This is a genomic window from Runella sp. MFBS21 (genome assembly GCF_029433105.1).
Classification (GTDB): domain Bacteria; phylum Bacteroidota; class Bacteroidia; order Cytophagales; family Spirosomataceae; genus Runella.
This window is the reverse complement of sequence record NZ_JARNTW010000018.1, coordinates 1-57,671: the sequence shown is the minus strand read 5'-3', so window position 1 is coordinate 57,671 and position 57,671 is coordinate 1. Positions and strand designations below refer to the sequence as shown.

50 protein-coding genes (1 of these 50 running past the window's edge) are annotated in these 57,671 nt (G+C 40.3%); 23 read left to right on the top strand and 27 right to left on the bottom strand.

Going from position 1 to position 57,671, the window contains the following annotated elements:
- Nucleotides 1-30, top strand: partial view of an AraC family transcriptional regulator gene (locus P1X15_RS24940; protein ID WP_277340854.1) — the final stretch only. Its footprint begins 822 nt before the window's first position; 30 of the gene's 852 nt are visible here — the last part of the coding sequence; the start codon falls outside the window, past its left edge; its stop codon occupies nt 28-30.
- On the opposite strand, the gene P1X15_RS24935 is transcribed toward P1X15_RS24940, so the two are convergent.
- From P1X15_RS24935 to P1X15_RS24925, 3 genes are all read right to left on the bottom strand, one after another.
- A complete protein-coding gene (locus P1X15_RS24935) occupies nt 27-2,537 on the bottom strand; it encodes a penicillin-binding protein 1A (RefSeq protein ID WP_277340853.1) in 2,511 nt (836 codons plus the stop codon). The two genes, P1X15_RS24940 and P1X15_RS24935, sit on opposite strands and share 4 nt — an antisense overlap.
- Before the next feature lie 190 nt (nt 2,538-2,727).
- Nucleotides 2,728-3,450, bottom strand: coding sequence for a LytTR family DNA-binding domain-containing protein (locus P1X15_RS24930; RefSeq protein WP_277340852.1), 723 nt, complete (start codon nt 3,448-3,450; stop codon nt 2,728-2,730).
- 28 nt (nt 3,451-3,478) lie between these two features.
- Nucleotides 3,479-4,510: a sensor histidine kinase gene (locus P1X15_RS24925; protein WP_277340851.1), complete on the bottom strand. Its 1,032-nt coding sequence runs from the start codon at nt 4,508-4,510 to the stop codon at nt 3,479-3,481.
- A 255-nt stretch (nt 4,511-4,765) separates the two neighbouring features.
- Between P1X15_RS24925 and P1X15_RS24920 the strand changes: the two genes are divergently transcribed.
- Together P1X15_RS24920 and P1X15_RS24915 are read left to right on the top strand one after the other, a co-directional pair.
- Nucleotides 4,766-7,210: an outer membrane beta-barrel protein gene (locus tag P1X15_RS24920; protein ID WP_277340850.1), complete on the top strand. Its 2,445-nt coding sequence runs from the start codon at nt 4,766-4,768 to the stop codon at nt 7,208-7,210.
- Between the two features lie 121 nt (nt 7,211-7,331).
- Nucleotides 7,332-7,838, top strand: a complete 507-nt coding sequence (locus P1X15_RS24915) for a DUF2911 domain-containing protein (RefSeq protein WP_277340849.1) — start codon at nt 7,332-7,334, stop codon at nt 7,836-7,838.
- Between the two features lie 45 nt (nt 7,839-7,883).
- Here the strand turns inward: P1X15_RS24915 and P1X15_RS24910 are convergent, their stop codons facing one another.
- On the bottom strand, nt 7,884-8,993 hold the full coding sequence (locus tag P1X15_RS24910; RefSeq protein WP_277340848.1) for a DUF11 domain-containing protein: 1,110 nt from the start codon (nt 8,991-8,993) through the stop codon (nt 7,884-7,886).
- Nucleotides 8,994-9,420: 427 nt separating this feature from the next.
- On the opposite strand from P1X15_RS24910, the gene P1X15_RS24905 reads away from it, so the two are divergent.
- Nucleotides 9,421-10,353, top strand: a complete 933-nt coding sequence (locus P1X15_RS24905; RefSeq protein WP_277340847.1) for a sugar phosphate isomerase/epimerase — start codon at nt 9,421-9,423, stop codon at nt 10,351-10,353.
- Between the two features lie 107 nt (nt 10,354-10,460).
- The gene (locus P1X15_RS24900) at nt 10,461-12,518 is read left to right on the top strand and encodes a BatA domain-containing protein (protein WP_277340846.1); all 2,058 of its coding nucleotides are present in this window, start codon (nt 10,461-10,463) and stop codon (nt 12,516-12,518) included.
- Nucleotides 12,519-12,577: 59 nt separating this feature from the next.
- Here P1X15_RS24900 and P1X15_RS24895 read toward each other — a convergent pair whose 3' ends face one another.
- A complete protein-coding gene (locus P1X15_RS24895) occupies nt 12,578-13,345 on the bottom strand; it encodes a MerR family transcriptional regulator (RefSeq protein ID WP_277340845.1) in 768 nt (255 codons plus the stop codon).
- A 143-nt stretch (nt 13,346-13,488) separates the two neighbouring features.
- Between P1X15_RS24895 and P1X15_RS24890 the strand changes: the two genes are divergently transcribed.
- Together P1X15_RS24890 and mfd are read left to right on the top strand one after the other, a co-directional pair.
- Entirely contained in the window at nt 13,489-14,268 is a 780-nt protein-coding gene (locus tag P1X15_RS24890; RefSeq protein ID WP_277340844.1) for a hypothetical protein, read from the top strand.
- Nucleotides 14,269-14,473: 205 nt separating this feature from the next.
- The gene (gene mfd / locus P1X15_RS24885) at nt 14,474-17,836 is read left to right on the top strand and encodes a transcription-repair coupling factor (protein ID WP_277340910.1); all 3,363 of its coding nucleotides are present in this window, start codon (nt 14,474-14,476) and stop codon (nt 17,834-17,836) included.
- A gap of 52 nt (nt 17,837-17,888) precedes the next feature.
- On the opposite strand, the gene P1X15_RS24880 is transcribed toward mfd, so the two are convergent.
- Nucleotides 17,889-18,434: a DUF4136 domain-containing protein gene (locus tag P1X15_RS24880; RefSeq protein ID WP_277340843.1), complete on the bottom strand. Its 546-nt coding sequence runs from the start codon at nt 18,432-18,434 to the stop codon at nt 17,889-17,891.
- Nucleotides 18,435-18,668: 234 nt separating this feature from the next.
- On the opposite strand from P1X15_RS24880, the gene P1X15_RS24875 reads away from it, so the two are divergent.
- The 4 genes from P1X15_RS24875 (at nt 18,669) to P1X15_RS24860 (ending at nt 25,064) form a co-directional block, all read left to right on the top strand.
- Nucleotides 18,669-19,826: a DUF4856 domain-containing protein gene (locus P1X15_RS24875; RefSeq protein ID WP_277340842.1), complete on the top strand. Its 1,158-nt coding sequence runs from the start codon at nt 18,669-18,671 to the stop codon at nt 19,824-19,826.
- Between the two features lie 131 nt (nt 19,827-19,957).
- Nucleotides 19,958-21,106 (top strand): imelysin family protein, encoded by a 1,149-nt coding sequence (locus P1X15_RS24870; protein ID WP_277340841.1) that lies wholly within the window; start codon nt 19,958-19,960, stop codon nt 21,104-21,106.
- Nucleotides 21,107-21,139: 33 nt separating this feature from the next.
- Entirely contained in the window at nt 21,140-22,489 is a 1,350-nt protein-coding gene (locus P1X15_RS24865; RefSeq protein WP_277340840.1) for an HTTM domain-containing protein, read from the top strand.
- A 103-nt stretch (nt 22,490-22,592) separates the two neighbouring features.
- Entirely contained in the window at nt 22,593-25,064 is a 2,472-nt protein-coding gene (locus P1X15_RS24860; RefSeq protein WP_277340839.1) for a TonB-dependent receptor domain-containing protein, read from the top strand.
- Nucleotides 25,065-25,085: 21 nt separating this feature from the next.
- On the opposite strand, the gene P1X15_RS24855 is transcribed toward P1X15_RS24860, so the two are convergent.
- From P1X15_RS24855 to P1X15_RS24830, 6 genes are all read right to left on the bottom strand, one after another.
- Entirely contained in the window at nt 25,086-28,202 is a 3,117-nt protein-coding gene (locus P1X15_RS24855) for an efflux RND transporter permease subunit (RefSeq protein WP_277340838.1), read from the bottom strand.
- 14 nt (nt 28,203-28,216) lie between these two features.
- Nucleotides 28,217-29,131: an efflux RND transporter periplasmic adaptor subunit gene (locus P1X15_RS24850; RefSeq protein ID WP_277340837.1), complete on the bottom strand. Its 915-nt coding sequence runs from the start codon at nt 29,129-29,131 to the stop codon at nt 28,217-28,219.
- 176 nt (nt 29,132-29,307) lie between these two features.
- Entirely contained in the window at nt 29,308-30,540 is a 1,233-nt protein-coding gene (locus P1X15_RS24845) for a TolC family protein (protein WP_277340909.1), read from the bottom strand.
- A gap of 128 nt (nt 30,541-30,668) precedes the next feature.
- Entirely contained in the window at nt 30,669-32,036 is a 1,368-nt protein-coding gene (locus tag P1X15_RS24840; protein WP_277340836.1) for a HAMP domain-containing sensor histidine kinase, read from the bottom strand.
- Entirely contained in the window at nt 32,026-32,718 is a 693-nt protein-coding gene (locus tag P1X15_RS24835) for a response regulator transcription factor (protein WP_277340835.1), read from the bottom strand. The genes P1X15_RS24840 and P1X15_RS24835 overlap by 11 nt, the downstream gene beginning before the upstream one ends.
- 27 nt (nt 32,719-32,745) lie before the next feature.
- Nucleotides 32,746-33,534 carry a hypothetical protein gene (locus P1X15_RS24830; protein WP_277340834.1) on the bottom strand — a complete coding sequence of 263 codons (789 nt, stop codon included), beginning with the start codon at nt 33,532-33,534 and terminating at the stop codon, nt 32,746-32,748.
- 203 nt (nt 33,535-33,737) lie between these two features.
- On the opposite strand from P1X15_RS24830, the gene P1X15_RS24825 reads away from it, so the two are divergent.
- On the top strand, nt 33,738-34,190 hold the full coding sequence (locus tag P1X15_RS24825; RefSeq protein ID WP_277340908.1) for a DUF6265 family protein: 453 nt from the start codon (nt 33,738-33,740) through the stop codon (nt 34,188-34,190).
- Between the two features lies 1 nt (nt 34,191).
- Here the strand turns inward: P1X15_RS24825 and P1X15_RS24820 are convergent, their stop codons facing one another.
- On the bottom strand, nt 34,192-35,070 hold the full coding sequence (locus P1X15_RS24820; protein WP_277340833.1) for a phosphodiester glycosidase family protein: 879 nt from the start codon (nt 35,068-35,070) through the stop codon (nt 34,192-34,194).
- Nucleotides 35,071-35,210: 140 nt separating this feature from the next.
- Here P1X15_RS24820 and P1X15_RS24815 point away from each other — a divergent pair, with 140 nt between their 5' ends.
- Complete coding sequence (locus P1X15_RS24815) at nt 35,211-35,774, top strand: YcxB family protein (RefSeq protein WP_277340832.1); 564 nt, start codon at nt 35,211-35,213, stop codon at nt 35,772-35,774.
- Nucleotides 35,775-35,818: 44 nt separating this feature from the next.
- Here the strand turns inward: P1X15_RS24815 and P1X15_RS24810 are convergent, their stop codons facing one another.
- Complete coding sequence (locus P1X15_RS24810; protein WP_277340831.1) at nt 35,819-36,727, bottom strand: hypothetical protein; 909 nt, start codon at nt 36,725-36,727, stop codon at nt 35,819-35,821.
- Nucleotides 36,714-37,307: a DUF6915 family protein gene (locus P1X15_RS24805; protein ID WP_277340830.1), complete on the bottom strand. Its 594-nt coding sequence runs from the start codon at nt 37,305-37,307 to the stop codon at nt 36,714-36,716. The genes P1X15_RS24810 and P1X15_RS24805 overlap by 14 nt, the downstream gene beginning before the upstream one ends.
- Nucleotides 37,308-37,700: 393 nt before the next feature.
- On the opposite strand from P1X15_RS24805, the gene P1X15_RS24800 reads away from it, so the two are divergent.
- Nucleotides 37,701-38,474: an alpha/beta fold hydrolase gene (locus P1X15_RS24800; protein ID WP_277340829.1), complete on the top strand. Its 774-nt coding sequence runs from the start codon at nt 37,701-37,703 to the stop codon at nt 38,472-38,474.
- A 128-nt stretch (nt 38,475-38,602) separates the two neighbouring features.
- Complete coding sequence (locus P1X15_RS24795) at nt 38,603-39,430, top strand: 1-acyl-sn-glycerol-3-phosphate acyltransferase (protein WP_277340907.1); 828 nt, start codon at nt 38,603-38,605, stop codon at nt 39,428-39,430.
- 2 nt (nt 39,431-39,432) lie between these two features.
- Here P1X15_RS24795 and P1X15_RS24790 read toward each other — a convergent pair whose 3' ends face one another.
- From P1X15_RS24790 to eno, 5 genes are all read right to left on the bottom strand, one after another.
- Nucleotides 39,433-39,996 carry a hypothetical protein gene (locus tag P1X15_RS24790; protein ID WP_277340828.1) on the bottom strand — a complete coding sequence of 188 codons (564 nt, stop codon included), beginning with the start codon at nt 39,994-39,996 and terminating at the stop codon, nt 39,433-39,435.
- A 70-nt stretch (nt 39,997-40,066) separates the two neighbouring features.
- Entirely contained in the window at nt 40,067-41,602 is a 1,536-nt protein-coding gene (gene gpmI, locus P1X15_RS24785; RefSeq protein ID WP_277340827.1) for a 2,3-bisphosphoglycerate-independent phosphoglycerate mutase, read from the bottom strand.
- Between the two features lie 110 nt (nt 41,603-41,712).
- A complete protein-coding gene (locus P1X15_RS24780) occupies nt 41,713-42,201 on the bottom strand; it encodes a low molecular weight protein-tyrosine-phosphatase (protein ID WP_277340826.1) in 489 nt (162 codons plus the stop codon).
- Nucleotides 42,202-42,251: 50 nt separating this feature from the next.
- The gene (locus P1X15_RS24775) at nt 42,252-42,557 is read right to left on the bottom strand and encodes a septum formation initiator family protein (RefSeq protein WP_277340825.1); all 306 of its coding nucleotides are present in this window, start codon (nt 42,555-42,557) and stop codon (nt 42,252-42,254) included.
- A gap of 110 nt (nt 42,558-42,667) precedes the next feature.
- Nucleotides 42,668-43,945, bottom strand: coding sequence for a phosphopyruvate hydratase (gene eno, locus P1X15_RS24770; protein WP_028667828.1), 1,278 nt, complete (start codon nt 43,943-43,945; stop codon nt 42,668-42,670).
- A 388-nt stretch (nt 43,946-44,333) separates the two neighbouring features.
- Here eno and P1X15_RS24765 point away from each other — a divergent pair, with 388 nt between their 5' ends.
- On the top strand, nt 44,334-44,993 hold the full coding sequence (locus P1X15_RS24765; RefSeq protein ID WP_277340824.1) for a hypothetical protein: 660 nt from the start codon (nt 44,334-44,336) through the stop codon (nt 44,991-44,993).
- Here the strand turns inward: P1X15_RS24765 and P1X15_RS24760 are convergent.
- The 6 genes from P1X15_RS24760 to P1X15_RS24735 form a co-directional block, all read right to left on the bottom strand.
- On the bottom strand, nt 44,990-46,147 hold the full coding sequence (locus tag P1X15_RS24760) for a pyridoxal phosphate-dependent aminotransferase (RefSeq protein WP_277340823.1): 1,158 nt from the start codon (nt 46,145-46,147) through the stop codon (nt 44,990-44,992). The two genes, P1X15_RS24765 and P1X15_RS24760, sit on opposite strands and share 4 nt — an antisense overlap.
- Before the next feature lie 61 nt (nt 46,148-46,208).
- A complete protein-coding gene (locus P1X15_RS24755; protein ID WP_277340822.1) occupies nt 46,209-47,366 on the bottom strand; it encodes a site-2 protease family protein in 1,158 nt (385 codons plus the stop codon).
- 6 nt (nt 47,367-47,372) lie between these two features.
- The gene (locus P1X15_RS24750) at nt 47,373-47,999 is read right to left on the bottom strand and encodes an HAD family phosphatase (protein ID WP_277340821.1); all 627 of its coding nucleotides are present in this window, start codon (nt 47,997-47,999) and stop codon (nt 47,373-47,375) included.
- A complete protein-coding gene (locus tag P1X15_RS24745; protein ID WP_277340820.1) occupies nt 48,000-48,953 on the bottom strand; it encodes an acetyl-CoA carboxylase carboxyltransferase subunit alpha in 954 nt (317 codons plus the stop codon). It lies immediately after the preceding gene.
- Nucleotides 48,954-48,965: 12 nt separating this feature from the next.
- Nucleotides 48,966-50,408 (bottom strand): MBL fold metallo-hydrolase RNA specificity domain-containing protein, encoded by a 1,443-nt coding sequence (locus tag P1X15_RS24740; RefSeq protein WP_277340819.1) that lies wholly within the window; start codon nt 50,406-50,408, stop codon nt 48,966-48,968.
- A 186-nt stretch (nt 50,409-50,594) separates the two neighbouring features.
- On the bottom strand, nt 50,595-51,071 hold the full coding sequence (locus P1X15_RS24735) for an Lrp/AsnC ligand binding domain-containing protein (protein ID WP_277340818.1): 477 nt from the start codon (nt 51,069-51,071) through the stop codon (nt 50,595-50,597).
- A gap of 627 nt (nt 51,072-51,698) precedes the next feature.
- Here P1X15_RS24735 and P1X15_RS24730 point away from each other — a divergent pair.
- The 4 genes from P1X15_RS24730 (at nt 51,699) to P1X15_RS24715 (ending at nt 55,210) form a co-directional block, all read left to right on the top strand.
- Nucleotides 51,699-52,934, top strand: coding sequence for a DUF819 domain-containing protein (locus P1X15_RS24730; RefSeq protein WP_277340817.1), 1,236 nt, complete (start codon nt 51,699-51,701; stop codon nt 52,932-52,934).
- A 499-nt stretch (nt 52,935-53,433) separates the two neighbouring features.
- On the top strand, nt 53,434-54,306 hold the full coding sequence (locus P1X15_RS24725) for an AraC family transcriptional regulator (RefSeq protein WP_277340816.1): 873 nt from the start codon (nt 53,434-53,436) through the stop codon (nt 54,304-54,306).
- Nucleotides 54,307-54,710: 404 nt separating this feature from the next.
- Nucleotides 54,711-54,923, top strand: a complete 213-nt coding sequence (locus P1X15_RS24720; RefSeq protein WP_277340815.1) for a hypothetical protein — start codon at nt 54,711-54,713, stop codon at nt 54,921-54,923.
- A gap of 62 nt (nt 54,924-54,985) precedes the next feature.
- Nucleotides 54,986-55,210 (top strand): hypothetical protein, encoded by a 225-nt coding sequence (locus P1X15_RS24715; RefSeq protein ID WP_277340814.1) that lies wholly within the window; start codon nt 54,986-54,988, stop codon nt 55,208-55,210.
- A 155-nt stretch (nt 55,211-55,365) separates the two neighbouring features.
- Here P1X15_RS24715 and P1X15_RS24710 read toward each other — a convergent pair whose 3' ends face one another.
- Nucleotides 55,366-55,557, bottom strand: a complete 192-nt coding sequence (locus P1X15_RS24710; protein WP_277340813.1) for a hypothetical protein — start codon at nt 55,555-55,557, stop codon at nt 55,366-55,368.
- Between the two features lie 454 nt (nt 55,558-56,011).
- Here P1X15_RS24710 and P1X15_RS24705 point away from each other — a divergent pair, with 454 nt between their 5' ends.
- Genes P1X15_RS24705 through P1X15_RS24695 form a run of 3 tightly spaced genes read left to right on the top strand, consistent with a single transcriptional unit; the run spans nt 56,012 to nt 57,393 of the window.
- Nucleotides 56,012-56,515: a hypothetical protein gene (locus P1X15_RS24705; protein WP_277340812.1), complete on the top strand. Its 504-nt coding sequence runs from the start codon at nt 56,012-56,014 to the stop codon at nt 56,513-56,515.
- The gene (locus P1X15_RS24700) at nt 56,508-56,963 is read left to right on the top strand and encodes a helix-turn-helix domain-containing protein (protein WP_277340811.1); all 456 of its coding nucleotides are present in this window, start codon (nt 56,508-56,510) and stop codon (nt 56,961-56,963) included. The genes P1X15_RS24705 and P1X15_RS24700 overlap by 8 nt, the downstream gene beginning before the upstream one ends.
- 1 nt (nt 56,964) lies before the next feature.
- On the top strand, nt 56,965-57,393 hold the full coding sequence (locus P1X15_RS24695) for a hypothetical protein (protein ID WP_277340810.1): 429 nt from the start codon (nt 56,965-56,967) through the stop codon (nt 57,391-57,393).
- Nucleotides 57,394-57,671 lie beyond the last annotated feature (278 nt).

Here is a 57,671-nt window from a genome sequence, read left to right as displayed (position 1 = left end):
TTTAAAAAGAATTTTATGCGTATCTCCTAAGAATTGGTTGTATCTACCGGGACATCAGGAATTTCAATTTCAGAATCAATAGTAGGAGGTAGCAGATAGAGTGAGTCATCGGCAACATTGGTTGAGTCAGACTCTGGTTCAATAGGCGATGATGGCAAACAATCTCGGTAGCTTTTCAGAATTGTAATCTTAGGTTTGGGGAAGGGGCCTCTTTTATAACCAATGGAGGCATCGTCATATACTTTTTCAAGAAAACGCCCTACCAATGGCAAAGCAGTCTTGGCACCTTCGCCTAGATTGGTACTGCGGAAGTGGATACTGCGGTCGTCGCCGCCTACCCAAGCACCCACTACTAAATCTTTGGTAACTCCCATAAACCAGCCGTCGGAGTTGTTGGAAGTAGTACCGGTTTTTCCACCAATCTCAAAGCCTTGTTTGAAAAGCCCTCCAAAAGTCCAGATATTTTGAGAGGTTCCGCCAGGCTCTTCGATACCTCCTTTGAGCATATGCACCATCAAAAAGGCGGATTCTTCGCTGATGACTTGCTTGCTTTCTGGCGCAAACTCTTCGATTGGAGTTCCATTAAAATCTTCGATACGAGCCACTACCACCGGGTCGGTATGGCGGCCATTGTTGGGAAATACCGCATATGAAGCCACCATATCATACAAGGATACATCGAAAGGGCCTAAGCCAATCGAGGGCACGGCTTTGAGGGGAGTGGTAATACCCAATTTGTGGGCATAGTTTACTACCGACTGCGCCCCGATTTTATTGGTAAGGTGGGCAGTTACTGAGTTGATAGAGCGCGCCAAAGCTCTTCGAAGGGTAAGTTCTTGATAACTAAAGCCTCCAGTTGAGTTTTTAGGACGCCATACCTTCACTGTATCTCTGCCTTTTATCCGTTCTTTTACCTCGATTTGGAAAGGTTCATCTACCATTTTATCGCATGGGGCCATGTCGAAAGCTGAGCTATCAATGGCTGCACAATACACAAAAGGCTTAAAAGTTGATCCGGGCTGACGTTTGCCTTGTTCTACAGCATCATACTTGAAAAACTTGTAGTTGAGTCCCCCGACCCATGCTTTGATCTGACCTGTGTAGGGGTCCATGGCCATCATACCTGCTCGTAAGATTCGTTTGTAATAATTCAATGAATCAATCGAGCTCATGACGACTTTTTTCTCACGGCCTGTTTTCCAGTCGTAGATAGTCATGGTGTCTTTTTTGTTCATATAATACAAAATCGAATCCTTTTGTACTGCTTCGGGGAGTTTGGCAAATCGCTTATACAGAGCTTTATAGCGGTCGGTACGTTTGGCTACGTCATTTAAGAAATTGGGGATTTCTGCACCGTTTTCATCGCGCCAAGGGTTTTGATTGAGCCAATGGTTCTCAAAAGTTTGCTGGAGCATCCGCATTCTTTCGGCTACGGCAGCTACGGCATGTTTTTGCATACGCGAATCTATGGTCGTCCGAATCTTAAGTCCGTCGGTATAAGGGTCATAGTCGTTTTCTTCTCCCCATTTTTCCATGAATTTTTCAACAGCCCCGTTGAAATACTGATAAATGGCGTATTCGTCGTCTCCTTCGTTGAAACGTTCGGGCGTAAGGCGCAGTTCAATAGGCAATTTGGCCAAAGAATCGGCAGAAGAAGATTTTAAATACCCATACTTGACCATCTGCGACATCACTGTATTGCGCCGGGTGAGAGAGCGGTCGTAGTTTTTGACGGGATTGTAGAGGGTAGTTCCTTTTTGCAGGCCTACCAATACTGCAGCTTCTTGCACCGAAAGTTCGTAAGAAGATTTGTTGAAATAATAACGAGCCGCTGTTTTGATACCGTAGGTATTGTTGGCATAATCTACCGTATTAAAATACATTGTTAAGATTTCTTCCTTGGAAAAATTGCGCTCAAGCCTGATGGCGGTCAACCATTCTTTGGTTTTGTAAACGAGCGTACGTACCAATGGAACATTGCCTAGCAGCCCTCTGGCGGATTTGCGACGCGTCCGAAACAGCTTTTTGGCAAGTTGTTGTGTAATAGTACTTCCTCCGCCACGCTCGCCACCCTGCAAAATCCCGAAAGCTACCCCCATGAGGGCACGAGAGTCGATGCCAGAGTGTTCATAAAAGCGAGCATCTTCTGTAGCAATCAATGCCTTGATAAGGTGTGGAGAAATACTGTCATAATCTACAGGAGTACGGTTTTCGGTGTAGAGTTTTCCGATTAGTTTGCCATCAATCGAATAAATCTCGGAAGCTTGGGCTACTTTGGGATTTTGGAGGTCTTCGACGCTAGGCATGCTCCCACAAAGCCAGAGGAAATTGGTTTCTACACAAAAAATATAGAAGGCAAGCCCGCTTATACCATACAACAAAACTTTCCAAGCCTTAACTACTGCGCGATAGTAGGGCGAGTTGACATCAACACGTTCGTAATACTTTTGCCAAAATAAGTTTTTGTACGTTTCATAGCCGTTGGTCCATTGATTGAGCCTTTGTTGGCCTACTATTTTTCCAAGTAGGGTGTACATTAGTCGCCCTAACCATTTGATTAATTTTCTAATGGGGCTGGTAATTGTGTTCCAAAAGCTGCTCAATTTCTTCAAAAAATCTTGCATAATTGAATCCTGAATGAGTTTTCGGGTCAAAGATAGGGTTATTGGAAGAAATCAAAAAATCATGTAGGTCAGTTCTTATTTTTGGGAGAAATAAAAGCGGGTTTTAAAAGCCCAAGTGCCTCAAGAAATCGTCTCGATAGCTATTCCCAATAGGAATTTCAAAACCTTGAACAAATACACGGTTGCCTTCAATATGGGTAATTTTGACTTGGTTGATGATAAACGAACGGTGTACTCTTATAAACATAGAAGAGGGTAGAAGTTCGTCTAAGTTGGTAAATGTCATGTTTGGCAGTAAAGTATGCTGCGATGTGACTAGTTTAGTATAATTTCCTTGGGCTTCAGCATACAGTAAATCATCAAACTGCACTTTAAAAATTTTCCCTTCAAATTTGATAAATAGATAATTAGAGGGTTTTTCTGAATCAGAGAAAGAACTTTGGCTATGGAGCGGAATGTTGTCGTGTGAGATTTTTTCAATGGCTTTGTCAACGGCAATGATGAAACGCTCCAGCGAAAAAGGTTTTAGTAAATAATCACAAGCAGCTAAGTCGAAAGCATCGACGGCATATTCCTTATAAGCTGTTGTAAAGATAACTTGTGGAGGCAGTTTGAGGGTTTTCATAAAGGCTATGCCGTCGAGGACTGGCATATTGATGTCCAAAAATACAATATCTACCTTATGGGTTTGGAGAATTTGTTTGGCTTCAATGGCATTGCCTACAGCCGATACCACCTGAAGACTAGGTAAATAGCTGCAATATGACTTGATAATTTCGCGGGCAATAGGCTCATCATCGACAATCAAACAAAGTAGTTGAGACATTTAAGATAGATTTGAGGTCAGCATTGATTCATTGCATCTTTAACTGTAGCATGACCGAATAAAATCTGTTTTGAGAGTCGATTTTTAAGTCATGAGCGTTTGGATAAAGCAATTCTAATCTTTTTTTTGCGCTTGTTAGGCCAAAACCGCTGTTTTGGGCGATGGACAGAGGTGTGTCAGTAGGTAATTCAAATGAATTTTTGATCGAGAATAAAATAGAATTAGCCCAAGTTTTGAGTGTGATTTCTATATATATATGTTGTTCGGTAGAGTTTTTAGAATGCTTAAAGGCATTTTCGATGAAGATAATCAGTAGCATAGGGGCAATTTTTGCATTTGAATCCTTGGCTTCTGCTTCTATATAGGTTTTTAAGATAAGCCTTTCGCCAAGTCTTATTTTCTCAAAGTCAATATAGTTGTTGATATAGGCGATTTCCTCTTTTAGGGGGACGTATACTTCTTTGGTATCATATACTGAGTATCTCAACAAATCAGAAAGTTTGAGCAAAAGAGGAGGGACTTTTTCATGCTGAGTAATCGACAACCCATACAGGTTATTGAGGGTGTTGAACAAAAAGTGGGGGCTTAGCTGCGACTGTAGCAATTGCAGTTCGCTTTTGCTCTGGGCGGCGTCTTGTTGGGCTGTAAGGATTTGATAACGAGCCATGTGTCTGACGGCCTTAATCAAGAAGCCTAATGTTAGTCCCAATAGCGTAAATGGAAGCCAGAACATAAGTGTAATGGCTTTTCGGTGTTGAAAGGGAATAGCAAATAGCCAAATAATACATACAATAAGGAGTATACTAGCTCCCATAAAGTATTCGTTGGGAATCATTTTATGGGGTGAAATCCAAAAACGAGACAAATATCTACCCGTAAAAACGCCTAAGAAAAGTATAAAAGTAACCGTAGTAGCCATGATTTCATCTTCATGAATTCCAATAGTAGATACGTAATTTTCTGCCCCAATAAAAATCGGAATACTAGCTAACACAGCTAAATAAATGTATATTTTCTTGCCAAAAAAATCGGTGAACCAGTCTTGTTTCAAAGCTTTCATGATTGTAAAGCAGTTGTGTATCTGTAAAACTTAGGGCTAAAAATTGGTCAATTTGTCAAATTTACTGCAATTGTTAGGGTGAACATATCCGAATTCTTGATAGACACCATTAAAATGACCATGAACTAATTTAACATCAAAAAACAATCGTCTGTCAACCAAGTGTTGGCTTTCGACATTATAATTTCTGAGAGAAAAGCTATAGCTGGACTTTTGAATCGAAATTATTTTTCGTTCGGTCAAAATTACAAATTCATGAAAGCAATAGCCATTTTCTTTTTTAGTCTTCTATCCTTGAAACTTTTTTCACAAATACCATTAACAAGTATTTCAGGCACGGTCAAAGATGCTCAAAATAAAAGTTTGCCGGGCACTACTGTTAGATTATTGAATGCCTCTGACTCAACCTTAGTTAGAGGAACGGTCACTGACATCAACGGGAAATTTGAGTTTAATACTCTTTCCAATGGAAGCTATCAGTTGCTCGTCACAGCTATCAATCAGCGGTCTTATCAAAGCAATATCCTGACCATCGACGATGCCCATAGCGCGGTGGTGTTGCCTTTGATAGTGATGACTCCTTCTAAAGACATAGAATTGAAAGAAGTAGTGGTCAAGGCCAAGCGTCCATTGATTGAGCATGAGATTGACAAAATGCTGGTCAATGTGGAGTCGATGATTGGCAGTAGTGCAAGTAATACACTTGAAGTATTGGAAAAAACGCCCGGTGTAGTTGTGAACGCCAATGGAGACATTAGTCTAAATGGGAGAAGTGGGGTTTTGGTGCTGATTGAGGGCCGCGCTACTTATATGTCAGGACAAGATTTGGCTGCTTATCTAAAATCTTTGCCGGGAGGGCTACTCGATAAAATTGAGCTTATAGATAATCCTTCATCTAAATATGATGCCGCGGGTAATGCGGTTATAAATATTCGCCTCAAAAAAAATCGAGAGGGTGGCGTTGTCGGAAATCTAGCTTTGGGGTACAGTCAGGGAGTATATGGTCGTCAGAATGGTAGCCTCAACCTCAATTACAACCATAAAAAATTTAATCTGTTTGGAAATATGGGTGTAAACAATGAGAAAAATTATGTAGATGATATTTATGAGCGAAGATTTTATGATACAGATGATACGCAAACTTCCATTGTTGCACTTGTCAACCAACAAAAGCTTCAAGGACAAGGTATTAGCCTTTTTATGGGGGTCGATTACGCAGCTACTGCCAAAACAACCTATGGAATGATGCTCAATCTGAACAATAGAAATGGGAAGGGAGAATTAGGTTATGCTAGTCGTAATTATAATGCTCAAAAACAAGTTGATGCCCTTAGCCGAGGCATGACAGATTTGTCTGATAAACGAAGAAACAATGGCTTAAACTTTAATTTTCAACATAAATTTGATAATGCTAATCGTGAACTTATCGCAGATGTGAATTATTTGCGTTACGAATCCGACGGTAGCCAACGTTTACATACTTTTAGCTCTCAACCAGAACAAAAATGGGAAAATGAAGCTGAATTTTGGTACCTGGTTCCGGGAAAAATAGACATCTATACCGCGAAAGCGGACTATATACATCCTCTAAAAAACAAATCTGTTTGGGAGTTGGGCGTCAAATCAAGTATTGTTAGGAATGATAATAGGGCTAATTATTATGATATCATAGCTAATGCAGCCCAAATAGACAACCGTAAATCCAATCACTATAAGTATCATGAAAATATCAATGGAGCTTACCTTAACTTTCGACAGGAAAGAAGAAGAGTAGGGGTGCAATTGGGATTACGGGCAGAAAATACCCAAGCCCAAGGATATCAATTGGGAAATGAAGTCATAGAAAGTAGTACTTTTTCTAAAAGTTATACCCGCTTGTTTCCCAGTGTATTTATCAACTATAAGCTAGATAGTCTCAACAAAAACTCTTTTAACCTCAGCTTTACCAGACGTATCAATCGTCCAAATTATCAGCAGATGAATCCCTTTGTGTTTTTTCAAGATGCCTATTCGTATACAGCAGGTAATCCTTTCCTGAATCCACAGTATCAAAATCGTATAGAGTTGAAATTTCAGCATAAACAATGGTTGCAGTTGGGGCTGAGTTACAATCACTTTACAGATATTATTTTGCAAACAACGGAGGTGGTGGATACGATTTTTATTGCTCGACCCAACAACATAGCGAAGGGTTTCATGCTCATTCTCAACACCACTTTTTCGGGAGCACCTACCGGGTGGTGGAATTTAATTTATACACTCAGACTATCTCATCTCGGCCTGAATGGGACAAGTTATACCGAGACATTGACACCAAGAGCTTATGTAGCTCGTTTTGAAATGTATAATCAATTTAGGTTTAAAAATAATTGGAGTGCCGATTTAAGTGGATACTATGCGAGTTCGGATTTGAGCGGACAGACTTACAGTCGAATGATGTATCGGGTGGGAGTGGCGTTGCAAAAAAAGATTTGGAAAAATAAAGGTAGCATTCGATTGTCTGCTGATGATATCTTTCATTCGTGGATACGTCATAGTTATTCTGTTGGCGTCAAGCAAGCCGAGTTCTTCCAAACCAATCAATCAGATACCCAACGTGTGGGAGTAGCATTCACTTATCGATTTGGTAAGGACGGTTTCCGACCTAAAAGACATCACCAAGACAATGCTGCCGATGATGAAAAAGGAAGAATAAATTAAATAAAACGGAGATTAAACACTATAAAAGCTTGAAGTTTATGAATGATTTTTTTGTCTTGAAACAACTTTTCTATCATATTTACGTTTCATACAAAGTCAAAATCCAAATCTAACAACAAACATGAAGAACCTATTTTTTGTCCTGTTTTTGTCAATTGTAACCCTCAATGTGGCGTGCAGCCAAAACCCTCCCGCAAGTCCTCGTATAACAGCCGAAGGAAAAGACGTAAAAGTAAGCTATGGCCAACCTTCTAAAAAAGGACGTGTTATTTTTGGGGCAGATGGAAGCCAAAGCCTCGAAAAATATGGTAAAGTATGGCGTACCGGTGCCAATGAAGCTACTGTAATTACTTTCAAAAAAGATGGTACTTTTGGCGGTAAAGCTGTAAAAGCGGGAGAATATGGTCTCTTTACAATCCCCGGAGAAAAAGAATGGATAGTGATTTTGAATAGTGAACCTAAGCAATGGGGTGCCTATAACTATAAGGTGGATAAAGATGTACTTAGAGTGACAGTGCCTAATATCGCTTTGAAAGAGCCGGTTGAAAAACTAAATTTTGAAGTCAAAAACAACGCTCTTGTGTTTGCATGGGATACTTCGAGTTTTTCGGTGCCTTTGCAATTCTAAAGATGTATTTTTTCTAAAAAGCTCAACTCAGCGGTTGGGCTTTTTTTATGGCTTATATTTCTTCTTGACTGTAATTGGGATGCAGATTTGCTTAAAACAACAGTTTTGGTTAGGCAAAATGATAATAGGACAGCATCCTTCGTCTGGGCAAAGACCATTTTGGGTGGTAAAAGTATAAGTTCCGGGTGTTTCCAGTAAAATAGTATTTCCCTCTTTGCCTTCTATAAGTCCTTGACCGTCGGTTTGGTACCACCCTGTTACCTGATATTGTGCTGGTACTTTCACCTCTACTTTTTCTTGGGGGCATAGTCTAAAGGGGACACTAAAGCAAACATTGTCACTGTCATCTTCACGAATATTACCATTGTTGGGGGTTGAATCCTCGTCTACTTCATTGCTGTAAATGACTTCGGATTGGCTAAACCAAACACCTTCATGCCCCACTTTGATTTGGGAGCGTATAACTAATCTAACTGTGTCGGAATCTGTGCCTATAGTGTCAATCTCCCACCTTTGGGTAAGAGGGTTGTAATTGCCTCGGGAAGCAAAACTGCTGATATATTTTAAAGCTGGCGGAAGAGAGCTACCAACTACCACACGCGACGCAGTTTGGATGCCTTCATTCCATATTTTGACAGTATAAATCACGGTATCGCCAATGGCTTTGATTTTTTTATCAATCACTTTCTTTAAATGTAAATCAATAGATTTATTACAATTAAACACAAAAATGTAGGAAGGGATACGAGTGCGAGGAAGTGTACAGGCAGGATTGATAGCTTTGAGTTCTACATAAAGTGTATCATTGACGGTGGCAATTCCAGGGAGGCGAAAAGCCGCCGTGTCGTGGGCGAGTGCTACACCTCCCTGTGCTTGGTGATACCAATGGGCAGTAGTACCCGAAGGAATGATAGCCTTTAACGTCGGGAATGAATCGCCTTGGCAAAGTCTTACACTTTGTACAATAGGCAAAGTAGTAGGACAAGGATTATTAGGAGATGTGTTGGTGGTATCGTTGCTAAAACAAGCGTGAGGAGATATTGCTCTTGTTTTGGTGATGATTCCAAAATATAAAACACATAATATCCACACAAGCCCTGAGGAGGCTTTTTTGGATTGCAAGAATGTCATAATTTTATAGAGTTGGTTTCGCATGCTTCCCAACGTCTTACGACATACTATTACAACCCGACTGGAATGTCAGTGGCTATTTTTCAATAAAAAGGCTCCTATCAATAATCGAGCCAAATAACAGCAGTAGGGTAAGTAAAAGTACTAAAAAGAAAGCAAGCGGCTTTAAAATAGACACTTACAGGATACTGAAATAGTTTTGACGCATTTACTATCCTTATATCCCATAAATATACCGCTTAGATTGGCAAAAATTATACCAAAATGATAAGTTGAATCCTTTTCAATCAATAAGGAGACGAGAAAGTAGAGTAGGTACAAAACATAGAGAAGGTAAGGGATTGACAGTTAGTAGATTAGGGAATGGGTAGGGCCGCCTTATAATAATATTTTAGGGGTAATACCAATAAATAATGAGTCTTACGGTCTTTAGTATTAAAAAAAGTAACATATGTCCATTTCTCGTCGTCAAACCCTTTTCACACTTGCCACTGCTAGCGCCGCAAGTGTATTGCCCCAAAACTCCTCAGCGTCTGTGACTAAGTCCCCTGCGTTTGTACCTTGTCTTAATATGAGCACCATCCGAGGACAAAAACTCGGTTTTGTGAAAGAATTAGAGATAGCTTCTAAGGCAGGGTTTCGTTCGGTCGAAATCTGGATTGATTCACTACAAGAGTACATCAAAAATGGAGGTACGCCCGCTCAAGCACTCAAGATTTTGGGGGATTTAGGGATTAAGGTCGAAAACGCCATTGGGTTTGCTCCTTGGATTATTGATGATGATGCCGCTCGTGCCAAAGGAGTAGACCAACTCAAAACGGAAATGGAGCTCTTAGCCCAAATTGGTTGTATGAGAGTAGCTACTCCGTCGGTAGGAGCGCAAGGGCCACAAGCTCCTCGTATTGATCTTCTCAAGGCTGCCGAGCGCTATCGGACCATTCTTGAAATCAGCGACCAAACCAAGGTGATTCCGCAGCTCGAACTATGGGGCTTTTCAAAAAATCTCAACAAACTGAGCGAAGTGATGTATGTCGCTATTGAGAGTGGACATCCTTCGGCGAGGGTGCTGTTGGACGTATACCATTTGTACAAAGGAGGTTCTAGTCTCGATACCCTAAAACTAGTAGGAAAACCTGGCGTTGAGATTTTCCACATCAATGATTACCCTGCCTCATTGCCCAAAGAGACCATTACCGACGCCGACCGCGTATACCCCGGAGATGGTATAGCTCCTATCGCTCAAATTCTCAAAACAATCAAAAATCCGGACCGCCCTATTGTACTTTCTTTGGAAGTATTTAATAAGACTTATTATGCCCAAGATGCACTCAAGGTAGCTAAAACGGGGCTCGAAAAAATCAACAAAGCTATTGCAGGGGTTTGATTTAAGGAGAAAATAAACGTTTTGCACGATATTTGCGTTAACTACCCATAAAAACGCCTAATATTGTTGTACAACGACTATAAAGCACCAATAATACCCAAGCCCGAATGCAGTTTCTCTTTCCAACCTTTTTGTGGAGTCTATTGGCGGTGAGTATTCCGATAGCAATCCATTTGTTTAATTTTCGTCGTACCCGACGCATCTATTTTTCAAATGTCTCGCTTTTGAAAAATGTTGAAATGGAAACGAGTTCCTTTCGGCGTCTTAAGCAGTATTTGATTTTAGCAACGCGCGTCTTGGCTATTGCTGCACTTGTTTTGGCATTTGCACAGCCCTATCTTCCTAGTCAAAACAAAACGGGAACCAATGCCCAAAGCGTGACGAGCGTATACATTGATAATTCATTTTCGATGCAAAATGAAGATAATAATCAACGTTACTTGGACATTGCTACTGGCAAAATAGATCAGTTGTTGACATTGTTTCGAAATGCTACTCGTCTTCAACTTCTCACCAACGACTTTAGCCCTGACGAGCAGCAGCTTACTACCACTGATCGTGTCAAAGATCGCCTTACTACTCTAAAACTGTCTCATACACCTCGTAGTTTGCCTAGTATTTATAAGAGACAATCAAATCTGATGGCTCGCTATACTGGAAGTGGCAAAAATCAATTGTTTTGGTTTTCAGATTTTCAAAAAAGTACATCAGGAGACTTAGCCAATTTGAAAATAGATTCACTCAATAAGCTTTACCTTGTGCCTGTTCAGACTACTGCGTCGCAAAATGTGTACGTAGATTCGGTTTGGCTCAATACGCCTTTTGTGAGAGAGTTTCAAAACAATATCTTGTACGTAAGAGTAAGCAATGCTGGTAACAATGATGTCAAAAATCTGGTAGTTAAGCTGTTTTTAGACGACGTCCAGGTATCAACTGCCCCCGTGAGTCTTGCCCCCAAAGGTTCAGCTACAACTGCTTTCAATTTCAATGTGCGCGGCAAAGGGTTTAAGCGTGGCCGGGTGACATTTGATGATTTGCCCATTACTTTCGACAACGAATATTTCTTTGTACTCAATGCATCGCCGTTGATAAGAGTGGTGCATTTTTCGGGACAAAGCAATCCTGCCCGTGCCGTCGAAAATGTTTATGCTAATGATAGCCTTTTTACTTTTCGTAGCCTCAATGCCAGCAATGCTGATGTGGGTTTGCTCAAGCAAGCGGATTTGGTGGTACTAGAAAGCTTAGAGCGAGTAGAGGGTACCTTACGTACTGAAATTGAGAATTTTGTAAAGAAAGGTGGAAGTGTATTGGTGATTCCACCTTCCAATCCTGATGTAGTCAGTTATGGTAGTTTGTTGGCAGCTTTGGGGATAGGAGGCTTGGTTGAGCGCCCGTCCAATGAAGGAATTCCCTTGGCAAACCCTGAACGTAATAGTCCGTTTTTTAGTGATGTTTTCGAACAATCTGTCCGCCAAGAAAACCTCGAATTGCCGATAGTGAAGCCAGTATGGCAGTGGCAGCCAAGTGGTGCTAAAATCCTCAATTTGAGAAGTGGAGATGTGTTTTTGAGTCAATCATCATTACAGCGTGGCAAAGTATATGTCATCGCCAATCCTCTCACGGATTCCTTTGGGAGCTTTGCACAAAATGCCCTTTTTGTACCTGTCATGTATAAAATTGCGGCTCAGAGTGTCAGAGAGCAGCGTACTGCCTACTCATTTGATGAAAACACCATTACCCTTACTGTACCCGAAGCACCTCAAAATACGGTTTTTAAACTTAAAAAAGGCAAAATTGAGTTGATACCAGTGCAGCGTTTGAATGGGAATCAACTCACTTTAGAAATGCCTAAAAGCAACCAACTAGGAACCGACCAAGAAATGGAATCGGGCTATTATGAACTTCAAAAAGAAGGGCAAATTTTGCAGCTATTGGCCTTTAATCACGACAATCTTGAATCCCAATTAGATTATTTTAGCCCATCTGAGCTGCGTCAGCTATTTAATAATCAGCCTAATGTACAAGTTTTTGATAATGTAGCCGATGGAGATTTTATCAAAGAATTTCAGAAACAAAATATCGGACTGAGTCTATGGAAATATTTTCTTTGGGCAGCCTTAGCGTTTTTACTAGCCGAAATTCTTATCATTCGCTTTGTAAAATAAGTGAAGAAAAATAATCAAACCCCGATAACGCTTTGGTCGTTGTCGGGGTTTGGTATTTCTTATAATTGAGTTTCGGCAAAATAAGTCATGGCTTTACTCAAAAATTGAGCATAAGCAAGGTTAGATTTACCATCAATCGTTGTATAACGTTCGTCAGTGAGGTACAATTCTCCTAATCCTTTATACGCCTCTGCCTGAGGGTCTTCAGAGTGTGCCGTTCCCCAAAATTGACGGATGTTTTCATAATGCCGGAGAATCAATGCCTGCACCGATACGCTCTCAGGAGATAAGTGCATCTTGGCTATTATGGCCTTCGCAATTTCTTGTTGTTCGGCTTTAAGCTGCTCAAAATTTCTTTTACCCATTTTTAATAAATGATTTTCAGCTTTGCTTATGACCTCATCGCCATAGGCATCTATCGCAGCTTTACGGTAGGTGTCTGCTGTCTCTTTAGACAGCCCTTCATATAAGTCTTCGTGATTAAGCATGTTTTTGTTTTTTAGTTCTAACATTGTTTTGTCAATCGTCTTAAGAAGGATTTCTAGTCGGTTTTTGCGAGTTTGGAGAGCTGCTTTATGAGTGGCAAACGCTTCAAACAAGTCAAATTTGGGATCGTCGAGGATTTGGCGAATCTCCTCCAACGGGAAGTCTAGCTCTTTGTACAACAATACTTGCTGTAGTCTCAGCAATTCTTTTTCTCCGTAGAGTCGATACTTAGCCTCTGTACGTAGCAAAGGCTTTAGCAATCCTAGACGATCATAAAGATGTAGTGTGCGCACACTCACCCCTGCGATTTTAGCTAGCTGTTTTACCGTATACTTTACCATTTCTATTGAAGATTGATGGTTCAAAGGTAAACTATGACCTAAGGTAAGAGTCAAATATTTTTTTGAAAAAAGTAAAGAAAAATCAGTGACTTTTTAAAAGATCAAAACGTCCTTAAAATAAGAAAAAGCTGTTTTAAAGTTGTATGTGCAATTATTTGCAAGAAAATGGCGTTAGTTTTACGGAAATTTTAAAAGGATTTATGTCGCGATTTTTTAGATTATTAATTGTTGTAATTACGGGAAGCAGTATAGTATCTCAAGCCCAAGATAGTCGCTTTACACTTAACCTAGCCGTGGGTAAAAGCCTTTCTATGCGCGAAGTGGCTACCAAAATATTTGGGGAAACGAGAGGTGGAGAACTGGCTGATGACGGTCTTGGAGCCCAAATAGTAGCAAGTTACTATCCTACTAGAAGAATAGGATTGGCCGCTCGTTTTTCTTATAATCAAAACAATACCCGAGAAGAGGGCATTAAACTCGTTGCTTCGGGGCAGTATGGGGTGGTCAATCCTGTGGTTGTCTCCTCAGAGGGATGGACGGCACTCAGTGGGATGATTGGGCCAACATTGCGCTTAGGGGGTGAGCGCCTTGGTTTAGAAGGGCGTCTGTTGGTAGGATATGCTACGGTCAAAAGTCCCAATTTTACGACCAAAGGAACATTTCAGAATTATGACATCCAAGTCATAACCAATTCACAAAATGCCCAAGATTGGGCTTATGGGGCAGGAGCGACTTTTCATATAGGTATTACGTCTGCGGTAGCATTGGTAATTAATGCTGATGCTACGCTGATTAGTACTACTTTTAAAAATGTAAGTAATCAAGTGTCAACCACAGGTTTTCCAGAAGTAAATCAGCTGGTTAACATTGAGCAGCATGTAGGGGTTATGAATGTAACGGGTGGTTTACGATTCTCTTTTTAAGCAATTAGTCGATTCTATAGCGACTAAACTTTGCTTGTATACAAATTTTGTCTCTTCCAAAAAGAGGTGATTACACTATTTATTGTTTAGTTTGTAATGCTAATCTAAGCCGATGAGAGAAACCCTCGTCGGCCTTTTGTTGTTAATACAATTAGGGAATATTTTAGATTCTCAAGTTTTTTTCTCTTTTGGAGAAAGTATTCATATGCTCTCAACACACAATTTTCTTACGTTATATCAGAACGATAGCTTCGTTCAAATGATTATTAATCAAATAGCTAGTCAGCAGGCTCACGTCCAAGTAAAAGGCTTGGCAGGTAGTTTGGATGCGGTATTGGCAGGGGCGGTTTATCAAAGTTTGCCTCGTTTGTGTCTCTTCGTAACCAACGACCGCGAAGAGGCGGCTTACTTGCAAAATGACTTGCAGAATTTACTTGGAAAAGAGGTTTTGTATTATCCCACTTCCTACAAACGCCCTTATCACTACGAAGAAATCGAAAACGCCAATGTATTGATGCGGGCTGAGATTTTAAATAAACTCAACGTATCGACTCCTGAGCATCTTCTGATTGTGACCTATCCAGAGGCATTGTTTGAGAAGGTAATCAATAAGCGTTCTTTACTTTCGAATACTTTTACCGTAAAAGTTGGGGAAAGGCTGGATGCTCAATTTCTACGTGAGTTTTTGTTGAGCTACGACTTTGAAATCACCGACTTTGTGTATGAAGCAGGGCAGTTTTCGGTACGAGGGGGGATTATCGACGTGTTTTCATTTGCAAGTGAGCACCCTTACCGCATAGAGCTATTTGGCGATGAGGTGGAAAGTATCCGTTCGTTTAATCCTGACTCACAACTTTCGGTTGAGACCCAAAAGCAAATCAATATCATTCCAGATATTCAAAACAAGCTTACGCTAGAGACGCGTGAGTCGTTTTTGAGTTTTTTTCCTTCCAATGCTCTCCTTTGGTTTAAGGACGTTGAACTTACGCTTGAGGTCATTGAAGAATGTTTTGAAAAAGCGGAAAAGGCCCTAGAAAATGTGAAGGGAGGAGATATACAGCTAGTATCGGATCCAAACGAAATATTTGAAACAAGGAGAGGGTTTTTGAATCAAATCAAAAATTTTAAGACGATTGAGTTTGGTCGGCGTTTTTATAGCCCTTTTACCATAAAGGACGATAGTAATTTGCCAATTCGTGGTACGTGGGGGGCTAAACCGCAACCTTCTTTCAATAAAGACTTCAAACGTCTTATTGATGACTTATCAGAGCGCCAACACCAAGGATTTACAAACGTGATTGTGGCGGAGTCGGTCAAGCAGCTCGAACGCCTCGAAAAAATCTTTGACGAACTCGACCCTTATGTGAAGTTTCGTCCGATGAATATCTCCTTGCGAGAAGGATTTGTGGATGAGCAGCTAAAAATAGTGTGTTATACCGATCACCAAATATTTGCTCGGTTTCACAAATACCACGTCAAAGAAAAATTCAGCAAATCCAAAGCCCTTACGTTAAAAGAACTGAAGTCGCTCAAATCGGGCGATTTTGTGACTCACGTTGATTATGGTATTGGTCGGTTTGCGGGTCTTGAAAAGGTAGATGTGGGCGGAAAAGAGCAAGAGGCGATTCGGCTCGTGTACCGCGACAACGACATCTTGTTTGTGAGTATTCATAGCTTGCACAAAATCGCCAAATACACTGGCAAAGAAGGTGGGATAGTGACAATGAGCAAGTTGGGCTCACAAGAATGGGAAAATAAAAAATCAAAAGTAAAACGACAACTCAAAGACATTGCCCAAGAATTGATTGGGCTATATGCCAAGAGGCGTTCGGCCAATGGATTTGCTTTTAGTCGCGATACCTATTTACAAGCAGAGCTTGAATCGTCGTTTTTGTACGAAGATACTCCCGACCAAGCCAAATCGACATCTGACGTCAAAGACGACATGGAAAAACCACATCCTATGGATAGATTAGTATGTGGAGATGTGGGATTTGGCAAGACTGAAGTCGCTATTAGAGCGGCTTTCAAAGCCGTAACTGATAGCAAGCAAGTGGCGGTGCTAGTGCCTACGACGATACTGGCCATGCAGCATTACAAGACTTTTAGCGAACGACTTGCAGATTTTCCGGCTAGGGTAGAATACATCAATCGCTTCAAATCCGACAAGCAAATCAAGGAAATTCTGAAAGAGGTAGAATCAGGAAGAGTGGATATATTGATTGGGACGCACCGAATCGTGAACAAAGATATTAAGTTTAAAGATTTGGGGCTGCTCATTATTGACGAAGAGCAAAAGTTTGGGGTAAAGGTTAAAGACCGACTCAAAGAAATGCGGATCAATATTGATGTATTGACATTGACGGCGACGCCTATTCCGCGTACGCTTCATTTTTCGTTGATGGGAGCACGAGATTTGTCAGTGATTGCTACACCACCTCCCAATCGCCAACCCGTGACCACAGAGGTACAAGTATTCAATGAAATATTTATCAGGGATGCGGTAAGTTATGAAGTAAACCGAGGAGGACAGGTATTTTTTGTGCATAATCGAGTCAATGATATAGAATCTATCGCAAACCTTATTTTGAGACTAGTACCAGAAGTGCGCATCGGCGTAGCTCATGGTCAAATGGAGGGCGAAAAACTCGAAAAAGTGATGATGAGGTTCATCGAAGGTGAATACGATATTTTGGTAAGTACCAACATCATCGAATCGGGTATAGATATTCCCAATGCCAATACCATTATCATCAATCAAGCGCATTATTTTGGAATGTCGGATTTGCACCAGATGCGTGGACGGGTAGGGCGTAGTAATCGGAAAGCGTTTTGTTATCTGCTTACGCCTCCTATTTCGCATCTAACTACCGATGCCCGTAAGCGTTTACAAACATTGGAAGAGTTTTCGGAGCTAGGAGATGGCTTTAAGGTGGCTATGCGGGACTTGGATATTCGGGGTGCTGGAAATTTGCTTGGGGCAGAGCAAAGCGGTTTTATCAACGACCTTGGCTATGAGCTATATCATAAGATTTTGGACGAAGCCGTACAAGAATTAAAACAAACTACTTTCAAAGATTTGTTTGATTTGGGAGAGGCTGTTGAGGTAGTCAATACCGACTGTCAGATAGAAACAGACTTGGCAATTTTAATTCCTGATAGCTATGTGAAAAATATTTCTGAACGTTTGTCGTTATATACTCGTCTGGACAACATCGATAGTGAAGATGAGTTAAGTGCGTTTAGAGGTGAGGTTACAGACCGCTTCGGCCCGCTCCCTGAGGAAGTGAAAGGGTTAATAGAGATGGTGAAAATCAGGTGGATGGCCGAAGCGCTATTTATGGAAAAGTTGACCCTTAAAAACAACACGCTCAAAGGTTATTTTGTCACTACTGGCAATGATGCCTTCTTTCAATCAGATAAGTTTGGGCATATTCTCTCTCATATTCAGCGCAATCCAAAGCGTTTTGCGCTCAAAGATCTCAAAAATAAATTATTAGTAACTTGCTCAGATGTCAAAACCGTAGACGAAATGCGGACTATTTTAGAAGCCTTGACACTGAAATAAAATAAAAAAGCCCGAATCTTTCGATTCGGGCTTTTTTATTCAAAGAGGGTATTTATCCAGGGTACTTTTCCAGAATTTTGTTTACCTCACGAGGAAGCCTTTCGGTAATGTTGGCGGGACTACTCACCGCATTTTGAATAGAACCTCGCCAAACCAGTTTCTTGGTACGGGCATCTACCATATCTACTACGAGGGTGCCATCTTCATATTTTTCGGTACGAGTACGTCCCCATCCCCAATACCCAGGAGCCCATCCTCGCCATCCCCAGCGTCCCCATCCCATATAGGGACCATAAATAGGCGGATCGGTGACGGTTCGGGTTTTTTGCTGCACAAAAAAGTGATAACCAATCAGCAAGTCTGGAGAATCTTCATCTTTTTGTAAGCCTTTTTCAGAAAGGGAATTGTCAACGACCATCTCTACATTTTGGGTGGCGATGTCATTATAATAAAGAGGATTTTTCCCTGCTTTTACGTCGGGCTCCATGAAAGCATACGTCTTGTATTTAGATAAATCGGTCTTTGAACGAGATACTTTTACGGTATTACAGCTCATCACTGCAAGTATAATCACTGTACTTATTAAGAGCGTTTTCATAGCGTGTTTTGATTGAATTAAATGTCAGTACTTATTTTCTAAGTGTTTTATTACTAATAATATACCATGTCTCAAATGGGGAAGAATGAGTACTAAATAGAAGCAAAAGAGGGGATATGCTATGCTAAATAAGAGAGTATGGGTAAAATTTTTCGCAAAAAAAATGTTTTTTAATTTGTACTTAGTCTAAATAATGTAGAAGTTTGCGTCGGTAAATGAAAAAGCCTAAAAACGATGTTAAACATTTCTTCATTCTCAAAATTTTCATTGGTAGCGGTTGTAGCTTTAGGACTAGGCGCTTGTTCAAAAGAAGACGAAACCGTACCACAGCTACGAAAATCAATTGATTATAGCACCCTTACAGAGACTACACCTTACAGTAGTTTGTTTGTGGACGAAACGGGCACAACCACCGTTGATTTAGCCAATGGCAATAATCGCTATAAGATGTTTCAGGCACTTAATACCTACATCAGCTCCTCAATCAGTGGCAATAAGCAGATTGATGCTACGGTCTTAAAAAATATGTATGCCAATACAGGCAGCCCCTTTGCGGACAGTACTAAACTAAATACTTCAGGGGTACAGTTACGTAATGTAACCGCCTCTTCTTGGTCTACTACAGAAGCAGAAAAAGTAAGGGCTCACATTGATACTTACATTAGTGCAGTAGCCGAAGCAAGTAAATCTGTAACCGCTACGGCAGAGAAAGGCAAAGCTGGAAAACTAGGTACTTACTTGGTAGATGCCAAAGGAATTGAACCTATCCAAATCATTCAGAAGTCATTGATTGGTGCTTTACAGTATGATTATATTGGCAATGTGCTCTTAACCAAAGGGTTGGATGCTGATAACTCTAAAGTATTGACGGGGGAAAATTACACCCAACTTGAGCAAAATTGGGATGAAGCTTATGGCCTTTTGACCCTCAATCAGGTATTTTTGAAGGGTTCAACAGATGCCCAAAGAGGAACTACCGAATTTGCGTTGGGTTCGTATATCTGGGAATACAACAAGGGCGCTTATGCTAAGATATTCCCTGCTTTTTTGAGAGGCAGAGCGGCGATTGTCAATAATGATAAAGTGGAGCTTAAAAAACAAGCTGACTTTATCAAAGCTGAGATGGAAAAAGCAATTGCCTCGGCGGCACTTGGATACTTAGGGCCTAAATACGTAAATGCCCAAACGGAAGCAGCTCGTGTACATGCGATTGGCGAAGGGTTAGGGTTTATTTATTCATTGCGTTTTGCCACAATCAACGGCGCTGACGCTACCTTCTCCGACAATATCCTCAAGGCTTTAATCTTAGATGCCCCTAATGGCTATTGGGACTTGACGCCTGCCAAAATCTCTGCTGCATCAGACGCGATTAAAGCAAAATTTAAACTTTAAAAAACTAAAATACAGTTGAGTGATGAGAATAGTCTTAGTTGATTATCAATCACTTATTCAAATATCCGTTTACCAAAAGGAGGACAGAGCATCCGTAGTTGCTTTGTCCTCCCTTGTTGCTTAAAAACCCTATGTTAAAATCGAAACATATTCTATTCAAAACAAGCGTTTTTGTGTTGTTCGGAATACTGATTTGGGCTTGTTCTAACAATGACACCCCTCAAGAACCGGAGCCTACCGATACCTCCAAAGACCGAAAAGTATTACTAACGCATTTGGCGGATAATATTATTATTCCTTCTTACGCCAATTTCAAAGTGAAATTTGATGCGATGAATAGTAAGTCGCAAGCTTTTACGGCTAAACCCGATGCTACTACCTTGGGCGAGTTTCGTCAGGCTTGGCGTGAGGCTTATATCGAATGGCAAAAAGTGGAGTTGTTTGACGTAGGGCCTGCCAATCGAGCGGCTATGCGAAATTTTTATAATATTTACCCCACTAGCGTAGCAGGTATCACGCAGTATATAGCCGATCCGTCGGTCAACTTAGAAGTGGCAAGTTCTTATGACAAGCAGGGATTTCCGGCATTAGATTATTTGCTCAATGGCGTGGGTACAACCGACGCCGAAACGGTAGCTTTTTATACCAATGCTACCGAGGGGGTTAAGCGTTTGGCATATATAAAGCGCATCGTGGATCACATGAATGCTTTGATTACCAAAGTAATAAGTGATTGGAACGGGAGCTATCGCGAAGAATTTACGACCAAAACGGGTCTAGACATTGGCTCGCCAATGGGAGAACTAGTGAATGGATATGTGCTTCATTATGAGCGTTTTATTCGTTCTGGTAAGTTTGGGATTCCATCAGGTGCTATGCTCAATGGGGTAGTAGCTCCCGAAAAAGTAGAAGCTTTTTATAAAAAAGATATTTCCAATGTTTTGGCCCAAACGGCTCATCAAGCCGTAGTAGATTTTTTCAATGGTAAAAACGTAAAAACGAACGCCGAAGGGCCTTCTTTCAAAACTTACTTAGATGCCTTAGGAGCCAAAGACAGTGCCACTGGCAAGACTTTGTCCGAAATCATCAATGCGCAGTTTGGGGTGAGCAAATCCAGAATGGATGCCCTCAAGTCTAATCTTTATGAAGAAGTAAAAACCAATAATACTGCCGTAGTCCAAGTATATACCGAAATGCAAAAAGCGGTTAGAATGCTTAAAGTCGACATGACCGCCGCTATGAGTATTGTGATTACTTATACCGACAATGACGGTGATTAGGAGGTAATTGATGAGAGCTATTTTTAGATTTTGATGTCATCTTATTTTCAAAAATCAGTATCAGCCGCTCCGCTTGCCGTTTTTAGGATTGTTTTTGGGTTGATGCTTTTGGGAAGTGTGGTGCGGTTTTGGGCTAAAGGGTGGATTGAACAACTCTACATTCAGCCGCGCTTTTTTTTCCCTTTTTATGGTTTTGAATTTGTCAAACCACTGGGTGAATATACCTACGTGGTTTTTGCTATTTGTGGACTTTCGGCTTTGTTGGTGGCGTTGGGGTGGTTTTATCGTTGGGCAAGTGTGGGGCTTTTTTTGAGTTTTACTTACATCGAACTTATCGATAAATCCACCTACTTGAATCACTATTATTTTGTGAGTCTGATATGTTTGATGCTTATTTTTCTGCCAGCTCAGGTCTATTTTTCGGTAGATGCGTTCCAAAATCGGGTTCGAGTGGCCGATAGCATTCCGCTGTGGTGTCTTGATGCATTGAAATTGATGGTAGGTATTTTGTATTTTTATGCTGGTTTGGCAAAGCTAAACAGCGATTGGTTGTTGCACGCGGTGCCCCTGAAGATATGGCTTCCTGCCCGCAATGATTTGCCCATTATTGGCTTCTGGTTTAATCACCCAATCGTCCCTTTTGTTTTTAGTTGGTTGGGGTGCATTTATGATTTAAGCATTCCTTTTTTACTCTGGAATCGCTTCACTAGACCTTGGGCCTATGGGGCGGTGGTTGTTTTCCATCTGCTTACGGCAATTCTTTTCCCGATTGGGATGTTTCCTTATGTCATGATTGTGACGGCGCTTGTGTTTTTTTCTGCAAAATTTCACCAAAAAATCATTGGAATAATAGGCAATGTCATTGGGGCATCAGAAGCTTTTATGTATCCTCGTCAAATTTTCAAATATACATTTTTGAAACAGGAGCTGTTAGTGGGAATGTTTGGCGTGTTTTTTTTGATACAGCTTATCTTCCCATTTCGGTATTTATGCTACCCTGGAGAGTTGTTTTGGACCGAGGAAGGGTACCGATTTTCGTGGCGAGTGATGCTGATGGAAAAGGCAGGTTATGCGCAATTTACGGTCAAAGATGCCTCTGGCCGGCAAGTCATCGTCAACAACAATCAATTTCTGACGCCTTTGCAGGAAAAAATGATGGCTACGCAGCCTGATATGATTTTGCAGTATGCGCACATTTTACGGGATTATTACAAAAACCAAGGCTTTCACGCACCGCAAGTGTACGTGGATTCTTATGTAGCTCTAAATGGCCGTTTGGGGCGTCCTCTTATCGATCCGCTTGTGGACTTAGCCAAAGAAAGAGAATCTTTTAAACACAAATCGTGGATTATTCCATTCAATGATGAAATTAAAGGTTTATAGCTATAAAATCTTTACGAGTTATTTGTTGAATATTTTTTGTAACTGTTTAGTAGTCAATGATTTTTGTCAAGATAATATTTTTAAAATGAGGAGAATTCTAATAATGAAATGGAGGAAATACTCATTTCCAAATTATCGAATTTTTAAATTAGTACCTCTAGCCAATCTCCTTGTTTTGAGTTTGTTATCAGCTACGGTATTTGCTCAATTTAGAGTGTCGGGCGTAGTGCTTTCCCAGCAAGACAGTAGTGCCGTCAAAGGCTGTGTCATTTATTTGGAAGGACGACAAGAAGGGGAACGCTCTACTATTACCAACGAAAAAGGGGGATTCTCTTTCGGAGATTTATCCAATGGTACTTATACATTACAACTCATTTCGGCTGATTTTAAAGCACTTAAATACACTTTTACGGTAGAAGGCAAAGACCAAACCTTGCGTTTACTATTGCAAGGGCGTCAGGAACGTCTCGACGAAGTTGTCATTAAAGACAAACAGACTGATTTTGGTTTTACGCGGATGAGAGGCGTAGAAAGCATGGGTATCTACGAAGGCAAAAAAACGGAGGTGATTATTCCAGAACAACTCGTAGCCAACCTTGCTACCAATAATGCCCGCCAAGTATATGCGCGGGTAGCAGGATTGAATATTTGGGAGAATGACGGCGCAGGTTTGCAGTTGAGCATCGGAGGGCGGGGATTAGACCCTAATCGTACGTCCAATTTCAACGTTCGTCAAAATGGATATGATATTAGTGCCGATGCCCTCGGCTATCCCGAAAGCTACTACACACCTCCTGTAGAAGCAATTGGACGAATTCAGATTGTGAGAGGGGCTGCTTCGCTGCAATACGGAACGCAGTTTGGCGGACTGCTCAACTTTGTGATGAAGAAACCCAATCCTACTCGCAAACTGGAATTGTTGGCGCGCCAAAGCGTGGGTTCTTTTGGATTTTATAATACCTTCACAAGTGCAAGCGGAACCGTCGGAAAATTGAGCTATTATTCTTTTTTTCAGTACAAGAGAGGCGACGGTTGGCGTGCCAATTCCCATTTTGATAATGTTACGCTGTATGCCGATGTAGATTATCGGCTGTCCGAAAAAAGTGTGGTAGGGATAGACATCACCCATATGAGTTATTTGGCGCAGCAACCCGGAGGCTTGACCGACGGGATGTTTCGAGACAATCCTCGACAAACCAACCGCGAACGCAACTGGTTTAAAGTAAATTGGAACTTGATGGCGATGCATTTTGACCACAAGTTTAGTATCAATCAAGAGTTTAATTTGAGATTGTTTGGGCTTTTGGCCAACCGTTATTCATTAGGATTTCGGCCCAACCGCGTTGCTACTATCGACGATAACTCTGAGCGGGATCTCATCAAAGGGGATTTTAAAAACTGGGGTGCGGAGGCTCGCTATTTGAATCGGTATTTTATCAAAAAAAGCCTTTCGGTATTGTTGGCGGGAGTACGCTATTATCATGGGTTCAATCATAGTCAGCAAGGGCTTGGTAGTACAGGAAGAGATGCCGATTTTAGTTTTGTAGAGCCAGAGAGATTCATCACTTATGACTATCGTTTTCCTAATCGAAATGTGTCTGTTTTTGTAGAAAATGTGTTTTATCTCAACGACCAATGGTCGATTACGCCGGGGTTACGTTATGAATATATCTATACTACTGCGGATGGTTTTTATGGAAATATTACCCGCGATTTGGCAGGAAATATCCTGAATATCCAACGCACTGATGAATACCGTACCAACGGACGACAGTTTGTACTGGGTGGGGTAGGGGTGAGTTACAAGCCTCATAGCCAGATAGATATTTATGGAAATGTCTCCCAAAACTATCGCTCTATTACTTTTAGCGACATGCGCATTGCGAATCCGTCGCAGGTCATCGACCCCAACATGAAAGATGAAAAGGGCTATTCGATAGATTTGGGCGTAAGAAGCCAACAAACCACTTTCTATAATTATGACATTGGAGTGTTTTATCTTAATTATAATAATCGTATCGGCGAAGTACAATTTTATGATGAAAACAACCGTGTTTTGCGGCTGAGAAGTAACATTGGTCAGGCGATTATTATGGGCGTAGAATCTTACGCCGAGGCCGATTTTTGGCGACTACTACGACCTGAAACCAAAAACGTAAGCGGGGTAATTTTTACAAATGTTGCCTACATCAAATCAGAGTACAAAGCGAGCCAAATGCCCGGTATCCAAGGAAATCAGGTGGAATTTGTCCCTAAAATCAACCTAAAAAGTGGCCTACGGGTAGCGTACAAAAACCTGAAAGCATCTTATCAGTTGACTTACCTTACTGAGCAGTTTGCGGATGCTACCAATGCCCGTGAGGGGGGAGTAGCGGGAGTCGTAGGCGTGATTCCGACTTACAAAATCATGGATTTAAGCCTTTCGTATGAATTTAGGAAGTACCGGATAGAAACAAGTCTCAACAATCTGGCCAACGAAATGTACTACACTCGGCGTGCCACAGGCTATCCTGGTCCCGGAATTTTACCTTCTGATGGCCGTAGTTTTTATTTGACTTTGCAAGTAAAGTTATAAGTTGGTTTGATCAAATGATGATTACTCTTTACTTCCATTGTGATTTGCCCACCAATAAAGAGGCGGGATGATAAGGGGTGCAAAAATCAAGGTGCTTGTCAGTCCCCCAATGATTACGGTGGCCAATGGTCGTTGTACGTCAGAGCCAATGCCGCTTGAAATCGCGGCAGGGATAAGCCCCAGAATCGCTAGCACAAGAATAGACAAAATAGCTCTTAATTGCTCTTTTGATATCTGATTGATGAGTGATTGCGAAACCAAGCCGCTACTTGCGGCTCTATTTAATGCCGAAACCAACAATACACCCGCCATCACTGATATTCCGAAAATAGACACAAAGCCCACCCCAGCCGATACATTAAAATAATACCCTCTAATAAGCAAGGCTATAATTCCGCCCGCAAGGGCAAACAAAACACAGCTTGTAGTAATGAGTGTATGCGTAAAATTTTTGTAAAGCATAAACAAGAATACAAATACCACGACCAAGGTGAGTGGAATGGTCAATGCCAATTGTTTTCCAGCTCGTTCTAGGTTTTCGTATTGACCGCCATAGACAATTTCGTAGCCTTTCGGAATATGGATTTCTTTTTCAATTCTCTTTTGAAGTTCTTTTACAAACCCGCCTTGATCTCTACCTCTGATGTTGGTTCGTACCGTGATCATTCGTTTGTTGTTATAGCGGTAAATGTTGGTTTGTCCTTCCACAAAATTGATTTCGGCGAGCTGTGCCATTGGGATAAGTGAACCATTGGCAGACGGAACAAGTAGTTTTTTTATTTCATCAATGTTATTTCGGAATTGGGGCAAGTAGCGAATTACGATATCGTAGCGTTTGGTACCGTCATAGAGTACAGAAATATTTTTGCCCCCGATTGCGGCCTCAATCATATTTTGAATATCCGAGACATTGATGCCATACCGGGCGGCATAGGCTCTATTGATTTTAATGGCAAGTTGCTCTTGTGTACCTTCCTGCTCAATATTTACGCCTTCGCTTCCTGACATTGATTTTACCACCCTCGCGATGCTATCGGCCTTAGTACGCATCATTACCAAATCATCGCCTATGATTGAAACGGCAAGGTCGGCAGCGCTACCCGTAACGATTTCCATCACTTGATCAATGATAGGCTGGCCAGAGGTGAATTTTACGCTGGGCAATGCTCTTTCTAATTTAGCGCGAACTTGTTTTACCAATTCTTTTTTTGAAATGGTATCACTCCACAAATGATAATCTTTTAATCCAACCAAAATTTCATTTCGGTTGGGTGGGAAAGGATCTGTGCCATCGTCGTTTCTACCTGTTTGGGTAATCACAAAAGATATTTGGGGGTATTGGGCAATAATACTACGAATCGCGGGAGCATATTTCGCATTTTCTTGAATGGTGATTCCGGCAGGAAAATTTCCGCGAAGAAATATGGAACCTTCATCTAGCTCGGGCAAAAACTCGCTCCCTAGCTTTAATCCTAAGGAGATTAGTAACAATACTACTCCAAAACCAACTAAAACTGTTCTTTTATAGTGTTTTAAAAGCTCAGAAAGAGTTTTTTCATAGAAATTTTCAATTGCTTCAAGAACTCTATTTTTGTGTTCTTGAAAGGGTTTGTCAGGATTGGAAATGGCTTTGTGATAAACAAAGGAAATCAAAACCGGAATGAAAGTTAAGGCTGCAATCATGGAGCCAATCACCGCAAAGGCCAAAGTCAATGCCATAGGGGTAAATAATTTGCCTTCGACACGGGTCATTAACAAAATCGGCATGTAGGCCAAAATAATGATAGTGACCGAAAAAAAAATCTCTCTGCTTACCTCCTGTGCTGAAAATAGGGTGATTTTTTGGATACCTTCTTTTTTTTCATTGAGGGTTGTCGTTCGATATTTTCTTATCAAGTGCTCCGTCATTACGACTGCGCCATCTACTATAATCCCGAAGTCAATCGCCCCTAAAGAGAGGAGATTGGCAGGAATACCCGTAAACCACATGATAATAAAAGCAAAAAGCAATGAAAATGGAATGGTAAAAGCCACTACCAATGCACTTCGCACACTTCCCAAAAAGAAAATCAAGATAATAATGACGATACTTACTCCTTCAAAGAGGGTTTTGCCAACGGTATGTAAAGAATGGTCAATTAGAAAACTGCGGTCGTAAAGCGTTCTAATTTTGACTCCTTCGGGCAATTCATGTTCTTTCAACTCAGCTATTCGCCGCTTAAGCTCTACCAATACTTCACTTGGGTTCTCGTATCTTCGGAGGAGTATGATTCCTTCTACCCCGTTGTTTACATTTATATTTTCATTCGTAACAGTATACCCCAAAACACCGCTTGGGGGAGGGGGCGTAATTTCTACGCTTGCTACATCTCGGACAAAAATAGGAATTCCGTTGTCGGACTGTAAAACGATGTTTTCGATGTCAATTTCATTTTTGATAGCGCCTAATCCGCGAACCGCAAATCCCTGTCCTCCTCTTTCGATGAGATTTCCGCCCGTATTTTGATTATTAGATTTAATGGCATTTTCGACGTCAGAAATTGTCAAGTTATATTTCCGTAATTGATCGGGGTAAGTAAGAATATGGAACTGCTTTAAAGGCCCGCCAAAAGTCACAATATCGGCGATACCGGCGGTTTGAAGTAAATAAGGCTTAATGACCCAATCTTGTAAATCTCTTAGCTGAATTGATGAAAAATTGGGGGGAGCTTCTACTACATAACGAAAAATCTCGCCTACTGCCGTTGACAAAGGAGCCAACTCTGGCGTTACTCCGTCGGGAAGTTGGGCAGTAGCCAAGCGCTCTATCACTTGTTGGCGCGCAAAATAATCGTTCGTTTTGTCTTTGAAAGTAAGTTGAACCACCGATAATCCAAAAATGGTTCGGCTTCTACGATCCAAAACATTGGGCGTGTTTTGTAAGGCTCTTTCAATCGGAACCGTTACTTGCTGTTCGACTTCTTCGGCAGCGCGCCCTGGATATTGAGCTACGATGATGACATTTGTATCAGCAATATCGGGGTAGGCTTCAATTTTGAGTTGGGTAAAACAAAAATAGCCAGCCACCATTAGTGCCACACTGAGACCTACTACCAACCAGCGGTTTTTTAAGGAAAATATGAGAAGATTTTTAAGCATAATTTACCATCGGGTTAGTAGCCAAAAGATAGCCCTTTGAGTTGCATTACACCTTCTGTAGCGATTTCGGTACCATTGGCGAGTCCGTTAAAAACAATGATTCGGTCGCCAATTTGTTGCCCAATCTGAATTTCTTTGCGTTCAAATTCATTGATTGATTTTTTGATAAAAACATACTGTTTGCCTTGAATGGTTATCAATGAATTTTTGCTAATATTTATAAAATTGGCTTCACTCAAACCAAATGAAACATTGGCAAACATCCCCGCTTTCAATTGATTTGTTGCATTGGTTACTAAGATTCTCACTTTCATCATTCGGGTAGTATGGTCTACCACGTCTGCCACGACATCTATTTTGCCGATGAATTTTTCGTTGGGAAATGCCGTAAAAACGATGTTACAAGATTGGCTCACTTTAATTTTCTCAATTTGATTTTCAGGTATCTCACAGATGATATAGGCCGTTCCTACTTTTGCTCTTCGTAATATTTCGGGATTGAATCCCCCTGATTTTAAGATAGATTCATGTTCGATAATCCCAGCTTTAGCATTCGATAATTCAGTTTGAGCAACTTGTAAGTCAGTTTGTGAAGATGTACGTTCTGTTTCTGCAATCAACAAATCCGTTTGCGCATCTGCTACTTCTTTACCCGTAGCCACTCCGTGGGCTGCTAAATCTTTAAAACGGGCTAGCTCGACTTGCTTTTGTTTAATAATGGCGTCTTTCTGCTGAATGATGCCTTGTTTTTGCCTGATAATCCCCGCCTGTTGTGTGATACTAATCTGGTGTTGGATGATTTGGGTATAATTGCTGGCCAACTCTGGATTGTCAAACAAAATGATATTTTGTGAAGCCCCCTCACTAGAATATACAACTGTAGCCGCTATTTTGCCCGGAGCTGTTAGTTCAGCCTCTATATTAGTCATGTTGACTTTTTCGGTTTTGAAAAAAGAAACAATAGTCGTGTCAGGAAAAATAATATTCGTTCCGCTATTTTTTAAAATAGGGGAGGTCTGGTTATTACTTATTTTTTGTTCATTCTTCCCGCAGGAGATGAACAAAAAAATAAATATAAATATAAATAGGTAAACTAATTTTTTTATCATTGTGCCAATTGATTAATTAAACCTGTTACGTAAAGTAGCTGAATGTAGCTTTGTCTATATGATTGGTTTGCTTCATAATATTGTTGCTGTGTTTCCAGCCAACTACGTTGTGCTTCCAGAAAATCTACGATAGTGGTGCCGCCTTTTAAATAAGCATATTTTACATTGTCCAAAATGGTTTGCGATTGTTGTAAAAGAAAATTAAAACTTTCAAGGTTTTGTTGTTGCAATTGAAAGTTTGCAAATGCAACTTTGATTTCGGTTTGGATTTTGGATTGAGTAACGAAAAGCTGTTTTTCTGCTTGCTCTTTTAGTAAATATGATTTTTTTATTTCGCCTTGATTTCGATTAAAAATAGGTAATTCAATAGTGGCAAAAATGCCGAAATAAGGAATGGCGTTTTGAGGGTTCCAAATGAAGCCAATTTCGGGCTGTGGAAAGGCAAGAGATTTTTGTAATTTTATATTGCTACTAGCTACTTCAATTAAAGACTTTATGGTCTGAATGTCGCTTCTACTTTGCAAAGATTGTGCGAGTAAATTATCAATATTAGAAGCTATAGTAAATAAAGTACTATCTCTAGTGTCAACGCTTATTTGTTCCTGAATTCCTAATAGCAATTTTAATTCATCGAGTCGGTTGATTACATCTTGAGAGGCGGTTTTGGCCTGTATAGAAAATTGTTTGGCTAATAGCTCCGTGCGGAATAAATCTGTTTGGGTAATCACCTCATTTTTGTACCTAATTTGATTTTTTATAATCAGGCTATCAATATTAGTTTTGGCAATTTGAATGATATCTAATTTTTTTTGAGCTATCCATACTTCAAGCCATTTTATGGATACTTCTGCAAAAAGATTGCGTTCGGTCTCAAAATAATATTGATTGGTATAAGCCACATTTTTAGTCGCAACCTCAATTTTGTAGGTACGTTGAGCAGTAGTTTGAAAAGGCTTGGTCAATTGCCACCAAACCTGACGATTTTTTGTATTATACCAATCTGTATTTGGGAACAATTGGGTGTGCTTAATCAGCTGTAAAGTCTGATTGTTTAAAATGGGATTAGGACGAAGTTTGGCCGAAGTGATTCCCGTCTGCGCAATACTTATATTTAACTGCTCAGTTTTGAGCGTAGGATTGTTGTTTCTAGCCGTCTGTAGTGATTTTTGTAGGGTATATTTGTCTTGTGCTATTGCTTTCAAGCAATGGCACAAGATACAAACCCCCATGAATATATGCCTTAACGAAAATTGCATTGTTTACGCCTATGAATTATTGGGCGCAAAAGTCGGCTTATTGTCAGTCAGTGTCTGTTAGAAAATCAATAGAAAAAAATTAGAATTTTATTAGAATGGCATCATAGATGAGGCAATTCAATCCGAAATTCACTCCCTTTCGACGGCACAGACGTTGCTGTAATGGTACCTTTGTGAAGTTGGATGATTTTTTGAGTCAACGAAAGCCCGATGCCATTTCCGTCGGCAATTTTTTTGTTTTCGCCGCGAAAAAATGGCGTAAAAATGCTTTTTAAGTCTTCTTCTTTAATCCCTACTCCTTTGTCTGAAAAAACAAAGACGATAGTTTTATCGACAAAAGAAACAGAAACCGTACTTTGATGGTCATTTGAAAACTTACAGCCGTTTTCAAAAAGGTTCACAAAAGCCGTTTTTAATAAATACTCGTTTCCATTTACTGAAATCTCATCTTCGTTTTCGAAATAGTAAGCAAAATGAATATCTATTTTATAGAGGGGGGTGGCTTGTTGTAGCTGTAGTCGGGCATCTAAAAGTACTTCATCAATCCTTACGGGTTTAAAAGAAATCTTAGAAGGATCATAACTAGCTTTGGCAAAATCAAGCAAACTATTTGAAAGACGAACCAATTTTTTAGCATCGCTCAAAGCGTTTTGAACGGCAGATTTATACTCTTCAATGCTGCGTTTTTTATGGATAGAAAGTTCTAATTCAGTTATGATTGCAGCGAGAGGTGTGCGTAGTTCGTGAGAGATATTGGATACAAAATGTTGCTGAGCATCAAAGGAGTTTTCCAGACGACTCAACATCTCATTGAAAGTGTTTGCCAATTCTGAAAGCTCATCTTTACTACCGTTGTTATTGAGACGTAAATCAAGGTTAGTAGCAGATATAAGTTTAGCTTGACCTATCATATCTTTGATAGGGTCGAGCGCTTTTTTAGAAAAAAAATAACCGGCTAGGTAAATAAATAAGATTGAAATTGTGAAAGCAAAAATGATGTTTTTGAATAAACTGTTGAGTTTTTTATAACCATATTGATCGTACGAAGCGGCGATAATAATATAATCTTTGTTGCTAAATGTGTGCCGTAATCCCACTACTTGCCAGTCGTCTTGATAAAACTCCTTTTCTTGGTTTTGATAAATTTCTTTTATCATTTGAGGCGTTTCTTTTACAAAATCAATGTCTACTGCATCATGATAAATGAGGTTGAAAGAAGTGTCGTAAATAGTAACTTCAACCTCATTCAAAATTTGACGATTGCTTTTGTAAATATTCTGTAATACTGCCGCGTCAACTTGTGCATCAAAAAATAAGTCAGATTTTGTAAGTGCTTCTTTTTTTAAAGAAGAGAAAAATGCTTTTTCCCGGTTTCCTTTGGCAGAATAATAGATAATAGAAGCAAAGGCCAGTAATATAGCGGCCATGATAAGTGTGAACAACAAAGTAAGACGTGTCCTAATTTTCATTGTTTTGCTCTTTCAATATAAAACCCATTCCTGATTTTGTGTGGATGAGTTTTTTGTTGAAATCTTTGTCAATCTTTTTTCGTAAGTAGTTAATATAAACATCAATAAAATTGGTTCCTGTGTCAAAATGGGTGTTCCAGACTTTTTCGGCAATTTCCACTCTTGACAAGACTCTTTCAGTATTGTGAAGCATATATTCTAAGAGATTAAATTCTTTTGGGGTGAGATTTATTTCAATGCCGTTTCGTTTTACCGATTTTGTGTGCAAATTCATTTCAAGGTCGGCATATTTTAATACATTACCATTATGATTTAAGATTTTGTTGTTTCGCTTTAATAAAGCACGGATTCTAACTAAAAGCTCTCTAATTTCAAAAGGTTTTACCAAATAGTCGTCAGCGCCAGCATCAAAACCCTCCACTTTATCATCAGTGGTGCCCAATGCCGTCAGCATGATGATAGGCATGTCAGGTTTGCTTTCGCGAATTTGTTTACACAAATCTAATCCGTCAATTTTGGGCAGAATAATATCCGTAATTATGAGGTCATAATGATTTTGCAAAACTAATTTTTTCCCAGAAAGACCATCATAGGCAATAGTAGTCTTGAAACCTTGCTCTTCTAGCCCTCTTTGTATGAGCTCTGCAACTCGCGCGTCGTCTTCTACAATCAATATTTGCATCTGCCTAGAAATGAGATGTTAGATATTCTATTTAATCTCCGACACCACCACATAATTGCCCGTTCGGGTGATTCCGTATTGGAGCCATTTGGATTTGTGGCTACGATCAAACGCAAAACCCTGGCCTTCGCTGATGGTAGGTATTTTTTTGATATACTCTAAAGTAGCTCCTCTGGAGGGTAATTTGAGTACGTATAGCTCAGGCTTGTCGTGGCCGGTGCAATAGAGCAAGCCGTCTTTGCCCCAAGTACCTCCAGAAGTACTTTTTGGTGAAAAGGCTTCTAAAAGCAAAGCAGGAAAAGCCCAAGAAGCAACTTGTTGCCATTGAGACGTAAATTTGACGAGGGTAGTCCAACGATTGTCGCGCCCACCGTCCGAATTTTTGTCGGAGTAATTGGCAAAAGCTACCCACCAATGCCCCTGATAAAAATCAATCCAAGTAGCTGAGCCCGGAAAAAGACCAAAACTGTGGGTATCAATATGTTTGAGGGTAGTTTTGTCAAAGATTTCGATGGAGCTATTCATGGGTTTGTCGGGATAGTTGGAATGCGCACAATAGAGCTTGTTCCCAATCACGATACCGCTATTGAGATGTTTGAGTAGTCCCGTCGAATCTTTCCACGCCGCTACCTGTTTGGCACTTGCCTTGGTATGTTTGGTAATGGAGGTGTTGTTGATGACATAAAAATGCTCCGCATCTACAGCTACTCCTTGTTTGACCTCTGCGAGTTGGAAACGTTGAATTTCGTGGGCGGTTTGAGCCTGTACAGTTAGAGGTAAAGTCAGCCCAGTGAGTAAAATCAGAATTTTATACATTGTTATAATAATAAAGACTATATTCAGAAAGCGGCCTCTAGCCTTCTCATACCTACTAGCTGTTGGTTTTGGGGGAGTAATTTTTAGTCTCCATTGTCTTATGCACAAGATAGATTTTTCTTTTCAAAACAAATTTGACATTCATGAGTCATTCTACAAAACTGCGTGCAAAGCGCGTATTTTCCTTCTTTTTTTCAGTGGCTATGTTTTTCGGTGCTACTACCTTTGCCCAAACGGCCACTTTGGCCGATGTGTCTTTTATGAAAGGGCATTGGCTAGGTACTTTCAATGGAGGGCCTATTGAGGCATTTTGGGCTGCTCCCGCCGGCGACAACCTGACAGGCTTCATGCGGATGATGAAAGACGACAAAGTAACCATGTACGAAATGCTCGTTTTTGAACAAACCGCCAAAGGACCCATTGTATTGGTAAAGCATTTCAAGCCAGGTTTGATTGCCATGGAGGAAAAAGAGATTTCGGATCGTTATCGTTTTATTGAAGCCAAGAAAGGTCAAGCTCTTTTTGAAAAAGAAGACGCTTCAGTGCGTATCATTTATGAGCATCGTAGCGAAAACCAGCTTGTCATTCAGCGGGGCAAACAAGAAAACGGTAAGTGGGTTTTTATGGATTTGTTTGTTTTTAACCGTGTGAAATAACCTACTTGGGGACTGCAAGCAGCACATTGCTGACTGCTCTTTCGCCTGCGTGGTCAAATTTTTTGTTGTCACTCGGATAGTTGACCACCCCTTGGTCGGCGATCCACATCGTAGTAGAGCCGCCTCCGTCGAGATTGAGGGCGTCGCGGCAGCCTAGTTGCCGCGCCAAAAAGGTAAGTTCGGGTAAGTTCACCCCAAAAGATTGGGACGAGCGCCCATCCACAGTGATAAGCAAAACCTTGTTGTGATGTGTAATACAGACACAAGTACGAGGATGCCGATTATCGTTAAATGCGTTTTTGTCCAGCGTTTCAGGCTGTCCATTAAGCAGGAGCAACGGCCCCGATAGCATTACATCTTTGTAAGGAAGGTGGTATTCCCAGCCTACTTGTGGTTGGCCTTTCAAAATTTTAAGTTTTTTGTGAGCAATGACCACGGCGGCTTTTCCATGAAATGCCGCCGTGCTTCCTTTGAAAGCTCTCGTTGTATCAGTGATATACCCTCGGCTTTTAAAAAAATCGACCGAACCACCATTTTTTACATCAAAAAATCCTCCGTTGACTCCCACAATAGCCCCGTTCTCTTGCGCTATTTTGCTAGCAGGGCGGAGTTGACCTTTGGTTTTGTCGGTTTTTTTGAGAGAATCGGCCGTAGCAAGTGCCCATGAAAATTGTCGGCTTTTGAGAGGCAATTCCAAGATATTGATGCTTTGATTGGCCTTAAAAAGCTCATTGTTTTGGAAGTGTATCTTCTTCCAAATGATACCCTTGGTTAAGTTTTGTATCTCCCAGGAGCCTTGTACCAAGGCAGTTGAGTCGCTGTCAGTTTGGGCTTGCAGATAGGAGACGGTTAGAAGTAATAAAAACAGAATCGGTTTCATTTTATTTTCTAATTTTGTGGCATAATTCGTTGGGAAGGTAGAAGTAAAAAGCTATAAAAACGGACAAAAGTAGAAACAAACTTAATCATAATCGCTTCGGCGACTCATAATTAACCAGCAACAGTTAACAAAAAAAATCAATGGCAAAAGTTCCCGTAAATAAACATCAGCCTGTCTATCAAATGCCTACCTCACCTTTGGCGGTGAAGACCAAGAAGTTTGGTTTGGATAAAAAACAATACGTAAATATCGCAATGCAACAACTCTGGGAGCAGCAAAAAGTGTGGACCTTGCTACCGCTTGGGTTGTTGTTAGTGAATGCAATTTTGGGTATCACGGGGGTCTATCCCAATATTTGGGCTTATATCGTTATTATTTTGGGGGCATTGTTGTATGTGGGTTTTTGGTGGGTACAATATACCGGTGTGACGCAGCTCGAACAGTACAAACAGTTGTTTGACAAGTATATGTACGAAATAGACAGCCGTCAGATTTTGGTCAAAACCAATGCCAAAGAAGGGGGAATCATGCAGTGGGAGCAAATCAAAAGTGCTTATAAACACAAAGATGCCTATGTGCTTGTGATGGGAAAAGGGCAATTCCTGCACTTCCCAACTTCGGTGTTTAATTCCGAGCATGATATTCGGCTTTTTGAACGGATTCTCAAACAAAAGAATCTGTTGGTAGAAGATAACAAGAAATAAAAAAAGCGGCACACGCCGCTTTTTTTATTTCTTGAAGATATCTATTACTGCCAATTATCATAGTTAGATTTCAAACTCCAAAAAAATCCAAACATAACCACCGAAAGTCCTAACCCTACGAAACCTCCAATAAAAAGAAGTACAATAGAAAGGAAAGGCACTAATAACATTCTTTTACCCACTTTTTGCATGTCTTCGGGTTCCAGTTGATACTCGGAAAGTTTAAATCCAAAATAGGCAGCACCGATACAAAAAATCCATTTGATGATATCGGTTCCAAAAAAACCGTACATTCCCGAAATGAGAGTGAGTACAATACCAATAGCAGAAATGACGATACTAATGATAGCAATTGACTTAATAGTAGTAGGTTTAATCATGATTTTGACTTTATTTTGAGGAATTGTTTTGGTTACTATTTCTTGTTTTTTTTCTAATTCTTCTTCAGGATTGCCTCTCAATCTATTCCCTAATTCCTGCTCAGATAATAAAAAATTAGTTGTTGGGATATTTTCAATCTTTTCTTGTTTTTTTTCTTTTGCCTCCAAATATTCTTTGACTTTGATTGGGTTATCGTATTCACTTGATAGAAGGAGGTATTGGTCTTTGAGGTTTTTTTCTATATACCTCGCAGGTTGTTCATAATCAATTTCTTCACTCCACTCATAGGCAATGCTTGTTAAATCATAATAGATATATATATTGTTGTCCTCAAGAGTTAAATATCCTGTTCCCGTTACAGTATCTTCTCCAGTGCTAGGTAGATTTAACTCTTCAAAAATTAGCTCTTCGAGATTGAAATAAAAATCGTCGTATTCTAATAATTGACCATCAACAAAGGGGGCAACATGCCCTTCATCATTACCACAGTCAAAATCAAGCTTGATTTTTTTTCCAGATTTAAGTAATTCATTTAACTCATGCTTTAGTCCATATTTATCAATTTCTTTCATTTTCTTGTTCTTGAAGCCAGATTAAATCAATTTTGCTAGGGAAAATTTGCCATTTATGAATAAGTCGAAAATCCTTTAAAAGATGATTGATTGTTTGTTGAGGTGAAATATATTGAGCCAGTAATAGAGCTTTTTCTAGGCCATAAATTTTTTCAACTAAATATACACCAAAATTACTACAAGTAATTATCATTGATGATTTACATGATGAGCGCAATAAAGGTTTGAATAAAAATTCTTTTAATTGTGAATCCTCAATATTAGGTATAATAAAATCATTTGGCAACTCAAAATCAATAAACCAATCATTTAAGGTTGGGATAAAACCACTTAAATCTTCCTTGCAATGTTCGGCGGCAATATCTCGAACTAAAATGGTTTTGTTATCAGTGTTGACAATATAATGTCCAAATAAAGAAATGCATAATTCGATACCGTAAAGATTGTGAAGCATTGCGCGGTGCTTTGCATGGAATATGAACAATTTGCTAGAATCGATGAAATCATGAATGCTAAAATAGTCCTCAGGCAGTCCTCCAAATTTTTTTGTTGATAATAAGCAATGCTTCCAAACGTTCATTTTACTTAGCTGTTTTAGTTTTTGATAGAAAAGCTACATACTTAATTCTCATACTCGTACCTCTGCATCCTCGGGAGCGAGGCTAATCTGTTTAGGGGTAAGATTAAACAGGCATTAAAAATAAAAATATTTTTAGAAGTTTAAAGATTGAAAAAGTACAATTTTGATGATGTTAAAACTTAATACTACATAGGCTTTAACCCGTTTATTTACAAATAGTTGACTAATTTGACTTTCGTTTAGAAAGTGTGGTATTATTTCTTGTTTAACGAAAATTTTATAAAACTCTTTCAAGAGAATAAACTATATTTGTAGCCATAGCATTTACAAATCAGTTAAAAATTTTTATTTTTCCTTTGATTTGTCCCATAAAATAAAACTTAATCCTTGATTATGAGCTACTTGGTAAAAGAATCTAACAATTACCGATACATCGATGAAGGGCAAGGAGAGGTACTGTTGCTTCTGCATGGCTTGTTTGGTGCTCTCAGCAACTGGGATGGGGTAATTAACCATTTCAAGAAAGATTACCGCATTATCATTCCTATGCTTCCTATCTATGAAATGAATCCTAGGGAGGCAGGTTTAGAAGCTTTGGTAACTTTTACGGAAGGGTTTGTAGCTTCTCAACAACTAAGTGATATGACGCTCATTGGCAATTCGCTCGGTGGGCATATTGCGATTTTGTATACTCTCACACATCCTGAGCAAGTCAAACGTTTGGTATTGACAGGCAGCTCTGGGCTGTTTGAAAATGGCATGGGAGGCTCTTATCCTAAGCGGGGTAGTTATGAATATATTTCTGAGCGTGTAGCTTATACATTTTATGACCCCAAAGTAGCCACTAAAGAGCTGATTGATGAAGTTTTTGAAACTACATCAAGTATTCCAAAATGTATGAGTATCGTAGGGATTGCCAAATCAGCTCAGCGAAACAACGTGGCAAAAGACCTGCACAAAATTCAAGCACCGACATTGTTGGTGTGGGGACTCAATGATACAATCACCCCACCACATGTAGGGCACGAGTTCAATCGATTGATTTCTAATTCGGAATTATATTTCATTGACAAATGCTGTCATGCTCCTATGATGGAGCACCCTGAACGCTTCAATGTATTGTTGGAACAGTTTTTAGCAAAACACGCTATAGCTGAGTTGGCATAGTGAGTAGTCAAAGTTTGTACGTTTTGGGTTCAAACTTTGGCTACTTTTTGTTAAGAAATTCCTATCTCTTGTAATTCTACGAGCTTCTATTACTTTTACATCCTTGAAAGTATATATAGCTTGTAATGATGACATTTCGTCGCCCGCCTTCTCGGTTTAGTTTTCTTCCTCAATGGCTCGCTTTCCTGGATTTTATGGGAATATTTGAGCGTGACCCTTTTGGCAACTCCCTGTTTATCAAGCGCATCTTAATTTCAGTCATTGGTTGGTTTACGTATTGGCGCTTTACGGTGGTCAACAAAATGCAAATCGAAGGTATCGAGCATCTCGAAAATCTTCCTGAAAATGGGGTATTGTTTTTGTCAAATCATCAGACCTATTTTGCGGATGTCATTTCCTTTTATCATATTTTTTCAAGTGTAAAGTGGGGGTTTAAAAGTACGATAGTACCGCCTCTGTATTTGTTGGCTCCAAGAGCGCGTAGTTATTATGTAGCTGCTAGTGAGACAATGAAAGCCGGAATTGTTCCTAAGCTTTTTGGATTAGGAGGGGCACTGACGGTGGAGCGCTCGTGGCGTGCCGAAGGAAAAAATGTAAAACGTGAGCGCGACGCCTCGGCGGGCAATAAAGTCGCTGAAGCATTGGAACACGGGTGGGTGGTGAGTTTTCCGCAAGGTACAACGAGCCCCTATGCGCCTATCCGAAAAGGTACGGCACACTTGGTTCTTGAAAATCAACCGATTGTCGTTCCTGTGGTCATCAACGGCTTTCGAAGGGCTTTTGACAAAAAAGGGTTGCGTTTCAAGAAACGTAATACCGTCTTAAGCGTAAGATTCAAAGCTCCAATGGTGTTTGATGATTCGATGTCGGTCGAGGATATTGTCGAAAAAATTCGTAAAGAAATAGAACAGGAAATTCCTGAAAAAATGGTTTGGATGAAAAAAGAAGGGGAATAAGATTATTTGATTTCACCCTTCACCGAAAATGTTTTCTTATCTGTCAACGTCAAATGTTGAAATCCACTTATTTCGTAAGTTTTGATAAGCCAAATACCTTCGGGGCGCATTGTACAAGTAAGCAATAGCTTTTTTTCTGACTCAAAAAGTTGATTTTCTTCTTTTAAAGTAGCTTCCACAGACGACGGTTTTTTAGAAACACCGTCAAGGGTGATTTTCAATAGCTTAACGGGTAAGTTTTCGCCTTGCTTGAGGGTATATACATAGGAAGTAGATGCGGGCTGAGAGACATCATAGCTTAATTGATAAGCTTGCTTGTTGAGGTCAGCTTTCAGAAACAGTTCTAATTCTTTGGCCCAATCAATTTGAGTAGTGTTGAGGACTTCTTTGTCTGCTCCTACAGACATTTGCTTGCTAACTAGCGGTTTACGTTTGTTTAGCTCGACTATTTGTTGGTCAATAAAACCTTTCAGGTCAAAATAAGAAAGTGCAGAGGTAGTTTCGGTAGGGTTGTTACAACCGAAAGTGCCTATGAAAATTAAAACAATAAAAAGTAGTTGTCTCATAAAAAAAGTGCTTCTTGGACTTAACCAGAGAAGCACTCGAAAAGTTCTAAAATTAGATATGTTGTATAGACTACAGCAGGCTTTCTCCGGTCATTTCTTGGGGTTGAGCTACGTCCATAAGTGCCAAGATAGTGGGAGCAATGTCGGCTAGTTTGCCATCTTTGGGCTGTCCTTTATACTCATTTCCTACAAATATACAGGGAACTAAGTTGGTACTATGAGCGGTATTTGGCGTGCCATCGTCGTTGCGCATATAGTCCGAATTTCCGTGGTCGGCAATAATAATAGACGTATAGCCATGTGCCATTCCAGCCGTAGCAACGGCTTCGGTACATTGGTCAACGGTCTCGCAGGCTTTTACGACCGCCTCAAAAACACCCGTATGGCCAACCATGTCGGGGTTCGCAAAATTGAGACAGATAAAATCGGCTGTTTCGGCTTCTATTTCGGGCAAAATGGCGTTTCTAATGTCAAAAGCAGCCATTTCGGGTTTTAAATCGTAGGTTTTTACATCCTTTGGTGAAGGGCACAAAAGCCTTTTTTCGCCTTCAAAAGGCACTTCTCTACCTCCCGAAAAGAAAAATGTCACGTGAGGATACTTTTCGGTTTCTGCAATACGGATTTGGGTCTTGCCGGCATTGGCCAATACTTCGCCGAGGGTATTGGAAAGATTGTCTTTGTCATAAATAACTTTGACTCCTACGAAAGCATCGTCGTAGTTGGTCATAGTTAGATAATACAGACTTAGTTTGTGGGTATTTTGCTCGGGGAAATCCTGCTGAGTGAGCATCTCTGTGATTTCACGACCACGGTCGGTACGGAAATTAAAGCAAAGTACCACATCTCCGTCTTCAATCGTAGCTACTGGCGTGCCGTCTTGATTCACAGCCACGATAGGCTCAATAAATTCGTCAGTAATATCGGCATCATATGAAGCTTGAACACTCTCTAGCAATTGGCTAGGGGCTACTTGTGTCCCTTCTCCTCTGACCATTGCGTTATAGGCTTTGGCTACGCGTTCCCAACGTTTGTCGCGATCCATGGCATAAAAACGTCCGGTGATACTGGCAATTTTTCCGGTCGTTTTAGTGAGGTGTTGTTCCAAATCGGTCAAAAAGCCTAAGCCACTTCTGGGGTCGCAGTCGCGTCCATCTGTGAAAGCATGGACGTATACATCGCTTAGTCCTGCATTTTGGGCCGCTGTACAAAGCCCTTTCAAGTGATTGATATGAGAGTGAACACCCCCGTCAGAAACCAGCCCAATAAAGTGTACTTTTTTTCCAGCGTTTTTGGCATAGTTGAAGGCTTCTATCAAAGTAGGTTCCTGAGCAAGCGTGCCATTTTCGACGGCAAGGTTGATTTTTACTAAATCTTGATATACGATACGACCCGCCCCAAGGTTGGTATGACCTACTTCTGAGTTGCCCATTTGTCCGTCGGGTAAGCCAACGGCCAAGCCACTCGCTTCTAGTTTACTATGAGGGTATTGTTGTAAGATACGATCATAAAAAGGAGTATTGGCAGCGATTACGGCGGAGCGATTTTCTTCGCCAACTTTGGCGATACCCCAGCCGTCCATGATGATTAAAATGACTTTTTGACTCATATTGTGGGTTTATTTTAAACTTCTAAAATTAAGTAATAAAGAGTGCTTTATTATTTATTCTTTTCTTTATATCAACAATTTTTAAACGATTATCGTCTCAAATTTTCAAATTATAGATGGTGTTCTTTGATAAGGTATTCTAAAAAAATCTCTCCACAACGTAGCACAATCTGATATACATTTTCAAAGGCCGTAATGTCATCATAATAAGGATCAGGAACATGGGAGCTATCGGCCTGTTCATCAAAATCGCGGTAAAGAAATACACGTCCTTCTTCGGGATAAAAACCCGTAGAGCGATAACTCTGCGTCTGAATATACTCTAAATTGGATTCATCCATGGCGATGATATAGTCAAAATTGGCAAAATCATCACTAGAAAGTTTGCGAGCTTGGTGGGTAAGTTGGATGCCGTAGTCGGCAGCAACGCGGCGTGAGCGGCGGTCGGGGAGAGAACCTATATGATAGCCATGTGTACCCGCCGAATCGCAGGCAATTTTGGCAGAAAGCCCTTTTTTTTCTATTAAATCTCTGAATGTACCTTCGGCAAGGGGAGAACGGCAAATATTACCTAAACAAACAAATAAGACATTAATCATACCGATGTTGGTATCGATTGTAGTTGTATAAACATCCAACAATCTGTGGGTTACTTTTCAAATGGCTCCCCTTTGGCATCCACAAGCACAAAAACGTCTTCGCTGTCTTTTTTCATAAAATATTTTTCGCGAGCGTATTTTTCCATGAGCTTGTCGCTACCTAGGGTGGAAGCTTGTTCTTTTTTCAAGGACTCTATTTGATCTAGATAATATTCTTTTTGACTTTTGAGCTCTTGAAGTTTAAACCAGTTGCCAATTTGGTCTGGAATGCTGTTGAGCTCAAAAAAGCCTAACCATGCAAACAACATTACTAAACTTGTAAAATAGAAATTTCGGAACAAACGAAGGTATTTCATAGGTTTAGTTTTGTTTGAGTAGGAAGAAAAAATAAGACTTACTCTTTAAAATATAACTATGTTGGTATCTATTAGCAGTTGGCTCAAGCCAACTGCTAATGAGACAATCCTTAAAAGTTTTTGCCAGGGAAGTAGGCTGTTTCGCCAAGTTCTTCCTCAATACGTAACAATTGGTTGTATTTGGCCATACGATCAGAGCGCGAAGCCGAACCAGTTTTGATTTGACCTGTATTAAGTGCTACGGCCAAGTCAGCGATGGTGCTATCTTCGGTTTCGCCTGAGCGGTGGCTCATGATGTTTTTGTAGCTATTGCGTTTTGCTAAGCTTACGGTATCGATAGTTTCGGTCAATGACCCGATTTGGTTCACTTTTACCAATACTGCGTTGGCTACTTGTTGTTCGATTCCCATTTGGAGACGTTTAACGTTGGTCACAAACAAGTCGTCACCTACGAGTTGGCATTTTTTGCCGATAGCCTCAGTGTGTAGTTTCCAACCTGCCCAATCGTCTTCGGCCATACCGTCTTCGATGGAGATAATGGGGTATTTGTTTACCCAATCGGTCCAGAAATCAGCCATTTGGGCAGAAGTCAATTCTTCTTTGCTTGATTTCTTGAATACATAACGGCCTTTTTCTTCGTTCCAAAGCTCAGATACGGCAGCATCCATGGCGATAAAGATGTCTTCGCCCGGACGGTATCCTGCTTTTTCGATAGCCGTTAGGATGGTTTCAAGCGCTTCTACGTTCGATTGGATGTTGGGAGCAAAACCACCTTCATCGCCTACGTTGGTAGAGTATCCTTTCGATTTCAATACACCTTTCAATGCGTGGAAAACCTCCGTACCCATGCGTAGGGCTTGAGAGAAAGTTTCGGCGTTGGTCGGCATTACCATAAACTCCTGGAAGTCGATAGCGTTGTCGGCGTGAGCGCCACCGTTCATGATGTTCATCATAGGTACAGGAAGGGTGTTGGCATTTACGCCACCTACGTAGCGGAACAATGATAAACCAGCTTCTTGAGCAGCCGCTTTAGCTACGGCGAGCGATACACCTAAGATGGCATTGGCTCCTAATTTACCTTTATTGGCAGTACCATCAAGCTCAATCATGATTTTGTCAATCTGATTTTGCTCATATACAGAAAGTCCTAATAATTCGGGATAGATAATTTCATTGACGTTTTGAACGGCTTTCAAAACACCTTTGCCCAAATACACGCTCTTGTCATCGTCGCGGAGTTCGACTGCTTCGTGAATGCCAGTAGAAGCGCCTGAAGGTACGGCAGCGCGACCCATGAAGCCATTTTCGGTGCGAACTTCAACTTCTACGGTAGGGTTACCGCGTGAGTCGAGAATTTGACGGGCATGTACCGATTGGATTGTACTCATCTTGTCAGGTAGGTTTTGTTTAATAATTTGAAAATAAGACGTTGACTGGTAGTCGTTTGAATTACAAAGTAAATCAAAAAAAGCGGGAGCTAAAAAGAAAGCTATTTTTTTAATTGAGCATTTGAAAGAGATAGGGATTGTGGAAGGAGTATCAAGTATATTTTTTTAGTTGTTGATGTGAATATAATAATAGTACAATTATATTTTTTTGAGAGTTTATTGTTGAAAACAAACAATATTCTATATTTATTGGAAATGATTATTTTTTGTATTGTGTTTGTTGTTATATTTGAAATATTAGTTTGGTTTGTTAGTGATATGTATTGTTTTTTTTAATACTATTATTGGCAAAGTTATATTTTACACACTTCATCCATTATTAGTTAACATGAAAAAAATTTTACTAAGCATGAGCTTAGTGGGCTATATGTTTATGGCCCAAGCTCAAAGCAAAAATGATTGGTTTAAAGGAGAAATCCTGCTTACCAGCGGCGAACGTTTGGAAGGCAGCTTGGTTTATGCCAACGACGTAGAAGTTGTATCTGTGAAACTACCAGAAGGTATTCAAAAATCATTTGGAAATGTGCAACTTCAGTCTTTTGAGTTTTTGGATACTAAAAATCAGCGACTTCGCCGTTTTAAGACCAATACCTTACCCGAAAATGGCCGTATGGCGGTTGTTGAAGTGGTATTGGAAGGAGAGGTTGAAGTGGTAAGATGCTTCAAAATGAGCAAAAAAAACTATGCTCGGTCATTTTACAATCATTTGCCTCTTCAAGAGACCGAACATAGCTTTTATCGATATTATGTACACGACGGGGTGAGTCTTACGACTTTAGAGCATTTCTTAAAAAAGAAATATCGCCATAAATCAGTCCATTGGCAGGGTGAGCTTGAGTTGTTTAGACTCCGAAACGACTTAGACAATGGGGTATCAAGCTGGTTAAAAACCTTATCTTTCTTTAATATTTTACAAGAAGATTGGAGGCGTCAGCAAAAGCCCCTCATGCTTAGAGATTCTTTGCAGTGGGCGCGCCAGGTTTATTAGGGAGCTAGCCGCTCAACTGCCTGCCAAATTCTTTCGGCTGGCATGCAAAGTGACAAGCGAATGTATCTTTGCCCTTTGGGTCCAAAAATAAAGCCCGGAGCGATAAAAATATGTTTTTGGTACAGTAAGTCATCTACCAGTTTCTCCGCAGATGCAACTTTTTCGGGGAGCTTGGCCCACAAAAACATGCCTTCTTGACTTTGATCATAAGTACAATTCAAAGCTTCTAAAAAAGCTTTGGCAGCATCCAAACGGCTTCGATACACATTGTTTTGAGCAATGTGCCATTCGTCAGCGTTTTGGAGAGCAGCTACGGCGGCTTGTTGAATTCCCAAAAACATGCCAGAATCTACGTTGCTTTTGATAGTGAGGATGGCATCTATGTAGTCTTTGGCTGCTGAGAGCCATCCCACACGCCATCCCGCCATATTGTGGGACTTCGACATAGAATTAAGCTCGATGGCTACTTCTTTGGCTCCTTCAATTGAGAGCAGACTAATCGGGGGTTTTTGGTTGAGAATGAGGCTGTAAGGATTGTCGTGGCAAAGCAAGATGCGATGCTCCAAGGCAAACTTAACCGCTTTCTCAAATAACTCGCGAGTGGCGGGTGCTCCCGTGGGCATGTGAGGATAATTAAGCCAAATGATTTTGGTTTTGGGCGTGACCAAGGATTTCATGGCTTCCCAGTCGGGTTGCCACTGTTGGTTTTCCAAAAGAGGGTATTCGATTACTTTGGCTCCTACCATCTCACTTACTGCGCGATAGGCGGGATAGCCTAGTTCGGGTACAAGTACTTCATCATCAGTATCTAAGAAGGTAAGGCTGATATGGGTGATTCCTTCTTTAGAGCCGATGAGTGGTAAAATTTCAGATTCGGGATTGAGAGCGACGCCATAGACCCGGGCGTACCATTGGGCAATCCCTTGGCGAAGCGCCGGAATTCCTTTATAGGCTTGATAGCCGTGGCTATTGGCAAGAGAAGCAGAGTCGGTGAGTGCTTTGATGGTCGCTTCGGAGGGTGCTTGGTCTGGATTGCCAATTCCCATATTGATGACATCATGGCCGGCTGCAATAAGTTTGCGGACTTCGGCGAGTTTGACCGAGAAATAATATTCTTGGGCTTGAGTGGCGCGTTGAGCGAGTTGGATAATCATTGACTAAATACTGGAACCTGAAAGAGTACAATAGGAAGGAAACCACCCAAACGTACCCATTTTACAATACAACAAACGGTTTGGGACTAAAACAAAGCACAAAGATAATGAGCGAAATCCAACCTAAAATTTGGCGCGTAAGATTTAGGGGCTTGGCATCGTCGGTAGGGGGGTGATAAACGCCCAAAATACGCCCTAACAAAAATCCAAAAACTAAAAAACCTGAATAGCCCTCTGCCTGAGGGAAAACGAGCGAAATGCCTAACTGAACCGTAACAGATAATAAGGCTAACATCCAACTAGTGAGGGGGTTGGATTCGGAAATTCGGCTAAAGCAGATTTGTAAAAATAAAATATAGAGCCCCAAATAACCTACTTTTTGCCAGAAAATTTCGTCGTTGGCAATCGCAAACTCTTCAGGATGATATACCCCTAAACCAGCGTAGGTAATAAAAATAAAAAATAAGATGGGTGCTACAATTCTAAACTTTTTGCCCCCAATCAGTCCATAAAGTACGTGACCGCCGTCGAGCTGGCCGATTGGAATCAGATTGAGCGAGGTGAAAAACAGCGCTAAGTATCCCGCTAAGAGAAGGGGATAGTGGATGATTTCTTGAGGGGGGGGAAGGCGAGTGGGGTCTGCTACATAATTTTTAAAGAAAGAAAAAAGCAGATTATCACCCAGCAGAATATTGCCACTCATATTTTGATTGGCATAGACAACTCGGGCAAATCCCATTCCAAATTTTTTGTATTCGGGATGAATTTTGAAGATATAATCTAAGGTGGGGAGGTTGGCAAAGCCGTACCAAAGTACGCCTACTGCTACTACAAAGCCAGCCAAAGGGCCTGCAATCCCAATATCAAAATATTTTTGACGCGAACGGATGAATTCTTTGATCCGAATAAAAGCCCCTAAAGTACCGATAGTTTGTCCAAATCCTAACCACAAAGGAATATAAAAGGGAAGCGTAACGCGGACCTTGTGTTTTTTGGCGGCAAAATAATGACCAAATTCGTGTACTGTCAAAATCCCTAAAAAAGGGATAGAAAATTGAAATCCTTGCCAGAAGTGTTCCCAGCCAAGTGGATTTTCAATTTTGAAAAAAGGTAAATCAAATGGGCGTCCAAACATCCACTCTGCCCCCGACAAAGAAGTGGTAATGAGCGTTGCAATAAACAACAGGAGTTGGATGATATGAATGCGTTTGATATTCATGCTGTGTTAGAAATCGCGTAAGTACTCAATCATCGAAACAGGTTTTTGGACATGAATCGTCTGAATCCCGCAAATAGAGGCTGCTTTGATATTGTCAGCATTATCATCCAAAAATAAGGTTTCGTGGGTTGCCAAACGGGCTTGTGCCAACACCTCTTCGTAGATAGCGGGGGTGGGTTTCATGATGCCCATTTCGTAAGAAAGAAAAAGTTTTTCGAAAAGAGTATCAAGTTTTTCGATGCCAACCGTACGATAAAGGATTCGGTTTACTTCTTCGACGTGAATAGAACTAGTGTTGCTCAACAAAAACAAACGATAACCTTTTTGGACGAGTTCTTGGAGTTTTTGGATGCGTTGGGGGGGGATGTCGAGCAAAAGTGAGTTCCAAGCTTGGTCGATGGTCTCATCCGTCCAAGTGGGTTGTTGGAGAAGTTCTCGGATATAGTCTCTAAACTGAACAGCGGATAGCTGTCCAGTTTCAAATTTTTTAAATACTTCGTTTTGATGAATCAGCCCTTGAATTTCGTTCAAGGGCTTTTGGGTCAAAGAAGCAAATGACTGAGCCGCGAGAGGTACATCAATATTGATGATGACATCACCTAGATCGAATATGATATTTTTGATATGTTTCATTTACTCAATAAAAACACCCATTGAACAAAACTTATCAATTCGTTGGTTGATACGCTCCTCGGGGCTTAGTTTTTGAAGTTCGTTGATATGCTCCAAAATTACTTTCTTGAGGGTGCTAGCCATGGCTTTATGGTCAAGGTGAGCACCACCTAGTGGTTCTGGTACAATACCATCTACCAAGCCTGCATCTTCCATGTCTTTGGCGGTGATTTTCATCGCTTCGGCGGCTTGCTCTTTAAAATTCCAGCTACGCCACAGAATAGTAGAGCAGTTTTCGGGAGAAATGACGGAATACCAAGTGTTTTCGAGCATCAGCACACGGTCTCCGATGGCAATTCCTAATGCACCTCCCGAGGCGCCTTCACCGATTACGATACAAATAACCGGTACTTTGAGCATAAACATCTCCTTGAGGTTGCGAGCAATCGCCTCCCCTTGGCCGCGTTCTTCGGCCTCAAGCCCCGGAAATGCGCCTGGGGTGTCGATGAGAGCCACGATAGGTTTATTAAATTTCTCGGCCAATTTCATCAGGCGAAGGGCTTTGCGATAGCCTTCGGGATTGGCCATGCCAAAGTTGCGTTGTTGGCGTTGTTTGGTATTACGACCTTTTTGCTGGCCAATAATCAAAAGATTTTGCCCATCAATGTTACAAAAACCTCCCACCATAGCGGGATCGTCACGTACCGTACGGTCGCCGTGAAGTTCAATAAACTCCTCACACATAAGCTCAATGTAATCGAGCGTGTAAGGGCGGTCTGGATGGCGCGAAAGCTGTACCCGCTGCCATCGAGTGAGGTTCTGGCTTATATCTTGCCTCAATTGTACGATGCTAGTTTCGAGTCTAACGACGGCCTCCGATACATCCACTTGGGTAGTTTCAGCTAATTTCTTAAGCTCTATAAGCTTGGATTCAAGGTCAGCCACAGGTTTTTCAAAATCTAAATAGGTTGGCATAGCGTAAATTGCTTACAATTCAAAAGTTTGTCCTTTTACAGGAATCTCAACATTCTCGTACCCCATAGAAGTCAAAGTATTTTTGAAAGCTTCCATACTTGGGGCTTCTCCGTGCACGAGAAATATTTTTTTCAGGGTTGTGGGAGATTGTTGTTGTACAAATTTGACGAGGTCATCGCGGTCTCCGTGGCCGCTAAATACGTCAATTTTTTCGATATTGGCCAATACTTGTTCGTCTTTCCCACGAATACGTATCGTATTTTGGCCGTTGAGAAGGCGCCATCCAAGGGTGCCTTCGGCACAGTAACCTATCAACAAAATAGTACAATAAGGATTACTAATGTTCTGAGCTACATGGTATTCGACGCGTCCCCCACGTACCATGCCGGAAGAGGAAATGATAATACACGGCTCTGTATGGTTTGATACTGACCGACTGGCATCGGTACTTTCAAGATAGATTAAATTTTCGAAATCAAACAAGGTTTCATTGTCTTCATAAAACTCTCGCGCTTCTCGATTGAGCATTCGAATATTGCGCTGATACACCCGAGAACTTTCAAACGCCAAAGGACTATCAGCAAACACTTTGATAGGAGGAAGATGATTGTCAGTGTAGATTTTGTTGAGGGTATACAAAAGCGCTTGAGTACGTCCCACGCTGAAAGAGGGAATAATAAGACGTCCAGGAATATCGATGCAAGTACGGCGGATGACATCTTCTAAGGCCAATTCGGGAGTGGTTTTGAGATCATGGAGGCGATCTCCGTAAGTACTTTCGCACACCAAATAATCTACTTGCGACAATGTGCCGGGATCATTGAGTAAGGGATAGCCCTGCCGTCCAATGTCGCCCGAAAAGCCAATTACTTTTTTTTGTCCATTCTCCCAAGTTTCTACCAAAATATGAGCAGCGCCCAATAAGTGTCCAGCTGGCACAAAAGTTACAAAACAATCGTCGGCAACTTTAAATCTTCTATTAAATGCTAGTGGTACAAAATTTTCAAGAGCTTCCTTTACTTGTTTTTCGAGATACAAATCTTTGGGAAGGTCTTTCTTTTTTTTGCCTTTTTTACGCTTAGGGCCATTGGCGTTGTTGATTTCGTTGAGGCGTTTTTGATTAAGAATCGCCGCATCTTTAAGCAAAATCGCTGTCAATGAGTAAGTAGAATCCGTACAGAGGATTTGCCCTTCATAGCCGTCGCGATACAGATTGGGGATATTGCCCGAGTGGTCGATGTGGGCGTGGGTCAACAGAACCAAATTGATACTAGAAGCCTCGAAGGGAAAAAGCGCGTTAGGAAAAGGTGTGTCTGTCTCGTTTTGAAGACGTTTGCGGTCGCCACTTTCAAAGTCTGAGCCACAATCTACCAAAATTCGATAATCGTTGTCTAATTCTAGGAGGTACATGCTGCCTGTAACCTGCTGAGCAGCACCCCAAAATGTTAATTTCATATATATTGCTCGCTCCTTGTCCCAAAGGGGGTTATTACATTCCTCTAACGAGGGGACTCAACCAAAGGTTTTCAATGTTTGAAGAATGATTGTTACAAAAGTATCAAAAATGATGACATATATCACATTTGGGACATTTATTGAACCAACAGAAAGCTATTTTGGTAGGATTTTGATTGAGTAAAGTTACTCAGTCAAAGGGACTGAGCGGGCGATACGCTCTTCGAGAGAAATGAAGGTTTCGGTACGTTGGATACCTCCTACTTTTTGGATTTTGTCGTGTAATACTTGACGGAGGTGTTCGGTGTCGCGGCAGACTATTTTGGCAAAAATACTATAAATACCCGTAGTATAATGAATATTGACAACCTCAGGGATACGTTCGAGTTCAATGGCTACTTCTTCGTAAAGTGAACTTTTGTCCAAATAAATCCCTAAAAAAGCGCTGATATCCCAACCTAAACGGGTTTGGTCTACTAATAATTGAGCTCCTTTGACAATGCCAAGTTGCTCAAGTTTTTTCATACGTACATGTACAGTACCGCCCGATACGTTCACTCTTTTCCCGATTTCGGTGTAAGCCAAATGCGCATCTTCCAACAAAAGTGCCAGAATTTTGAGGTCAGTACCGTCAATTTTGTCAATTTCTAAATTTCGGTCCATGATGAAGTGATAAAATTGAATTTTATTCAACAAAAGTCGTGTTTTATTAAATAAAATCAAAATTTTTAAAATTTTTGCTATAAGATTTGCAATGAAAGATGAAAAGTGTTAGTTTTGCATCGTCAATCTACTCAATTGAAATGTTTAGTAAATAACATTGAGTAAGTTTAAACGACAAAGTTCTTTTATACTGTAGGATGATGAAACTTGGCAGCCATGCCCTCCTGTCTCGGGGGTGGTGACAACAGGACAAACACGATATAATGCCGGCACTCTAGTCGACTGGGGTAGACCACCAAACTTTGTATCGCGGCTAACTGCACCGTGGGCGGTTCGAATCCCCCTCCTACAGCAAGATACTCAAGGATAGCTTGTTGGACCATTTCGCACTGCGAACTATTGAATCTAACAAGTTATCCTTTTAAAATATCCCAAGAGGTAGCGTCGATGACACAACCTCAAAAAATAAAGAAACTATTTGGTTTTTAGTTTGTTGATGAAGTGTAATTGCGACACGCAGGCTCAACTTGAGGCCTGTGTGTTTTTTTTATAACCTCCAAAACTATAAAATCTAGGAAAGATTGCCTTGATTTGTAGGTGTATCCCTATTTTTCTAAATCTATTTCTATGATTTTTACGTCTGACGCCGTGGTTTTGGGGCTCTTGATGATTACCCTTGCCGTTATTTTTTATACAGCTTCTCTTGAGCATCCTTTCTGGAAAAAACTTTATACAATCGTCCCTCCTTTATTGCTTTGTTATTTCATACCTGGTCTTTATAATTCATTTGGAATTATTTCGGGCGAAAAATCAAAATTATACTCCGTTGTTTCCCAATATTTACTACCAGCCTGTTTGGTCTATTTTACACTTGGCATGGATTTTAAAGCAGTGTTGAGATTAGGCCCCAAAGCCCTCATTGTATTTTTTGCGGGTACACTCGGAGTGATGTTGGGTGGGCCTGTTGCTGTTGGCATAGTCAAAAGCGTAGCTCCAGAGGTAGTTGGTGGGCAAGGGGCTGATGCTGTATGGCGGGGGCTATCGACGATTGCGGGTAGCTGGATAGGAGGCGGTGCTAACCAAACTGCCCTCAAAGAGATATTTCAGCCTAGTGACCGACTGTTTTCGCAGGTGATTGCAGTAGATGTGATTGTGGCCGAGATTTGGATGGCGGTACTTATCTACGGTGCTGGGCAGGCGAGTAAGATTGATTCTTTTTTTAAAGCTGATGCCTCTTCTATTGAAGAATTAAAACATAAATTAGAGAAGGAACAAAAAGTATCACAGCGCTTGCTCACGCTCAAAGATTTGGTATTGATAGGTGCGGTAGGGTTTGGTGCTACGGGGTTAGCGCACCTTTTTGCCGATTTTATGGCTCCGTGGATTAAAGAGCATTATCCTTCTCTCGAAAAACTAAGCCTTACCTCCAGCTTCTTTTGGGTTGTATCTACAGTGACATTGATTGGTATTGTGCTTTCTTTTACGCGTTTACGCCAGCTTGAGTTTGCTGGAGCTTCCAAAATAGGGAGCCTTTTTTTGTATATTTTGGTCGCAACTATTGGGATGAAAATGGACATTTTTGCAGTTGCCGAAAACCCTGGACTGTTTGCCGTCGGTATTATTTGGATGTCGATGCACGTGATTATTACACTAGTCGTTGCCAAACTCGTCAATGCTCCTTTCTTTTTTACCGCCGTAGGTTCACAAGCCAATGTAGGCGGGGCGGCTTCGGCGCCTGTGGTTGCGGCTGCTTTTCATCCTTCTTTGGCATCTGTAGGGGTTTTGTTATCTATACTAGGATATGCCGTAGGTACTTATGGCGGGTACTTGACTGGCTTAATGATGCAGTGGGTTGCGGAATAAAACCATATAAAATAAATATTTTGAAGAGTAGATAATCGACATATAATACTTTTCGAAATATTATATCATATTAAAGCATATACTACCTATAACCTGACCAACCTCTCTATTTCTATGAAAAGCAATATTTATATCTATTTCAAGTGCTGCTTTGTGAGTCAACTCCGCCACCGCTAGCTTACTTTCCATTTTTCTATTCTAAAAGCCATGGCTAATCAAGCAACCCTATGAGGGTTTTTAGTAACGTATATATATATGCTTGAGAAAAAAATCGACTTGCTTTGGCGTTCTGATTATTAGTATTTAGGGGGCTTTTGGGGAGCTGCCTATTTGCTCAACTTATATATCTTATGTTTTTTAAGTTTGTCATTATGAGGAACTTATTGGTTTTTCTGTATTGTCAAGCTGGTACTTGTTACTTTACTATTCAGCATTTTTATTTTTAGCTTACTTCTTTTTATATTATGTCTAATTATCCACACATTCACCCTATTGCACTATGGACAATGCAACACCTCTCCCTGTTTTTAATCAGAACCAAAACCCTTATTATGAGCCTATTGTATTTAATCGAGAGGTAATGGAAGCTCATTCTTCTCTCAATTGTATTAATATTTTTGAAGGATTTTATCTGCATTGTCCTTTGGCGACTATTCAGATTTCTAAAGAAGGTATTGGTTTGGTGATAGATAATGTTTTTTGTTCGGCAGCCGATACTGATATTTGGACGATAGATTCTATTCCTATTTCGTTGATTTCAATCGCTGTGCCTTGGGAGTGGGCGTATGCGCGGTATCCTCTTGAAGTTTTTTATAGTATCAGAGCAAAGTTAAATCTAGATCTTACCTTGACACCGCTCAGTTTTAGTAGGCAAGATCTGCATAATTTATTGCATATTACCTCCTTAAAAGACTCCCTATATGACAAAGGGGTGGCTAAAAAACAAATGATAGGGAGTCTATTAGATGGCTTCTTTGCGGATTATTTACCTGAACTGTTTTTTACGCGAAAAAATGTTTTTGTCGAAGCTACCACACAAGATGAAGAAAAACTTGCCCAACTCTACGATAAATACATCGCTCAACCGCTGGTAAAGCTACCTTCGCTTGAAGAAATGGCAAATGAGGCAGGCATGAGTGTGTCAAAATTTAAAAAAACATTTAAAACCAAATACGGAAGGCCAGTATTTGAATGTCATACCGAAATAAAACTGAACTACGCATTGGATTTACTCCAAAATGGATATAAAGTAGAAGACGTGTCAAAACTTTTGGGATATAGTCAGCCTATTAAATTTATTGATGTTTTCAAAAGATGGTTTCATATTACTCCCGGCAAAGTAAAGAAAAATGTCTCTTCAGACGCAGAATAACCTTTAAATACAAAAGAGCCTCCTCATAAAATGGAGAGGCTCAAAAAGTCATTACCACTACTTTAATAAGTTAGACAAATATATCAAAAGTATAATTATTTATCAAAATTTTTTTATTTTAAGGTTAAAAGAAAGTAATACTTGCAGTTTTCTATACCACGACTATGAAAGGACACGCTGCTACGCCACTGATCCGAAGCACTTTTAAAGCTTTTTGCCTAGGCTTTGAACACAGGGAAAACGGAGGTTTCAATCCTTGTTCTACTGGAAAGTGCTTTTAAAGAGCATATTCACTACAACTACGACTTTCTTTAATTCTTACAAACATTTTATAGTACCAAAACTTGGTCTCATAATCAAAGTTTCATAACTTGTTAAATAAATGACTGGTAACGTTATTGGGAATGAAACTTACGTTGACATTTTATCCGAAGTATCAGCCAAGTATCACGCTTACTGTGATATATGTTCCGGAGCTCGACAGTGCTGAGAAGCGCCCTTACTTACATGTATCTAGTAACACCGCTTATGTAGACTGGGAAAACTTTAAAATATTTAATAATACAGACATTAAAGCCAAAAAGGAAGCTTTTCAGCGTCTACAAAGGATTGATTAAGGGATAGAGAAACTGAGGTTATCACTATATATTTAGCCATTTTAAACCATTCTAACCATTCTATGGATAACTCTTTAGGATATTTTCTTATTGACTTCCTTTATGAAAGTAATGAGGGAAGTGATTCCATTGTAGTGTCGCAGGTTGTAAAAAAAGATGATACTTGGGGAAATTTAGTGAAAAATGCCCCTGTCGTGGAAAATTATAGATGTGTGGGTTTTTTTGCAGATATGATTCCCGTAGATTATGATCCTACAAAACATTCGATACTGAAAAAAAAACTTTAACTTATTCTCCAAAAACTTGCTTACTGGAGTCGTCGTTTTCTTTGGGTGTAGCCGAAAGTATGAAGACTTACTGATACTCAAAAGGCTTTTGAAAATATCTTGTGTAGAAAATATCTAAAGCTTCAATAGACTGACTATAAAAGCCCTTCGAAAATTTATTTTTCAGTGAGTTGTCGATGTACAGATTTTACAAAATCTACTGTAACACCAGCAACTTCTGCAATTTGCTCAAAAGGCAAATTTAGTTTTTGAAGTAAGTTAGTTACACACTTCGTTTGTGCTCGTTCTTGCCCACGGAGATAGAGAACGTCCCTTTCTTCTTTGATGTATTCTGCAATGCTGTCCATAGCGTTTTTTAAATTGAGCGACCCGCCGCAGCGGTTCTAAGTTACGAAGTTGAGCTAAAACACGCAACTGATTGAAGTACCTCTTTAACGAAAATTCTCCTTTGGTAGTTTCCTTGATGCGGACAAGTATCTGTTTTAGAGCATTTTCGGGGTTTTCTCCTTTGAAATTTGCCAAAATGTCTAAGATAATTTTGACACGCGCAGTCATATGCTCCTTGAACCTTGGCCATATCTCGATTGGGATTGCAGTAGCGAGTCTATTTTTTGCACTTTTGCTCGTAATGTTTAAATGATAGTTTCTTGACTTAAGCTATTTCTTCACTTATTAGTGAAATTTTTCCTGTATTTTTCGTTATATTTTCATATTAGGTACTAATTTTGCAGTATAATTTCATATATAAGTGAAACGTATTGTTATTATATGTATTCATTATAAACCTCCTCGTTAAGAAAAGTGAACTACGAAATTGTCAAAATGCAAGCTTTTAGTGGAGGGGAGGCAAGTGTCTATTCTATCATTCCACAGGGAGATAATGAGACATTGCTTGATAAGTTTGTGGGGGAATACGTATATGAATACAAAAATGAAATAAAACAAATACTTCAGCGGATAAAAGTGATTGGTCATAACACAGGAGCGAGAGAAAGCTTCTTTAAACAAGAGGGTGATTACGAATTTCAGAAGCGTTATGGAAAGTATGTTTATGCACTGTATGATGAGGAAGAAAGCAATCTTCGGCTGTATTGTATAAGGTTTAGCGGAATTGCAATAATACTGGGTGGGGGCGGTTATAAAGATAAAGCAATAAGAAGGTGGCAAGAAGATGAGAAACTATCGGAAGAGGTTAGGAGGATAATGAGCTATGCAGAATGTATCATAAAACAGATAGATAAGGGTGATTTGCATTGGGAGGGTATGGAATTGGAAGGAAATTTAAAAAACTACGACGATGAATAAAGAAACTAAGGCAAGGACGTATAATAGCTCTAGACTTCAGGAGTTACTAGACGAAGTCGATCCAAAAGAAATGGAAAAGACAAAAGTAAAAATGCAACTTGCTGCTCGGATTGAGGATTTGATGAGAGCTAAAGGTTGGAATAAGTCGCAGTTTGCTGAACATACTGGAAAAAATCCGTCTGAAATCACTAAGTGGTTGAGTGGAACCCATAACTTTACTATTGATATATTAACTGAAATTGCCTTAACCCTTGATGTAGAACTGATGACCTTGTTAGGTGCACCCATAAGCAATCAGGTGGTTTATCAGAAAAAAATCGAAGTTAAGGTTGTAGTTCAGCCTATAGTTTTACTAACTCCATCTAATGGGCAGGAGGGAAAAATGGTAACGGCATCAAGTCATCAATTCAGTTCTTCTTTTTCACAACCAAAGGTATACGAAGCATAAAATGGAAAAAGTAGAAGATACTCTAGACGTTGGGGTGAGAATAAATAGGATTGAGTTGCTAGCTAGTTCGTTGAACTCTCAACTCAATCCGAATTCTTTATTAAGAAATGCTAGTTTTGAGGTTCGTATTGAAAATAGTGTTAATAGTGAGGAAAAACTAATTTTTGTGATTGTACATACTAAAATTACTAACGAAGAACGAACGATTGTTTACGGGACTTTGTCAGTAAGTTGCATTTTTGAAATTCAGGGCTTTGAAAAGGCGGTTAGGGAAGCCGAAGGGAAGGTAGATATAAATTCGCAATTGCGAGATTCTCTAAATGATTCTGCGATTTCTACGGCAAGAGGGGTGATGTTTTCTACTTTTAGAGGTACTTTCTTGCATAACGCAATTCTTCCGCTAATAGAAAAAAATACGGATATGTGGTGAGTCTGGCTGTAATGAAAAATTAAATCTAAGAATCCCTAAATACAAGTTATTTTGAGTGATTTTTAGTTAAATCTAAGACTATATGATTTTAAGGTGTTATTTTACTGAGACTTGCAAGGATTGGGAGTGTACGCTGAACTGTGTCAGGATTTGGGAGTGTACGCTGAACTGTGTCAGGATTTTAGTTTTGCCTTTTCAGCCTCCGAGGTAATTTTCTCTGTCAGCTTGTAATCTATCGCCAAATTTAATGTACAATTGCGACATGGCCAACCCCCAAT

Coding starts and splice junctions, on each gene's coding strand:
- P1X15_RS24815 (WP_277340832.1), top strand. CDS start 35,211: ATGGCAAAAGTTCCCGTAAATAAACATCAGCCTGTCTATCAAATGCCT.
- P1X15_RS24715 (WP_277340814.1), top strand. CDS start 54,986: ATGGATAACTCTTTAGGATATTTTCTTATTGACTTCCTTTATGAAAGT.
- P1X15_RS24900 (WP_277340846.1), top strand. CDS start 10,461: ATGCAGTTTCTCTTTCCAACCTTTTTGTGGAGTCTATTGGCGGTGAGT.
- P1X15_RS24820 (WP_277340833.1), bottom strand. CDS start 35,070: ATGAAACCGATTCTGTTTTTATTACTTCTAACCGTCTCCTATCTGCAA.
- P1X15_RS24860 (WP_277340839.1), top strand. CDS start 22,593: ATGAAATGGAGGAAATACTCATTTCCAAATTATCGAATTTTTAAATTA.
- P1X15_RS24895 (WP_277340845.1), bottom strand. CDS start 13,345: ATGGTAAAGTATACGGTAAAACAGCTAGCTAAAATCGCAGGGGTGAGT.
- P1X15_RS24925 (WP_277340851.1), bottom strand. CDS start 4,510: ATGAAAGCTTTGAAACAAGACTGGTTCACCGATTTTTTTGGCAAGAAA.
- P1X15_RS24795 (WP_277340907.1), top strand. CDS start 38,603: ATGACATTTCGTCGCCCGCCTTCTCGGTTTAGTTTTCTTCCTCAATGG.
- P1X15_RS24700 (WP_277340811.1), top strand. CDS start 56,508: ATGAATAAAGAAACTAAGGCAAGGACGTATAATAGCTCTAGACTTCAG.
- P1X15_RS24825 (WP_277340908.1), top strand. CDS start 33,738: ATGTTTTTCGGTGCTACTACCTTTGCCCAAACGGCCACTTTGGCCGAT.
- P1X15_RS24810 (WP_277340831.1), bottom strand. CDS start 36,727: ATGAAAGAAATTGATAAATATGGACTAAAGCATGAGTTAAATGAATTA.
- P1X15_RS24710 (WP_277340813.1), bottom strand. CDS start 55,557: ATGGACAGCATTGCAGAATACATCAAAGAAGAAAGGGACGTTCTCTAT.
- P1X15_RS24800 (WP_277340829.1), top strand. CDS start 37,701: ATGAGCTACTTGGTAAAAGAATCTAACAATTACCGATACATCGATGAA.
- P1X15_RS24915 (WP_277340849.1), top strand. CDS start 7,332: ATGAAGAACCTATTTTTTGTCCTGTTTTTGTCAATTGTAACCCTCAAT.
- P1X15_RS24775 (WP_277340825.1), bottom strand. CDS start 42,557: ATGAAATACCTTCGTTTGTTCCGAAATTTCTATTTTACAAGTTTAGTA.
- P1X15_RS24875 (WP_277340842.1), top strand. CDS start 18,669: ATGTTAAACATTTCTTCATTCTCAAAATTTTCATTGGTAGCGGTTGTA.
- P1X15_RS24735 (WP_277340818.1), bottom strand. CDS start 51,071: ATGGACCGAAATTTAGAAATTGACAAAATTGACGGTACTGACCTCAAA.
- P1X15_RS24870 (WP_277340841.1), top strand. CDS start 19,958: ATGTTAAAATCGAAACATATTCTATTCAAAACAAGCGTTTTTGTGTTG.
- P1X15_RS24830 (WP_277340834.1), bottom strand. CDS start 33,534: ATGTATAAAATTCTGATTTTACTCACTGGGCTGACTTTACCTCTAACT.
- P1X15_RS24845 (WP_277340909.1), bottom strand. CDS start 30,540: ATGGGGGTTTGTATCTTGTGCCATTGCTTGAAAGCAATAGCACAAGAC.
- P1X15_RS24765 (WP_277340824.1), top strand. CDS start 44,334: ATGAAAAAAATTTTACTAAGCATGAGCTTAGTGGGCTATATGTTTATG.
- P1X15_RS24850 (WP_277340837.1), bottom strand. CDS start 29,131: ATGACTAATATAGAGGCTGAACTAACAGCTCCGGGCAAAATAGCGGCT.
- P1X15_RS24745 (WP_277340820.1), bottom strand. CDS start 48,953: ATGCCAACCTATTTAGATTTTGAAAAACCTGTGGCTGACCTTGAATCC.
- P1X15_RS24855 (WP_277340838.1), bottom strand. CDS start 28,202: ATGCTTAAAAATCTTCTCATATTTTCCTTAAAAAACCGCTGGTTGGTA.
- P1X15_RS24890 (WP_277340844.1), top strand. CDS start 13,489: ATGTGCAATTATTTGCAAGAAAATGGCGTTAGTTTTACGGAAATTTTA.
- P1X15_RS24880 (WP_277340843.1), bottom strand. CDS start 18,434: ATGAAAACGCTCTTAATAAGTACAGTGATTATACTTGCAGTGATGAGC.
- P1X15_RS24840 (WP_277340836.1), bottom strand. CDS start 32,036: ATGAAAATTAGGACACGTCTTACTTTGTTGTTCACACTTATCATGGCC.
- P1X15_RS24750 (WP_277340821.1), bottom strand. CDS start 47,999: ATGAAACATATCAAAAATATCATATTCGATCTAGGTGATGTCATCATC.
- P1X15_RS24755 (WP_277340822.1), bottom strand. CDS start 47,366: ATGAATATCAAACGCATTCATATCATCCAACTCCTGTTGTTTATTGCA.
- P1X15_RS24720 (WP_277340815.1), top strand. CDS start 54,711: ATGAAACTTACGTTGACATTTTATCCGAAGTATCAGCCAAGTATCACG.
- P1X15_RS24725 (WP_277340816.1), top strand. CDS start 53,434: ATGGACAATGCAACACCTCTCCCTGTTTTTAATCAGAACCAAAACCCT.
- P1X15_RS24910 (WP_277340848.1), bottom strand. CDS start 8,993: ATGCGAAACCAACTCTATAAAATTATGACATTCTTGCAATCCAAAAAA.
- P1X15_RS24905 (WP_277340847.1), top strand. CDS start 9,421: ATGTCCATTTCTCGTCGTCAAACCCTTTTCACACTTGCCACTGCTAGC.
- P1X15_RS24865 (WP_277340840.1), top strand. CDS start 21,140: ATGTCATCTTATTTTCAAAAATCAGTATCAGCCGCTCCGCTTGCCGTT.
- P1X15_RS24835 (WP_277340835.1), bottom strand. CDS start 32,718: ATGCAAATATTGATTGTAGAAGACGACGCGCGAGTTGCAGAGCTCATA.
- eno (WP_028667828.1), bottom strand. CDS start 43,945: ATGAGTACAATCCAATCGGTACATGCCCGTCAAATTCTCGACTCACGC.
- P1X15_RS24920 (WP_277340850.1), top strand. CDS start 4,766: ATGAAAGCAATAGCCATTTTCTTTTTTAGTCTTCTATCCTTGAAACTT.
- P1X15_RS24805 (WP_277340830.1), bottom strand. CDS start 37,307: ATGAACGTTTGGAAGCATTGCTTATTATCAACAAAAAAATTTGGAGGA.
- P1X15_RS24790 (WP_277340828.1), bottom strand. CDS start 39,996: ATGAGACAACTACTTTTTATTGTTTTAATTTTCATAGGCACTTTCGGT.
- P1X15_RS24760 (WP_277340823.1), bottom strand. CDS start 46,147: ATGATTATCCAACTCGCTCAACGCGCCACTCAAGCCCAAGAATATTAT.
- P1X15_RS24730 (WP_277340817.1), top strand. CDS start 51,699: ATGATTTTTACGTCTGACGCCGTGGTTTTGGGGCTCTTGATGATTACC.
- mfd (WP_277340910.1), top strand. CDS start 14,474: ATGCTCTCAACACACAATTTTCTTACGTTATATCAGAACGATAGCTTC.
- P1X15_RS24695 (WP_277340810.1), top strand. CDS start 56,965: ATGGAAAAAGTAGAAGATACTCTAGACGTTGGGGTGAGAATAAATAGG.
- P1X15_RS24930 (WP_277340852.1), bottom strand. CDS start 3,450: ATGTCTCAACTACTTTGTTTGATTGTCGATGATGAGCCTATTGCCCGC.
- P1X15_RS24740 (WP_277340819.1), bottom strand. CDS start 50,408: ATGAAATTAACATTTTGGGGTGCTGCTCAGCAGGTTACAGGCAGCATG.
- P1X15_RS24935 (WP_277340853.1), bottom strand. CDS start 2,537: ATGTACACCCTACTTGGAAAAATAGTAGGCCAACAAAGGCTCAATCAA.
- P1X15_RS24780 (WP_277340826.1), bottom strand. CDS start 42,201: ATGATTAATGTCTTATTTGTTTGTTTAGGTAATATTTGCCGTTCTCCC.
- gpmI (WP_277340827.1), bottom strand. CDS start 41,602: ATGAGTCAAAAAGTCATTTTAATCATCATGGACGGCTGGGGTATCGCC.